This window comes from Streptantibioticus ferralitis (genome assembly GCF_029223525.1).
GTDB lineage: Bacteria > Actinomycetota > Actinomycetes > Streptomycetales > Streptomycetaceae > Streptantibioticus_A > Streptantibioticus_A ferralitis.
The window spans coordinates 1-57,671 of record NZ_JARHTQ010000032.1 but is presented as its reverse complement, the minus strand read 5'-3'; the positions used below and the strand labels follow the sequence as shown (position 1 = coordinate 57,671).

Annotated in this window: 45 protein-coding genes, 1 tRNA gene and 2 pseudogenes (1 of these 48 running past the window's edge); 15 read left to right on the top strand and 33 right to left on the bottom strand. The window is 71.2% G+C overall.

The window, feature by feature from the left end; genetic code table 11:
• Positions 1-1,040, bottom strand: partial view of an SMI1/KNR4 family protein gene (locus tag P2L57_RS32805; protein WP_275820801.1) — the 5' portion only. 133 nt of this gene lie to the left of the window's left edge; the window shows 1,040 of its 1,173 coding nt (coding positions 1-1,040); the start codon lies at positions 1,038-1,040; its stop codon lies beyond the left edge, outside the window.
• Between the two features lie 302 nt (positions 1,041-1,342).
• Between P2L57_RS32805 and P2L57_RS32800 the strand changes: the two genes are divergently transcribed.
• Entirely contained in the window at positions 1,343-1,888 is a 546-nt protein-coding gene (locus P2L57_RS32800) for a YwqJ-related putative deaminase (protein WP_275820799.1), read from the top strand.
• Positions 1,889-1,908: 20 nt separating this feature from the next.
• The gene (locus P2L57_RS32795; protein WP_275820844.1) at positions 1,909-2,412 is read left to right on the top strand and encodes an SUKH-3 domain-containing protein; all 504 of its coding nucleotides are present in this window, start codon (positions 1,909-1,911) and stop codon (positions 2,410-2,412) included.
• A gap of 70 nt (positions 2,413-2,482) precedes the next feature.
• Here P2L57_RS32795 and P2L57_RS32790 read toward each other — a convergent pair whose 3' ends face one another.
• The gene (locus tag P2L57_RS32790) at positions 2,483-3,796 is read right to left on the bottom strand and encodes a sensor histidine kinase (protein WP_275820797.1); all 1,314 of its coding nucleotides are present in this window, start codon (positions 3,794-3,796) and stop codon (positions 2,483-2,485) included.
• 216 nt (positions 3,797-4,012) lie between these two features.
• Between P2L57_RS32790 and ppc the strand changes: the two genes are divergently transcribed.
• Positions 4,013-6,763 (top strand): phosphoenolpyruvate carboxylase, encoded by a 2,751-nt coding sequence (gene ppc, locus P2L57_RS32785; protein ID WP_275820795.1) that lies wholly within the window; start codon positions 4,013-4,015, stop codon positions 6,761-6,763.
• A gap of 25 nt (positions 6,764-6,788) precedes the next feature.
• Here ppc and P2L57_RS32780 read toward each other — a convergent pair whose 3' ends face one another.
• The 7 genes from P2L57_RS32780 to P2L57_RS32750 form a co-directional block, all read right to left on the bottom strand.
• Positions 6,789-7,292, bottom strand: coding sequence for a hypothetical protein (locus tag P2L57_RS32780; RefSeq protein ID WP_275820793.1), 504 nt, complete (start codon positions 7,290-7,292; stop codon positions 6,789-6,791).
• Positions 7,293-7,358: 66 nt separating this feature from the next.
• On the bottom strand, positions 7,359-7,946 hold the full coding sequence (gene pth / locus P2L57_RS32775) for an aminoacyl-tRNA hydrolase (RefSeq protein WP_275820791.1): 588 nt from the start codon (positions 7,944-7,946) through the stop codon (positions 7,359-7,361).
• 90 nt (positions 7,947-8,036) lie between these two features.
• Positions 8,037-8,615, bottom strand: coding sequence for a 50S ribosomal protein L25/general stress protein Ctc (locus tag P2L57_RS32770; RefSeq protein WP_275820789.1), 579 nt, complete (start codon positions 8,613-8,615; stop codon positions 8,037-8,039).
• Between the two features lie 223 nt (positions 8,616-8,838).
• The gene (locus P2L57_RS32765; RefSeq protein ID WP_275820788.1) at positions 8,839-9,816 is read right to left on the bottom strand and encodes a ribose-phosphate diphosphokinase; all 978 of its coding nucleotides are present in this window, start codon (positions 9,814-9,816) and stop codon (positions 8,839-8,841) included.
• Between the two features lie 131 nt (positions 9,817-9,947).
• Positions 9,948-11,402 (bottom strand): bifunctional UDP-N-acetylglucosamine diphosphorylase/glucosamine-1-phosphate N-acetyltransferase GlmU, encoded by a 1,455-nt coding sequence (glmU, locus tag P2L57_RS32760; protein ID WP_275820785.1) that lies wholly within the window; start codon positions 11,400-11,402, stop codon positions 9,948-9,950.
• Positions 11,403-11,516: 114 nt separating this feature from the next.
• Positions 11,517-11,588: transfer RNA gene (locus tag P2L57_RS32755), tRNA-Gln, on the bottom strand.
• Between the two features lie 29 nt (positions 11,589-11,617).
• Positions 11,618-12,298, bottom strand: coding sequence for a hypothetical protein (locus P2L57_RS32750; RefSeq protein ID WP_275820783.1), 681 nt, complete (start codon positions 12,296-12,298; stop codon positions 11,618-11,620).
• Between the two features lie 272 nt (positions 12,299-12,570).
• Between P2L57_RS32750 and P2L57_RS32745 the strand changes: the two genes are divergently transcribed.
• Together P2L57_RS32745 and P2L57_RS32740 are read left to right on the top strand one after the other, a co-directional pair.
• Positions 12,571-13,554, top strand: a complete 984-nt coding sequence (locus tag P2L57_RS32745; protein WP_275820781.1) for an acyl-CoA desaturase — start codon at positions 12,571-12,573, stop codon at positions 13,552-13,554.
• A complete protein-coding gene (locus P2L57_RS32740; protein WP_275820842.1) occupies positions 13,554-14,252 on the top strand; it encodes a TetR/AcrR family transcriptional regulator in 699 nt (232 codons plus the stop codon). The genes P2L57_RS32745 and P2L57_RS32740 overlap by 1 nt, the downstream gene beginning before the upstream one ends.
• A gap of 72 nt (positions 14,253-14,324) precedes the next feature.
• Here the strand turns inward: P2L57_RS32740 and P2L57_RS32735 are convergent, their stop codons facing one another.
• The gene (locus P2L57_RS32735; protein ID WP_275820779.1) at positions 14,325-15,134 is read right to left on the bottom strand and encodes a trans-aconitate 2-methyltransferase; all 810 of its coding nucleotides are present in this window, start codon (positions 15,132-15,134) and stop codon (positions 14,325-14,327) included.
• Between the two features lie 141 nt (positions 15,135-15,275).
• On the opposite strand from P2L57_RS32735, the gene P2L57_RS32730 reads away from it, so the two are divergent.
• Positions 15,276-15,773, top strand: coding sequence for a MarR family winged helix-turn-helix transcriptional regulator (locus P2L57_RS32730; RefSeq protein WP_275820777.1), 498 nt, complete (start codon positions 15,276-15,278; stop codon positions 15,771-15,773).
• Positions 15,774-15,831: 58 nt separating this feature from the next.
• Here the strand turns inward: P2L57_RS32730 and P2L57_RS32725 are convergent, their stop codons facing one another.
• The 4 genes from P2L57_RS32725 to galT form a co-directional block, all read right to left on the bottom strand.
• Positions 15,832-16,701, bottom strand: coding sequence for a LuxR C-terminal-related transcriptional regulator (locus P2L57_RS32725; protein WP_275820775.1), 870 nt, complete (start codon positions 16,699-16,701; stop codon positions 15,832-15,834).
• A gap of 521 nt (positions 16,702-17,222) precedes the next feature.
• The gene (gene galK, locus P2L57_RS32720; RefSeq protein ID WP_275820772.1) at positions 17,223-18,362 is read right to left on the bottom strand and encodes a galactokinase; all 1,140 of its coding nucleotides are present in this window, start codon (positions 18,360-18,362) and stop codon (positions 17,223-17,225) included.
• The gene (galE, locus tag P2L57_RS32715) at positions 18,359-19,435 is read right to left on the bottom strand and encodes a UDP-glucose 4-epimerase GalE (protein ID WP_275820770.1); all 1,077 of its coding nucleotides are present in this window, start codon (positions 19,433-19,435) and stop codon (positions 18,359-18,361) included. The genes galK and galE overlap by 4 nt, the downstream gene beginning before the upstream one ends.
• 67 nt (positions 19,436-19,502) lie before the next feature.
• Positions 19,503-20,633, bottom strand: a complete 1,131-nt coding sequence (gene galT / locus P2L57_RS32710) for a galactose-1-phosphate uridylyltransferase (protein WP_275820768.1) — start codon at positions 20,631-20,633, stop codon at positions 19,503-19,505.
• Between the two features lie 220 nt (positions 20,634-20,853).
• Between galT and P2L57_RS32705 the strand changes: the two genes are divergently transcribed.
• Positions 20,854-22,524 (top strand): sodium:solute symporter family protein, encoded by a 1,671-nt coding sequence (locus tag P2L57_RS32705; RefSeq protein WP_275820766.1) that lies wholly within the window; start codon positions 20,854-20,856, stop codon positions 22,522-22,524.
• Positions 22,525-22,559: 35 nt separating this feature from the next.
• Complete coding sequence (locus P2L57_RS32700) at positions 22,560-22,838, top strand: hypothetical protein (protein ID WP_275820764.1); 279 nt, start codon at positions 22,560-22,562, stop codon at positions 22,836-22,838.
• 37 nt (positions 22,839-22,875) lie between these two features.
• On the opposite strand, the gene P2L57_RS32695 is transcribed toward P2L57_RS32700, so the two are convergent.
• The 9 genes from P2L57_RS32695 to rsmI form a co-directional block, all read right to left on the bottom strand.
• Entirely contained in the window at positions 22,876-23,553 is a 678-nt protein-coding gene (locus tag P2L57_RS32695; RefSeq protein WP_275820762.1) for a helix-turn-helix transcriptional regulator, read from the bottom strand.
• Between the two features lie 355 nt (positions 23,554-23,908).
• Positions 23,909-25,633 carry an outer membrane protein assembly factor BamB family protein gene (locus P2L57_RS32690; protein ID WP_275820760.1) on the bottom strand — a complete coding sequence of 575 codons (1,725 nt, stop codon included), beginning with the start codon at positions 25,631-25,633 and terminating at the stop codon, positions 23,909-23,911.
• Between the two features lie 267 nt (positions 25,634-25,900).
• Positions 25,901-27,703, bottom strand: a complete 1,803-nt coding sequence (locus tag P2L57_RS32685) for an ABC-F family ATP-binding cassette domain-containing protein (protein WP_275820758.1) — start codon at positions 27,701-27,703, stop codon at positions 25,901-25,903.
• A 180-nt stretch (positions 27,704-27,883) separates the two neighbouring features.
• Positions 27,884-28,807 (bottom strand): 4-(cytidine 5'-diphospho)-2-C-methyl-D-erythritol kinase, encoded by a 924-nt coding sequence (locus P2L57_RS32680; protein ID WP_275820755.1) that lies wholly within the window; start codon positions 28,805-28,807, stop codon positions 27,884-27,886.
• Positions 28,804-29,700, bottom strand: coding sequence for a 16S rRNA (adenine(1518)-N(6)/adenine(1519)-N(6))-dimethyltransferase RsmA (rsmA, locus tag P2L57_RS32675; RefSeq protein ID WP_275820753.1), 897 nt, complete (start codon positions 29,698-29,700; stop codon positions 28,804-28,806). Before rsmA ends, P2L57_RS32680 begins: the two co-directional genes overlap by 4 nt.
• 159 nt (positions 29,701-29,859) lie before the next feature.
• Positions 29,860-31,215: a resuscitation-promoting factor gene (locus P2L57_RS32670; protein WP_275820751.1), complete on the bottom strand. Its 1,356-nt coding sequence runs from the start codon at positions 31,213-31,215 to the stop codon at positions 29,860-29,862.
• 119 nt (positions 31,216-31,334) lie between these two features.
• Entirely contained in the window at positions 31,335-32,231 is an 897-nt protein-coding gene (locus P2L57_RS32665) for a TatD family hydrolase (protein ID WP_275820749.1), read from the bottom strand.
• A 57-nt stretch (positions 32,232-32,288) separates the two neighbouring features.
• A complete protein-coding gene (locus P2L57_RS32660; protein WP_275820747.1) occupies positions 32,289-32,771 on the bottom strand; it encodes a hypothetical protein in 483 nt (160 codons plus the stop codon).
• 213 nt (positions 32,772-32,984) lie between these two features.
• On the bottom strand, positions 32,985-33,830 hold the full coding sequence (gene rsmI / locus P2L57_RS32655) for a 16S rRNA (cytidine(1402)-2'-O)-methyltransferase (RefSeq protein ID WP_275820745.1): 846 nt from the start codon (positions 33,828-33,830) through the stop codon (positions 32,985-32,987).
• Between the two features lie 329 nt (positions 33,831-34,159).
• Here rsmI and P2L57_RS32650 point away from each other — a divergent pair, with 329 nt between their 5' ends.
• Together P2L57_RS32650 and P2L57_RS32645 are read left to right on the top strand one after the other, a co-directional pair.
• Positions 34,160-35,869, top strand: coding sequence for a dolichyl-phosphate-mannose--protein mannosyltransferase (locus tag P2L57_RS32650; protein WP_275820743.1), 1,710 nt, complete (start codon positions 34,160-34,162; stop codon positions 35,867-35,869).
• A gap of 148 nt (positions 35,870-36,017) precedes the next feature.
• Positions 36,018-37,640, top strand: coding sequence for a penicillin-binding transpeptidase domain-containing protein (locus P2L57_RS32645; protein WP_275820741.1), 1,623 nt, complete (start codon positions 36,018-36,020; stop codon positions 37,638-37,640).
• A gap of 268 nt (positions 37,641-37,908) precedes the next feature.
• Here P2L57_RS32645 and P2L57_RS32640 read toward each other — a convergent pair.
• Positions 37,909-37,992: pseudogene (locus tag P2L57_RS32640) on the bottom strand (oxidoreductase); the annotation flags it as partial.
• Positions 37,993-37,996: 4 nt separating this feature from the next.
• Positions 37,997-39,331, bottom strand: a complete 1,335-nt coding sequence (locus tag P2L57_RS32635) for a serine hydrolase domain-containing protein (RefSeq protein ID WP_275820840.1) — start codon at positions 39,329-39,331, stop codon at positions 37,997-37,999.
• Between the two features lie 130 nt (positions 39,332-39,461).
• Between P2L57_RS32635 and P2L57_RS32630 the strand changes: the two genes are divergently transcribed.
• Positions 39,462-43,124, top strand: a complete 3,663-nt coding sequence (locus P2L57_RS32630; RefSeq protein ID WP_372516022.1) for a S41 family peptidase — start codon at positions 39,462-39,464, stop codon at positions 43,122-43,124.
• A 48-nt stretch (positions 43,125-43,172) separates the two neighbouring features.
• On the opposite strand, the gene P2L57_RS32625 is transcribed toward P2L57_RS32630, so the two are convergent.
• From P2L57_RS32625 to P2L57_RS32600, 6 genes are all read right to left on the bottom strand, one after another.
• Complete coding sequence (locus P2L57_RS32625) at positions 43,173-45,314, bottom strand: AfsR/SARP family transcriptional regulator (RefSeq protein WP_275820738.1); 2,142 nt, start codon at positions 45,312-45,314, stop codon at positions 43,173-43,175.
• Between the two features lie 466 nt (positions 45,315-45,780).
• Positions 45,781-45,981: a hypothetical protein gene (locus P2L57_RS32620; protein ID WP_275820736.1), complete on the bottom strand. Its 201-nt coding sequence runs from the start codon at positions 45,979-45,981 to the stop codon at positions 45,781-45,783.
• A gap of 269 nt (positions 45,982-46,250) precedes the next feature.
• A complete protein-coding gene (locus P2L57_RS32615; protein ID WP_275820734.1) occupies positions 46,251-47,147 on the bottom strand; it encodes an SDR family oxidoreductase in 897 nt (298 codons plus the stop codon).
• Positions 47,144-48,115, bottom strand: coding sequence for an alpha/beta fold hydrolase (locus tag P2L57_RS32610; protein WP_275820732.1), 972 nt, complete (start codon positions 48,113-48,115; stop codon positions 47,144-47,146). Before P2L57_RS32610 ends, P2L57_RS32615 begins: the two co-directional genes overlap by 4 nt.
• Complete coding sequence (locus P2L57_RS32605; RefSeq protein WP_275820730.1) at positions 48,112-49,602, bottom strand: flavin-containing monooxygenase; 1,491 nt, start codon at positions 49,600-49,602, stop codon at positions 48,112-48,114. Before P2L57_RS32605 ends, P2L57_RS32610 begins: the two co-directional genes overlap by 4 nt.
• A 123-nt stretch (positions 49,603-49,725) precedes the next feature.
• A complete protein-coding gene (locus P2L57_RS32600; protein WP_275820727.1) occupies positions 49,726-50,706 on the bottom strand; it encodes a DUF2637 domain-containing protein in 981 nt (326 codons plus the stop codon).
• A gap of 393 nt (positions 50,707-51,099) precedes the next feature.
• On the opposite strand from P2L57_RS32600, the gene P2L57_RS32595 reads away from it, so the two are divergent.
• Entirely contained in the window at positions 51,100-51,825 is a 726-nt protein-coding gene (locus P2L57_RS32595) for a MerR family transcriptional regulator (RefSeq protein WP_275820836.1), read from the top strand.
• Between the two features lie 3 nt (positions 51,826-51,828).
• Here the strand turns inward: P2L57_RS32595 and P2L57_RS32590 are convergent, their stop codons facing one another.
• Together P2L57_RS32590 and P2L57_RS32585 are read right to left on the bottom strand one after the other, a co-directional pair.
• Positions 51,829-53,088 (bottom strand): glycosyltransferase 87 family protein, encoded by a 1,260-nt coding sequence (locus tag P2L57_RS32590; protein ID WP_275820725.1) that lies wholly within the window; start codon positions 53,086-53,088, stop codon positions 51,829-51,831.
• A gap of 176 nt (positions 53,089-53,264) precedes the next feature.
• Positions 53,265-54,461 carry a MarP family serine protease gene (locus P2L57_RS32585; protein ID WP_275820723.1) on the bottom strand — a complete coding sequence of 399 codons (1,197 nt, stop codon included), beginning with the start codon at positions 54,459-54,461 and terminating at the stop codon, positions 53,265-53,267.
• Between the two features lie 211 nt (positions 54,462-54,672).
• Here P2L57_RS32585 and P2L57_RS32580 point away from each other — a divergent pair.
• The 3 genes and pseudogenes from P2L57_RS32580 to P2L57_RS32570 form a co-directional block, all read left to right on the top strand.
• Positions 54,673-55,584: pseudogene (locus P2L57_RS32580) on the top strand (DNA-3-methyladenine glycosylase family protein); the annotation flags it as partial.
• A 94-nt stretch (positions 55,585-55,678) separates the two neighbouring features.
• Positions 55,679-56,032, top strand: coding sequence for a thioredoxin (trxA, locus tag P2L57_RS32575; RefSeq protein ID WP_275820721.1), 354 nt, complete (start codon positions 55,679-55,681; stop codon positions 56,030-56,032).
• 754 nt (positions 56,033-56,786) lie between these two features.
• Complete coding sequence (locus P2L57_RS32570) at positions 56,787-57,545, top strand: TetR family transcriptional regulator (protein WP_275820719.1); 759 nt, start codon at positions 56,787-56,789, stop codon at positions 57,543-57,545.
• Positions 57,546-57,671: the final 126 nt, after the last annotated feature.

Sequence of the window (57,671 nt, the reverse complement as noted above, 5' to 3'; positions counted from 1 at the left end):
GAACCGACCCTCTGCTGCGGCGAGTCCCAGTAGTCGTTCGTGTCGCGCGCGTCGTCGTACGGACAGAACCACACCGTGCCGATCCGCTCGCCCTTGACCTTCACCGCCAGCAGACCGCCCTGCACATATCCGATGCCCAGGTAGTCCTTGGTGAGGTGGTCGCGCAGGCACTTGTTGGCGTACCGCAGGTCATCGGTGGCCGCTTCGTCCCGTACCGCGAAGAACGGCTGGTCGATCAGGAGTCCGAGGTCGGGATCGAGCGCGACGCCGACCGCCGGGCGACCGCCCGATGCCTTCAGGAAGCCGCGGTACGCACCCGGCAGCCGGTAGCCGAGGTCCTCCTCGACCTCGCGCAGCCGCCGCTCGCCGAGGGCTGCGAACACGGACTCGGGTTCGCCGGCGTCGACGTCTTCTGACACCGCGAAGTGCACCGGCCGGGTCTCCTGCAACGGGCGTGTGCCGCGCTTGTCCTGGTCGGCCGCGGCCGTCGCCAGCCCGCCGTGGTGCCGCAGCAGCGCCTTGACCTCCACCGGCACCAGCTCCATTCGGCGGCTGCCGACGACGTGGTGCCAGGTCCAGCCGTGCGGGGTGGCGACCGGCGACGCGGAATAGGCGCCGCGGCCCGCAGGGCCTCCGTTGAGGGTGGTGGTGGGCGACGCGGAATTGGCGCCGCGGCCCGCAGGGCCTCCGTTGAGGGTGGTGGTGGGCGACGCGGAATTGGCGCCGCGGCCCGCAGGGCCTCCGTTGAGGGTGGTGGTGGGCGACGGGCGGGTGAACAGCTCGTGGCCCGCGTGGTGGAGTGCGGCGTTCGCCGATACGTAGTCGGTGAGCCGGAGTTCGTCGACGCCGAAGCCCTCCGGGGGCTCGGCGATCTCGGCGGCGGCTCGCGCATAAGGCGAGAAGTCCGGATAGCCGTGTTCGTCCACCCACACGCCCTGCGGGTAGCGGGCGGCCCGGATCGGGTCCGGGAAGTGCACGACCTGCCCGGCATAGGCAGCGTTCGGCGGGGCGGCCGTCGCCCCGAGCCGACCTGTCGTCATGGCGGATGCCCCCTGATGGATCTGTCGCTTGCAGCACAGCCTATGGGGTGTGGCAACACCCCGGATCCGGCACCTGCGCTGCCGGGACGTCACGCCCCGGCCAACGACGTGTCACGGCAGTGGCGTTGAGGGAGCGTTGCGGCAGGTTGGGATGGAAAACCGTCATAACCCAGTCACCGTCCCCACAATCCCGTCACCGTCACGTGACGAATCTCCCGTATTTACGCCCGCCTTCCGTACCAACAGGCACATTTGGCAGGCTGGCCCTCTCAACGGGGGATGCACGGGAGGGAAGCACGGTCTTGCAGACAACACAACAATCGCGAACCGGCGCGACGGCGGAGGCGATATCCACCGATCCGCGGCTCAGCTGGAGCAGCGGCGGTGGTACCGGAACCCGCCCGCTCGGTCCGCCGCCGGTGCTGCGGCACCGGCGCGACGGCATCCTCCCCGCCGTCGCCGCCGCCCTGTCCGTCCGCGGCGAAACCCTGACCTGCACCGGCGCCAAGGGCGACACCCCGCCGGAACACCATCCGCTGGTGGCCGCGTTCCTCGCCGGGCTGCCCATCGCGCAGCGCACCCGCACCACCGGGCGATGTCCGGAACCCGTACTGCTGTCCCGGTTCCTGACCGCCCTCGCCGCCGGGCGCAGCGGCCGCGCCGCCCGCAGACCGCTCAGCCACAGCGAAGCCCGCAAGGCCCTCAAGCACAGCAAGCTCACCGCCCGCCGGATCCGCGAGGACGGCGACCCGGAGCACGGGGCGTACGCCTCGCCGTGCCGCACCTGCGCCCCGCTGCTCGCCCACTTCGGGGTACGCGCCGTCGACCCGACCCAGGACAAGGAGTGACCCCGGTGCAAAGCACCTCGATGGACGGCGACGGCGGCACGACCCCCCGCTTCCCGGACACCGTGGACGCCGCCCTGCGGGCGGCGGGCTGGCAGCCGAGCCGCTGGGACATAAAGCAGGCCGAGATATGGGCCGACGAGCTGCGCGGGTACGTCTCACCCGGCGGCCACCGGCACGCCGTCTTCCCGGCCGCCGTCGAGGTCTGGGCGGAATTCGGCGAACTGGCGATCCCGGCGCACAAGGGGAAGGGACGCGAGGTCGCGCCGACCGGGCTGGTCGTCGACCCGCTGCGCGGGCTGCACCTCGCCCGTACCTTCGCGGACCTCGGCCGCGCGCTGGACACCGAGGTATGCCCGCTGGGGATCGAGTCCGACGGCCAGGCGCATCTGGCCATCGACGCGCAGGGGCGGGTCTACGCCATCGACCACACCGGCGACTGGTACCTGGGCGAGACCTTCGACCAGGCCGCGGCCGGCCTGGTCACCGGGGCCCGGCCCATTCGGCTTTCGGTGAGCGGATACTGAACCGTCCCGGGGGAGGCCCCCCGGGACGGCCACATCGACCGGCGGTCTCCCGTCGGACGCGAACCCGGGTTCAGACCCGGGCCGGAATGACCGCGGAGACCCGGAACCCGCCGCTGCGGCTGGGTCCCGCCACAAAACCGCCGCCCAGGGCGGACACCCGCTCCTTCATGCCGACCAGGCCATTGCCCCCACTGGGCAGCCCGGCCGACGGCTGGCCGTCGGGCGGGCCGTTCTCCACCAGGACGGCTATCTCCTCGGCGCGGTACGCGACGCGTACCAGCGTCGTGGCGCCGACCGCGTGCTTGTGGACGTTGGTCAGCGCCTCCTGCACCACCCGGTACGCGGTCCGCTCGACCGGCGCCGCCAACGGCCGCCGGTCACCCTCCTCCGACAGCGACACCGCCATTCCGGCCGCCCGCGACTGCTCCACCAGCACACCGAGCTGCGCCAGGTACGGACCGTCACCGTCCGGTTCCGCCGACCGCTCGGTCACCGCCGGCACCGGCCGCACCACGGGCTCCGCCGGGCGCGCCGCCCCGCCCGCCGCCGGTTCGGTACGCAGTACGCCCAGCATCTGCCGCAACTCGTTCAACGCCTGGCGGCCCATGTCACCGAGCAGCTCCGCGCTGCCCACCGCACGGTCCGGATCGTCCCGCACCACCGACCGCAGCGCCGAGGCGTGCACCACCATCAGACTCACCCGGTGCGCGACCACGTCATGCATCTCGCGGGCGATCCGGGTCCGCTCCTCGATACGGGCCCGCTCGGCCCGCTCCCCCGCCTTCTCCGCCAGCAGCGACAGCTCCCGCTCCAGACCGTCGGCCCGCTCCCGCAGCGTCTCCACCAGCCGCCGCCGCGCCCCCACGTACAGGCCGAGCAGCACCGGCGGCGCGGTCAGGCCAACCGCCACCAGCACCGTGATCGCCACCACGCCCCACTTGGCGCTCGGGCTGCTGCCATGGCGCACGACGTCGTGATGCGTCTGGATGAACGCCACGATCAGCGTCCCGGCCCCGGTCATCACCGCCAGCGAGGCGATGATCCGCCGCGGCACATCGGACGCGGCCAGCGTGTACAGGCTGGCCACCCCCAGCACCAGGCCCATCTGCGCCGGGGTGACCGCCAGCGCGATCAGCACCACCGCGATCGGCCAGCGCCGCCGCAACAGCAGCGTGGCGCCGACCACGAACCCGAAGCCCATGCCCAGCGTGACCGGAATCCCGCTGCTGTGCGCGAACGAGACACCTTCCGCCGCGCACTCCACCGCTGACACCACGGCCAGTGACGCATCCAGTACCAGGCTGCGCCGTCTGGCCCACCACCACGGCCCACCGGGCGCACCGCCTCCCGGCACGTCCGGCTCCGTGACCCCCGTCATCGTCATACCTGTCAGCCTAAAGGCCCGGCACCCGAACCAGCCGGGCACCGCCCGTACCCGCCCACCACCGGCGCAGGTGGGGCGAACAGAACGGGCGGCGCAAACCGCTCCGCTGCCCACCCATCGGACGCCGCGACCGCCGTCAGCGGCGGCGCATATCCTGGTGCCCGTCGGACAGCGCGGTCCGCACCGTCAGCCGTTCCCTGCCAAGGAGCCGCACCTGTGAGCAGCGCCGACACCACGCCCGACCCGACAGACCACGCGGCGGACAACGCCGCCCTGCGCGCCGACATCCGCCGCCTGGGAGAACTGCTCGGGGAGACGCTGGTCCGCCAAGAGGGCCAGGAACTGCTCGACCTGGTCGAGCGGGTCCGGGCACTGACCCGTAGCGATGGCGAAGCAGCCGCCCGGCTGCTCGGCGAGACCGACCTGCCGACCGCCACCAAGCTGGTCCGTGCCTTCTCCACCTACTTCCACCTGGCGAACATCACCGAGCAGGTGCACCGCGGCCGCGAACTGCGGGCCCACCGCGCCGCCGAGGGCGGTCTGCTGGCCCGCACCGCCGACCAGCTCAAGGACGCGGACCGCGACCACCTGCGCGAGACCGTCAAGCACCTGAACGTACGGCCGGTCTTCACCGCCCACCCCACCGAGGCGGCCCGCCGCAGCGTACTGAACAAGCTGCGCCGTATCGCCGCGCTGCTGGAGGCCCGGGACGCCTCCGGCGGTGACCACCGCCGCCAGGACCTGCGGCTGGCCGAGAACATCGACCTGCTGTGGCAGACCGACGAACTGCGCGTGGTGCGCCCCGAGCCGGCCGACGAGGCCCGCAACGCCGTCTACTACCTCGACGAGCTGTTCCAGGGCGCGGCCGGCGACGTACTGGAGGACCTCGCCACCGAACTGGAGCGCGTCGGCGCCCCGCTGCCCGCCGACACCCGCCCGCTCACCTTCGGCACCTGGATCGGCGGTGACCGCGACGGCAACCCCAACGTCACCCCCCAGGTGACCTGGGAGGTCCTGATCCTCCAGCACGAACACGGGATCAACGACGCGCTCGCCCTCGTCGACGACCTGCGCGCCGCACTGTCCAACTCCATCCGCAACTGCGGTGCCAGCGACGAGCTCCTCGCCTCCCTGGACCAGGACCTGGCCAACCTGCCGGAGATCAGCCCGCGCTACAAGCGGCTCAACGCCGAGGAGCCCTACCGGCTGAAGGCCACCTGCATCCGGCAGAAGCTGATCAACACCCGGGAGCGGCTCGCCGCCGGCACCGCACACGCGCCGGGCCGCGACTACCTCGGCACCGGCGAGCTGCTGCACGACCTCAGCCTGCTCCAGGACTCGCTGCGTGCCCATCGCGGCGGTCTGATCGCCGACGGGCGCCTGGAGCGCGTCCGGCGCACCATCGCCTCCTTCGGCCTCCAGCTCGCCACCATGGACGTCCGCGAGCACGCCGACGCCCACCACCACGCCCTCGGCCAGCTGTTCGACCGCCTGGGCGAGGAGTCCTGGCGCTACGCGGACATGCCGCGCGACTACCGGCGCAAGCTGCTCGCCAAGGAACTGCGCTCCCGCCGCCCGCTCGCCCCCACCCCCGCGCCGATGGACGCCGCGGGCGCCAAGACGCTCGGGGTGTTCCACACCATCCGCGAGGCGTTCGAGCGCTTCGGCCCCGAGGTCGTCGAGTCGTACATCATCTCCATGTGCCAGGGCGCCGACGACGTGTTCGCCGCCGCCGTCCTCGCCCGTGAAGCGGGGCTGATCGATCTGCACGGCGGCGTCGCCAGGATCGGCATCGTGCCGCTGCTGGAGACCACCGACGAACTCCAGCAGGCCGACCGCATCCTCGACGAGATGCTCGCCGACCCCTCCTACCGCAAGCTCGTCTCCCTCCGCGGCGACGTGCAGGAGGTCATGCTCGGCTACTCCGACTCCTCCAAGTTCGGTGGCATCACCACCAGCCAGTGGGAGATCCACCGCGCCCAGCGGCGGCTGCGCGACGTCGCCCACCGCTACGGGGTACGGCTGCGCCTCTTCCACGGCCGCGGCGGCACCGTGGGCCGTGGCGGCGGCCCCACCCACGAGGCGATCCTCGCCCAGCCCTGGGGCACCCTGGAGGGCGAGATCAAGGTCACCGAGCAGGGCGAGGTCATCTCCGACAAGTACCTGATCCCCTCACTCGCCCGGGAGAACCTGGAACTGACCGTCGCCGCCACCCTGCAGGCCTCCGCCCTGCACACCGCGCCCCGGCAGCCCGAAGAGGCGCTGGCCCGCTGGGACGCCGCGATGGACCACATCTCCGACGCCGCCCACGCCGCCTACCGCAGGCTGGTCGAGGACCCGGACCTGCCCGCCTACTTCTTCGCCGCCACCCCCGTCGACCAGCTCGCCGAACTCCACCTCGGCTCCCGCCCGTCCCGCCGCCCGGACTCGGGCGCCGGACTCGACGGGCTGCGGGCCATCCCGTGGGTGTTCGGCTGGACCCAGTCCCGGCAGATCGTCCCCGGCTGGTTCGGTGTCGGCTCAGGCCTCAGGGCCGCGCGCGAAGCGGGCCTGGACACCACGCTGGACGAAATGCGGCAGCACTGGCACTTCTTCCGGAACTTCCTGTCCAACGTGGAGATGACGCTGGCCAAGACCGACCTGCGCATCGCCCGCCACTACGTCGACACCCTCGTGCCCGACCACCTCAAGCACGTCTTCGACACCATCGAGGCCGAGCACGAACTGACCATGAACGAGGTCCTGCACCTCACCGGCGAAGCCGAACTCCTCGACTCCAACCCGGTGTTGAAGCAGACCTTCCATGTGCGGGACGCCTACCTGGACCCCATTTCCTACCTCCAGGTGGCACTGCTGCACCGGCAGCGGCAGGCAGTCGAAGCCGGCGAGGAACCCGACCCCGCCCTGGGCCGCGCCCTGCTGCTCACCGTCAACGGCGTCGCCGCCGGACTGCGCAACACCGGCTGACCCGTCCGGCCTTCGCCCCCGGCGATCAGCCGAGGGCGAAGGCCGCCACCAGCAACGCCGCCCCCGCCGCGACCGCTCCCCACGCCACCCGCCGCAGCCGCAACCCCGCCGCGATCACCGGCGCCGCCAGCAGCAGCGCCCCGGCGAACGGCACCAAGGCGTGCGCGATACCCGGCAGCCCGGTCCGCACCACCTCGTCGGATCCGGGCACGACCCACACGTCGATCGTCTCCCCGGTCCGCTTGGTGACCGACTTGTCGATGGTCACCCGCGCCCGCGGCGAACCCGCACCACTCGGTGTGAAGGGCCCGGAACACACGCTGTCGTCGCACGACACCACGCGCATCGCCCCCTGCTCACGGCCCGACGCCCAGGCGCCCTGTCCCCAACTCCACGACATCCACGCCCCGCTGGCCAGCACCACCAGCACCACCGCGGCGAATACCAACAACTTGCCGAGCAGCAGCAGCCCGTACGCGCTCTCGCCGATCCGGCGGGCACGACTCCGTTTGACCGTGCGGGTGACCATGCGGGCGATCTTTGGCCATCGCCCGCCGCCCGGTCAACCGCCGCATGCCGACGGCGACCGCGTCCGTCAGCTGTTGTACGTGCTCTGCGCGCGCTCCAGCCCCTCGGCCATCAGCGCCTCCACCGCATCGGCCGAACGGTCCACGAACCAGTCCAACTCCTTGCGCTCCGTGGAGGAGAAGTCCCTGAGCACGAACGTCGCCACCTCCATCCGCCCCGGCGGACGCCCGATCCCGCACCGCACCCGCAGATAGTCGGGACCCAACGACTTGGTGATCGACTTCAGCCCGTTGTGACCGTTGTCACCGCCGCCCTTCTTCAACCGCAGCGTGGCGTAGTCGATGTCCAACTCGTCATGGACGACGATCAGCCGGTCCACCGGGATCTTGTAGAAGTCGCGCAGCGCCGTCACCGGCCCACCCGACAGATTCATGAACGTCATCGGCTTGGCCAGCACCACCCGCCGGCCGCTGATGCGCCCCTCCGCCACCTGGGCCCTGGCCTTGTGCGACTTGAACCGGCCACCCATCCGCTCGGCCAGCAAATCCGCCACCATGAAGCCGATGTTGTGGCGGTTGCCCGCGAACTCGGGCCCCGGGTTACCCAGACCGGCCACCAGCCACGGTCCCTCAGGGGCACTCTGCGTCGCGCTCATGCTCACCTCTCCTGGAACGTACCGCAAAGCGAACCGCCGTCCGGCCATGGCCGGACGGCGGTTCGCACAAGCATGCCGAGCCGGCAGCCCTTAGGCGTCCGCGCCCTCGGCCTCGGCGGCCTCGCCCTCGGCCTGCGCGGCCACGACCTGGAGGACCACGGTGTCCGCCTCAACGGCCAGCGTGGTGCCCTGCGGCAGCGCGATGTCCTTGGCGAGCACCGAAGCACCGGCCTCCAGACCCGCCACGGAGACGGTCACCGACTCCGGGATGTGGGTGGCCTCGGCCTCGACCGGCAGCGCGTTCAGCACGTGCTCAAGCAGGTTGCCGCCCGGGGCCAGCTCACCATCGACGTGGATCGGAATCTCGACGGAGACCTTCTCGCCCCGCTTGACCTGCAGCAGGTCGACATGCTCCAGGAAGCCCTTGATCGCGTCCTTCTGCACGGCCTTCGGGATGACCAGCTCGGACTTGCCGTCGATCTCCAGGCTGATCAGGACGTTCGGGGTCTTCAGCGCGAGCATCAGGTCGTGGCCCGGCAGCGCCACGTGCACCGGCGCGGCACCGTGACCGTAGACAACGCCCGGAACCTTGCCCTCACGACGGGCGCGGCGCGCGGAACCCTTACCAAACTCGGACCGCAGCTGGGCGGCGATCTTCACCTCGGACATGTCGGCACTCCTCGTGGACGACGGATACGGAATCTGCCGCTCGGTCCACGACGGACCTGCCTCGAAATCTCGAAAGCGCGTCGATAACGGATCACCGCCGAAGCGGTCTCCCTCGCCGAGCAACTCAAGGAGTCTACCCGCTGCCAAAAGCCGGGGGCCCCGCCCCCGGGGTCCGGGGGCGGGGCCCCCGGAAGAACCCCTTCACACCGCGCGCCGCAGGCGCTCAGTGGGCGCCGTTGAACAGGCTCGTCACCGAGCCGTCCTCGAACACCTCGCGGATCGCGCTCGCGATCATCGGCGCGATCGACAGCACCGTGATCTTGTCCAGCTCCAACTCGCCCGGCGTGGGCAGGGTGTCCGTGAAGACGAACTCGCTCACCTTCGAGTTCTTCAACCGATCGGCGGCCGGACCCGACAGCACACCGTGCGTCGCCGTCACGATCACGTCCTCGGCGCCGTTCGCGAACAGCGCGTCCGCCGCGGCGCAGATCGTGCCACCGGTGTCGATCATGTCGTCGACCAGGACGCAGATCCGGCCCTTCACATCACCGACGACCTCGTGCACCGTGACCTGGTTCGCCACATCCGGGTCACGCCGCTTGTGGACGATGGCCAGCGGCGCGCCCAGCCGGTCGCACCAGCGGTCCGCGACCCGCACCCGGCCCGCGTCCGGCGACACCACGGTCAGCTTGCTGCGGTCCACCTTGGTGCCCACGTAGTCCGCCAGCAGCGGCAGCGCGAACAGGTGGTCCACCGGACCGTCGAAGAAGCCCTGGATCTGGTCGGTGTGCAGATCCACCGTCAAGATCCGGTCCGCGCCCGCCGTCTTCATCAGATCGGCCATCAGCCGCGCGGAGATCGGCTCACGGCCACGGTGCTTCTTGTCCTGGCGGGCGTAGCCGTAGAACGGCACGACCACGGTGATGCGCTTCGCGGATGCCCGCTTCAGCGCATCGATCATGATCAGCTGCTCCATGATCCACTTGTTGATCGGAGCGGTGTGGCTCTGGATCACGAACGCGTCCGAACCACGCGCCGACTCCTCGAACCGCACGTAGATCTCGCCGTTCGCGAAGTCGAAGGCCTTCGTCGGCACCAACTGAGCACCCAGTTGATGCGCCACCTCCTCCGCCAGCTCGGGGTGGGCGCGGCCGGAGAAGAGCATCAATTTCTTCTCACCGGTCGTCTTGATCCCGGTCACTGCACCGTCTCCTTGATGACTTCGACTGGTGTTCGACGCAGCTTCGCCCACTCGTCGGGAAGCTGGCGGAATTTACGTGCACTCATACGGTACGCCCCCACCGGCACCGCCGTGCACCGACGAGACCTCCGTCACTCACCCTGTTCCGGCTGTCCAGAGGCCCGCTCCGCCGCCTTCGCGGCCGCGCTTCCCGGGCGCTTGCGGACCACCCAGCCCTCGATATTCCGCTGCTGACCACGGGCAACGGCCAACGCGCCGGCCGGCACATCCTTGATGACCACCGACCCGGCCGCGGTGTACACCCCGTCCCCCACCGTGACCGGCGCCACGAACATATTGTCCGCGCCGGTCCGGCAGTAACTGCCGACCGTGCTGTGGTGCTTACGCTCACCGTCGTAGTTCACAAAGACACTCGCCGCACCGATATTGGTGTATTCACCGATCGTTGCGTCACCCACATACGAAAGGTGCGGCACCTTCGTGCCCTCACCGATCACGGCGTTCTTCATCTCGACGTAGGTGCCGGCCTTGCTCTGCGGCCCCAGCTTCGTCCCCGGCCGCAGATACGCGTACGGGCCGACGCTGGCGCCCGGACCGATCTGAGCGCCCTCCGTCACCGACTTGATCACCCGGGCGTTCTCACCCACGACCGTGTCGGTCAGCGTGCACTCGGGACCGACCTCGGCACCCGCCGCCAACCGGGTCGCACCGTGCAGCTGCGTCCCCGGGTGCACCACGGTGTCCGGTGCGAACTCCACGGACACGTCCACCCACGTCGACGCCGGATCAACGACCGTGACACCGGCGAGCATCGCCGCGTTCAGGATCCGGTCGTTCAGCAGCCGGCGCGCCTCGGCGAGCTGCACCCGGTTGTTGATCCCCAGGATCTCCCGGTGGTCGGCGGCCACCGCCGCGCCCGCCCGGTGACCGGCCGCCCGCAGGATGGCCAGGGTGTCGGTGAGGTACTCCTCACCCTGTGCGTTATCCGTGGTGATCTTGGACAGCGCCTCGGCGAGCAGCTTGGCGTCGAAGGCGAACACCCCCGAGTTGATCTCGGTGATCGCGCGCTGCGCCTCGGTGGCGTCCTTCTGCTCGACGATCGCCGCGACGGCGCCGCCGCCGTCCCGCACGATCCGCCCGTAACCGGTGGAGTCGGGCACCTCGGCGGTCAGCACGGTGACGGCGTTGCCGTCGTTCTCGTGCGCGGCGGCCAGCGCGTGCAGCGTGTCGGCGGTCAGCAGCGGGGTGTCACCGCAGGTGATGATGACGGTCCCGTCGAGCGTGGTGCCCTGTTCGGCGAGCGAGTCAAGCGCCGTACGGACGGCGTTCCCGGTGCCCTTCTGCTCCTCCTGGACGGCGGTGCGGACGGCCTGGTCGATCCCGGCGAGGTGCGCGGTGACCTGCTCACGTCCATGGCCGACGACCACGACGAGGTGCTCGGGCGCCAGTTCACGCGCCGCGGCGACAACATGGCCGACCAGCGACCGCCCGCCGATCTCATGCAGGACCTTGGGCGTGGCCGACTTCATACGGGTGCCCTCACCCGCGGCGAGGACGACGACGGCAGCCGGACGGATGGGGCTCACGGGGGGGCTCCTCGGCGTTTGGGGTGTGGACATCCGCAGGATACCGAGGGGTAGAGGGTCACACATGCGGACGGGTCCCGACCTGGCGGTCAGGACCCGGATTCGAACTTTGAGCTCCGCTGCCAGGACTCGAACCTGGACAAGGGGCACCAAAAACCCCCGTGCTGCCGATTACACCACAGCGGATAGCAAAGATAACCAAAACGGACAATCGCTCACTCCGTCCGGCTGGCTCCCCCTACTATGCCGTACCACCAGCCTTCGACGCGACGGTATAGGTCCGCACTGTTCAACACCCGGATCACAAAGCAGCCGCGATACCCCTCTCCCACGTTCTTCCGGACCGTCTTCGGGTTGTGCTTCTTCAGCGTGGTCTTGTCCAGCGACGCGACGTCCACGCCCGCCAGATCGGCCCAGTAGCGCTCTGCCGCCGCCACGTCCGCAGACTCGTGGATCATCACGCGGAACCGCAGCCGTTCAGCTTCGACTCCCAACAGAGAGAGCCACGCCAAGTGGACACGGATCACGTCGGGATCACTGTTGACGAATGTGAGCCTTTCACGCAGCTGGTGAGGCTTGTCCTTCTCACCCTCAGCCCAATAGAGGCCCACCCCCACCAGGAACAGCTCGCGGTCCGTCATCGGCCCGATCTCGGCCGCGGCGGCAGTCTTCACCTGCCTCCGCAACAGCGCCTGCCGCCTTCGGTACGACGCCCAGCTCGCCTCCCGCATTCGGCGCGTCCGCTCCGGTGAAGGTTGAGGCCGGGGCAGGTCCCGCACCCACAACGAAACCGAACTCTTCGACACCCCCAACTTTTCGACGATCTCGTCGTACGTCTTCCCCGCGAGCCTCAACTCCCTTGCCCGCACCTGCAGTTCATGCTTTGCAGCAGTCATGCACCGAGCATGCATTCGAACCCAGCACCCACCCAAGAAGTTCGAATCCCAATCAACCGATCGAGTGCACTCACCCGATCAGCCGCACCCCTCACACGTTCGGTTCGTAGGAAGTTCTTTCGCCCGGCCCCTTGAAGGCCATCTGGGGCGGGCAGATTCCTCTGGTGGCCGGGTGTGCGTTATGTGCTCGTTGCGTTTGGCCCTGCCATACTTACGACGCCGTAGGTTACGGTTCCGTAGCTCCGTAGCCGCTTCCCATCCGAGGGACATCCATGACCACACAGCCGGACGTGATCACCGAGTCCCGGGAACCCGGGCCCGAGGAGGAACTGCCGCTTGCCACGCTTGGCGGCGACAGGAAAGGCTCGATCGAGCAGGTCACCCTGGCCCTGTTCATCGGCGTGCCGTTCGTGGCGCTGCTGGCGGCGATCCCGTTCGCCTGGGGTTGGGGGATGAGCTGGCTGGATCTCGGGCTGATGGTGGGGATGTACTTCCTCGGTTGCCACGGGATTACCGTCGGTTTCCACCGGTACTTCACGCACGGCTCGTTCAAGGCGAACCGGCCGTTGCGGATCGCATTGGCGATCGCCGGGTCGCTGGCGGTGGAGGGGCCGATCGTGCGGTGGGTGGCGGACCACCGACGGCACCACAAGTTCTCCGACGCGGAGGGTGATCCGCATTCGCCGTGGCGTTATGGCGAAACGGTTCCGGCCCTGTTGAAGGGGCTGTGGTGGGCGCATGTGGGCTGGATGTTCGACGAGGAGCGGACCCCGCAGCACAAGTACGCGCCGGATCTGATCAAGGACCCGGCGATTCGCGCGATCTCGCGGCAGTTCGTGTGGTGGACGTCGGCTTCGCTGTTGTTCCCGCCGCTGGTCGGTGGTCTGGTGACGATGTCGTGGACCGGGGCGTTCGCGGCGTTCTTCTGGGGCTCTCTGGTACGGGTGGCGCTGCTGCACCATGTGACGTGGTCGATCAACTCGATCTGCCACGCGGTGGGCAAGCGTCCGTTCAAGTCGCGGGACCGGTCCGGCAACGTGTGGTGGCTGGCGGTGCTGTCGTGCGGTGAGTCGTGGCACAACCTGCACCACGCCGATCCGACGTGCGCGCGGCATGGTGTGCTGCGCGGCCAGATCGACTCCAGTGCGCGGATCATTCGATGGTTCGAGCGGCTGGGCTGGGCCACGGATGTGCGCTGGCCGGACTCGGATCGGATCGCTGCCCGGCGTAAGGAAGATGTCGCCAAGGCGGCATGATGAGTGCTGTGGGGAGCGACAGCAGCACCGGTAGCGAAGTCAAGGGCGCGAGCAGGACGGCCACCGCGTCGGCGCGGCGCGGCCGCAGGGTGCGGATGACCGGCAAGGAGCGTCGCGAGCAGCTTTTGGACATTGGCCGGGCGCTGTTCGCGGAGCGTGGTTTCGAGGGCACTTCGGTGGAGGAGATCGCGCATCAGGCGGGTGTCTCCAAGCCGGTGGTGTACGAGCATTTCGGTGGCAAGGAAGGCCTGTACGCGGTTGTGGTGGACCGCGAGATGCGGGTACTGCTCGATATGGTGACGAGTGCGTTGACCGGTGGCCATCCGCGGGAGTTGCTGGAGCAGGCGGCGTTCGCGTTGCTGGATTACATCGAGCAGTCGACGGATGGTTTCCGTATTCTGGTGCGGGATTCTCCGGTGGCGCAGTCGACCGGTACGTTCGCGTCATTGATCAGTGATATCGCGACGCAGGTCGAGGACATTTTGGGGCTGGAGTTCAAACAGCGCGGTTTTGATGCCAAGCTGGCGCCGATGTACGCGCAGGCGCTGGTCGGGATGGTCGCGCTGACCGGGCAGTGGTGGCTGGACGCGCGGCGCCCGAAGAAGGCCGAGGTGGCCGCGCATCTGGTGAATCTGGCATGGAACGGACTGTCCGGCCTGGAGCCCAAGCCGCGGTTGATAGGTCACCGTAAGGCGTAGCGGCCGGGGTGTGACCGCGTGGCGTGGGCTCCGGGCCGGTGACGGCTGTCCGGGGGCTCCTTTTATTCGGGGTCAGCTCTTCTTGGTTGCCACGGCGAAGACGCGACGGAAGGGGAAGGCGGTCCCGCGCGGTCCTGCGGGGTAGGCCTTGCGCAGTAGGTCGCGGTATTGGGCGAGGAATTCGTCGCGGGCGGCCGGGTCATCGGTGAGTGCGGTGAGGATGGGGCGCAGTGCGGTGCCCTTGGTCCAGTCGAGTACGGGGTCGTCACCGGGCAGCAGTTGGACGTAGGTGGTTTCCCAGGCGTCGACCGTGCAGTCGAGGGTGTCGAAGAGTTCGAGGTATCCGGCGGGTTCCAGGATGTGTACATAGCCGCGGCCGTGGCCGGGGAGTCGGTCGCGCCACTGCGGGGCGTCGCAGAGTTCGGCGAGCAGGGCGTGGCTGGGTGAGGTGAAGTTGCCGGGCACCTGGAGGGCGATGGTGCCGCCGGGGGCGAGGGCCTCGATCCAGGTGGGCATCATGTCCGGGTGGTTGGGGACCCATTGGAGTGCGGCGTTGGAGACGATGAGGTCGTAGCGCTGGTCGGGGGTCCAGGTGGCCGCGTCGGCGCGCCGGAAGTGCAGGCTGCCGCCGCCGGGGGTGGGGCCCGCGTACTCCTGGGCGGCTTCGAGCATTTCGGCGGAGCTGTCGAGACCGGTGATGTGGGCGTCGGGCCAGCGGTCGGCGAGGACGGCGGTGACGTTGCCGGGGCCGCAGCCCAGGTCGGCGATGTGTGCGGGGGTGTGGGGGAGTTCGGGTATGCGGGATAGGAGGTCGTGGAAGGGTCGGGTCCGGTGCCCGGAGTGGCGGAGATACTGCTGCGGATCCCAGGTCGCCTGGTGCATGGCGGATCCCCTCAGGTGAGGTGCTCGTTCTGTGCGAGAGGCGCAGGGGGCCTCCTGTGGCCGACATTGCCCATGCGATCCAACTTTTATTCTCTCGACATCAAGAGACTTCATGTCGACACAACCACTACACTGATCGGCATGGAGGACGAGGTCGATCGGCTGGTGGCTGCGTGGCGCCGCGAGCGCCCTGACCTCGATGTGGGACCGCTTGAAGTGCTCAGCCGGGTCAGCAGGCTGGCGCGGCATCTGGATCGGGCGCGGCGGCTGGCGTTCGCCGAGCACAGCCTGGAGCCGTGGGAGTTCGACGTCCTCACCTCACTGCGCCGAGCCGGACCGCCGTATCAGCTCTCACCTGGGCAGTTGCTCACCCAGACGTTGGTGACCTCGGGGACGATGACCAACCGCATCGACAGGCTGGCCAAAAAGGGTCTGGTCGAGCGGCTGCCGGATCCCACTGACCGGCGCGGCGTGCTGGTGCGCCTCACCGCCGAGGGGCAGGACCAGGCGGATGAGGCGTTGGCCGGACTGCTGGCGCAGGAGCGGGCGATCCTCAGCGAGTTGTCGCCGCAGCAGCGTAGTGAACTCGCCGACCTGCTACGGCAGTTGACCGCACCGTTCGACAACTTCCCCAGCTGACCGGGGCTTCCCCGGCTAAGCGACCGCTTTCCCGCGGTGATGGTTTGACCAGACGGCACTAGGCGGACGTGCCGCTGCCCGCTGGCACCGCGAGATCGGCGGGCCCCACCCCGGCGCGCCGGGCGAGCGCCACCGCGGCCAGGGTCGAGTGCACTCCGAGCTTGCCCAGCACGTTCTGCATATGGGTGCGGACGGTGTGCGGGGAGAGGTAGAGCCGCTCGGCGACGGCCTTGCGGCCGAGCCCGGCGACCATGCAGCGCAGTACTTCCTGCTCGCGCGGAGTGAGTGACTCCACCAGCCGTTCGCTCTCGGTGCGGTGCCGGCGGGCGGCGGTCAGCTCCCGCAGCACGCCGGTGAGCAGCGCGGGAGGCAGATGGGTCTCGTCACGCAGCACACCGCGTACGACGACCAGCAGACGGGAGAGCGAGCTGTCCTTGGCCACCCAGCCGCAGGCGCCCGCCTGCAGGGCGCGGGCGGCCCGACGAGGGTCGTCGCGCCCGGCGAGCACCACCGTGCGGGTCCCGGGATGGTTGGCGCGGACCCTCTCGACCAGGCCTATGCCGTCGTAGGGGTCGGCGGTGGGCGGTGGCGTCATACGGGGGGTGTCGAGGCGCTGGTCGCGTGGTTCGGGGCCGCGCGGTGCGGGGACCTGCGGTGCGGGCGGCTTGGCGAGGGCAGGGGCGCTGGACGCCTGGGGGCTTGGCGCGTGTGCTGTGGCGGCGGCCGGGCCGACGCTGCCGAGGTCGGCGTCCACCAGCAGGACGTCGTACCGCCTGCCGTCGGCGGCGGCGCGTTCCAGGCAGCGCTGGGCGGCCGGGCCGCTGCCCGCCGCCGAGACGTCGACGTCGGGTTCGGCCGCGAGCGCGGCGGCGAGCGACTCGGCGAAGATGCGGTGGTCATCGACGACCAGAACGCGAATACGGGCCACGCGATCACTCTCCCCCTTGGCAGGTGGCGGACGGGCGCGGGTCGACACCTTGGCCGCGGGCGCCGCTCCACAGCCGCGCGACCGCCGTCGTGCGGTGCTGCCTACCCTGGCCGCGGGCGCCGTACCCGCGTGCCTCACCCCCTGATCGGTGTCGGCCCCCACCGGCACCACGAAAAAGCGTAGGGCGAATCACCGACAATCGGGGCCGGAACACCGAACTCGGGCGGGTGACGGTTGCTTTTGGCGTGAAGGGGCGTGAAAGGCGGAGCGTTTGCGAGCCCGAAGTGCGGCCCGTGGACGCCCGCACGCATGCGCCCATGGACGGCATTCGGCCACCCGGTGCCGACGCGAGGCGAAGCGCGGCGGCGGCCGTGCGTGCCCGGCGCCCCCCCGGGGGGGCGCGTACGAGAAAGTACGCGCTTGTCCGGTGACGCGGTAAGCGGCGCGTGAGGGTATCCCGCGCGCCTCCCCGGGACGGCGCCGCCAACCCCTTTGCGCGGTAGGGGATTTCGGGTGCGCCGTCAGTCGATGCGGCGAGCGCCCGCGCCGGGGACGGCGGTGAAGACTCGCGGCGCCAGATGATTCTCCGCGGCGAAGGCGCCGGTGATCGCCTCGGTGACCTTGTCGGTGGCCGCGTCCTCGACGAGGGCGATCGCCGAGCCACCGAAGCCGCCTCCGGTCATCCGGGCACCCAGCGCACCGGAGGACAGCGCCGTCTCCACCGCCAGGTCCAACTCGGCGCAGGAGATGCGGAAGTCATCCCGCAGTGAGGCGTGTCCGGCCGTCAGCACGGGACCGATGGCGCGGGTGTCGCCGGCCTCCAGGCGTTCGACGACCTGCTCCACCCGGTGGTTCTCGGTGACGATGTGGCGGACCAGCCGTCGCAGCCCGTCGTCCGCCAACCGGCCGAGCGCCGCGTCCAGCTCGTCGTGCGGGATGTCGCGCAACGCCACCACGCCCAGGGCCGCGGCCGCCTCCTCGCATCCGCGCCGCCGCTCGCCGTACGCCCCGTCGCTGTGGGCGTGTTTGACGCGGGTGTCGACGACGAGCAGGCGCAGGCCTTCGGCCGCGAGGTCGAAGGGGATCTGTCGCTGCGAGAGGTCGCGGGTGTCCAGGTACAGGGCGTGCCCCGGCTGGCAGCAGGCGGACGCGGTCTGGTCCATGATGCCGGTGGGCGCGCCGACGAAGACGTTCTCGGCGCGCTGGCACAGCCGCGCCAACTGCCAGCGCTGCAGCCCCAGTTCGTACAGGTCGCTGAGCGCCAGTGCGGTGACGACCTCCAGTGCGGCGGACGAGGACAGTCCGGCGCCGACCGGGACCGTGCTGTCGTAGTGGATGTCGGCGCCGGTGATGTGGTGGCCCGCGCCGCGCAGGGCCCAGAGCACGCCCGCCGGGTACCCGGTCCAGCCGTCGGCCGTTCCGGGCTCCAGGTCCGCGATCCGCAACTCGGCCACCGGCGCGGGGGCGTTGGAGGAGTGCAGGCGCAGCAGGCCGTCGGTCCGCCGGGAGACGGCGGCGGTCGTGGTGTGCGGCAGGGCGAAGGGCATCACGAAGCCGTCGTTGTAGTCGGTGTGTTCACCGATGAGGTTGACGCGTCCGGGGGCCGCCCAGACCCCTTCGGGGTCGGCCTGGTAGACCCTGCGGAACTCGCTCTGCGTCACTTTCCGTGCTCCTTCGCGAACTCCCACGCGTCTTCGACGATCGAGGCGAGGTCGGCGCGGGATGGTTTCCAGCCCAGCCGGGTGCGGGCGCGTTCGGCCGAGGCGACGAGTACCGCCGGGTCGCCGGCCCGGCGGGGCGCGACGACTTCCGGGATCGGGTGTCCGGTGGTCTTCCGTACGGTTTCGATGACTTCGCGGACGGAGAAGCCGTTGCCGTTGCCGAGGTTACAGATGAGGTGTTCGCCGCGCTCGACGCTGCGGCGCGCGGCGTCTCCGCTGAGGGTGGTGGTGGGCGACGGGCGGGCATTGCCGTGACGCGCAGCGTCTCCGTTGAGGGTGGTGGTGGGCGACGGGCGGGCCGCTTCGAGGGCGAGCAGGTGGGCTTCCGCGAGGTCGGCGACGTGGATGTAGTCGCGGACGCAGGTGCCGTCCGGCGTGGAGTAGTCGTCACCGTAGATGGCGATCGATTCGCGTTTACCGGAGGCCACTTGCAGAACCAGCGGGATCAGATGCGACTCCGGGTTGTGCCGCTCGCCGTACGGCCCGTAGGCGCCCGCGACGTTGAAGTACCGCAGGGAGACGGCGGCCAGGCCGTGCGCCGCGCACTCGGCGCCGATCATCTGGTCGACGGCGAGTTTCGACGCTCCGTACGGGCTGGTCGGAACGGTCGGGTCGGTCTCGGTGATGGGGACGGACGCCGGTTCGCCGTAGGTGGCGGCGGTGGAGGAGAAGACCAGGGTGCGCACATCCGCCCGGCGCATGGCGTCCAGCAGGTCCAGCGTGCCGCCGACGTTGTTGCGCCAGTACTTCTCGGGGTGCGCGACGGACTCGCCGACCTGGGAGAAGGCGGCGAAGTGCAGTACGGCGCCGTACGAGGGGTCGAGGACGTCGCGGGCGTCCTGGATGCGGCCCTCGATGAACTCCGCGCCCGCCGGAACCCCTTCGCGGTGCCCGGTGGACAGGTCGTCGAGGACGGTGACCTGGTGTCCCGTCTCCAGGAGATGCGCGGCGACGACGCTGCCGACGTAGCCTGCCCCGCCGGTGACGAGAATCTTGCTGGCGCTGCTGCTCACTGCTGTTGTCCTGCCTTCTTCCGTGCCCGGCCCACTGGTCGTCCGGCTGCCCGCACCGTAGTGGTGCTCACTGGGGGCGGGCTGTGTGCCGGCTGTCGTATCCCGGTGTGGCGATCTCGCGCAGTCGCGCGGCGGCGGCTTCCGGGGGTACGTCGTTGATGAACACGTTCATGCCGGACTCGGAACCGGCGAGGAACTTCAGCTTGCCGGAAGTGCGGCGGATGGTGAAAAGCTCTAGGTGGAGGGCGAAGTCCCGGCGGTGTTCATGGCCGACCGGCGCCTGGTGCCAGGCGGCGATGTACGGGGTGGGGGGCTCGCCGGTGCCGAAGATCCGGTCGAAGCGCCGCAAGAGCTCCAGGTATATGTGCGGGAACTCGGCGCGGGCGGCCTCGTCCAGACCGAGCAGGTCGGGGACGCGCCGGTTGGGGTAGAGGTGGACCTCGTACGGCCAGTGCGCGGCGTGCGGGACGAAGGCCGTCCAGTGGTCGCCGGTGATCACCAGGCGGTTGCCGTCGGCTCGTTCGGCGGCCAGTACGTCGTCGAAGAGGTTGCGGCCGGTGCGTCCGCGGTGTGCGGCCACGGAGTGGAGCATGCGGTCGGTGCGCGGGGTGGTGAACGGGTAGGCGTAGATCTGGCCGTGCGGGTGGCTGAGGGTGACGCCGATCTCCGGGCCGCGGTTCTCGAAGCAGAAGACCTGCCGCACACCGGGGAGTTGGCACAGTTCGGCGGTGCGGTCGGTCCAGGCGTCGAGGACCAGGCGGGCCTGGTCGGGGGTGAGGTCGGCGAAGGAGGCGTCGTGGTCGGGGGTGAAGCAGACCACTTCGCAGCGCCCGGCGCCGGGGCGGTGGGCGAGCAGACCGCCGGGGTCCTCGGCGGTGCGCGCACCCGGTCCGCCGGTCAGCGAGGGGAAGCGGTTCTCGAAGACGACGACGTCGTAGTCGGATGCGGGGATCTCGCTGTGCCTGCCGTCCCGGGAGGGGCACAGCGGGCACTCGTCGGCGGGCGGGTGGTAGGTGCGGGTCTGCCGGTGGGAGGCGACGGCGACCCATTCGTCCAGCAGCGGGTCGTGGCGGATCTCGGAGGCGGTGGTGGTGGGCTCCAGCGGGCGGCGGTCGACGGCGTCGCGCACCGCGTCGTCACGGGCGTCGTAGTGGACCAGTTCGCGACCGTCGGCCAGCCGGGTCGTCGTCTTCTTCACCCGCTGAGCTCCTCACTTCCACTCCAAACAGAATCCAACACAATGAAGCACGACCCAACAGTCCCCGTCAACGGCGAGGCGCATAGCACCCAGAACGGGGCAATCTCGCCACTCCGATCACGATCCAACAAAGAACTTCACCAGGCCTGTTCATTTTCCAAACATCCGGCGTTACGTTCAGGCGATTCCGTCCACGATGCCGCCAGAAGCGAGACCACCTATGCCTTACCTGGCCGATGGGCTTCGGCTCCCCACCAATGGACTGGACTACGCGATCCTGGTGATCTACTTCGCGGTAGTCCTCGGCATTGGTTTCGCTGCCAAACGCAGCGTGAAGACCAGCCTCGACTTCTTCCTCTCCGGAAGGTCACTTCCCGCCTGGGTCACCGGCCTGGCGTTCGTGGCCGCCAACCTCGGTGCCACCGAGATCCTGGGCATGGCAGCCAACGGCGCACAGTACGGCGCCTACACCGTCCACTGGTACTGGATCGGCGCGATCCCCGCGATGGTCTTCCTCGGCCTGGTGATGATGCCGTTCTACTACGGCTCGAAGGTGCGGTCGGTGCCGGAGTTCCTGCTGCACCGCTTCGACAAGAACGCGCATCTGCTCAGCTCCGTCCTGTTCGCCCTGTCCGCGGTACTGATCGCGGGCGTCAACCTGTACGCCATGGCGATCGTGGTCCAGGCCCTGCTCGGCTGGCCCATCTGGGTGGCGATCCTGGTCGCCGGACTGTTCGTGCTCGTCTACATCACGGTCGGCGGGCTGTCCTCGGCGATCTACAACGAGGTGCTGCAGTTCTTCGTGATCCTCGCCGCGCTCATCCCGCTGGTCATCGTCGGCCTCAAGCGCGTCGGCGGCTGGCACGGCCTGACCACCACCCTGGACCACTCGCACGGCCACAACTTCGTGACCGCCTGGGGCGGTACGGCGATCGGTGAGACCAACCCGCTGGGCGCCAACTGGCTGACCATCGTGCTCGGTCTCGGTTTCGTGCTCAGCTTCGGCTACTGGACCACCAACTTCGCCGAGGTGCAGCGCGCGCTGTCCGCCAAGAACCTCTCCGCCGCCCGGCGCACCCCGCTGATCGCGGCGTTCCCGAAGGTGTTCATCGTCTTCGGCGTGCTGATACCGGGCCTGATCGCGGCGGCCATCGCGCCCAAGATCGGCACCCCCGGCTCGAACCTGACCTACAACGACGCGATCCCGCTGCTGATGCAGGACCTGCTGCCCAATGGTGTGCTGGGCATCGCCGTGACCGGACTGCTGGCCGCGTTCATGGCGGGCATGGCGGCCAACGTCTCCTCGTTCAACACCGTGTTCACCAACGACATCTGGTCGCGGTACGTCAAGCGCGGCGAATCGGACGCGTACTACCTGCGGTTCGGCCGGATCATCACCGTCATCGGGGTCCTGGTCAGCATCGGTACCGCGTTCCTGGCCTCCAGCTTCGGCAACATCATGGCGTATCTGCAGACGCTGTTCTCGTTCTTCAACGTGCCGTTGTTCGTGGTCTTCATCATCGGCATGTTCTGGAAGCGGACCACGGCACAGGCCGGATTCTGGGGACTGCTCGCGGGCACCGTCGCGGCGATGGTCAACTACTTCTACATCTACAAGCAGCACGTCATCGCCATCCCCAGCGACCAGGGCGCCAACTTCGTCTCCGCGATCGTCGGCTTCGTCGCCGGAGCGGTGGTCATGGTCGCGGTCAGCATGGTCACCAAGCCCAAGCCGGAGGAGGAGCTCGCCGGGCTCGTCTACGGGACCCGCTCGCCGGGTATGGAGGAACCGCCCGCCGAGGGCGACGAGGCCTGGTACCGCAGGCCCGCGCTGCTGGGCACCGCCGCGCTGGTCATCGCCGCGGCGTTGTACGTCCCGTTCTCGTTCTGACGTCCCTTCGGCCCAACGCGTAGGAGCAACGCACCATGAGTGACTATCAGCACGAGGTCGAGGAGCTGGAGCGCAAGTCCGCGACGGCGGCCCGCCTCTTCGACGTACGCCGCATCATCGGCGGTCTGTTCGTGGTCTACGGCGTGATCGTCACGATCGCCGGGATCACCGCCTCCGATGCCGACATCCACAAGGCGCAGGGCATCAACATCAACCTGTGGACGGGACTCGGCATGCTGCTGCTCGGTCTCGCCTTCCTGGTCTGGCTGAAGCTCAGCCCCACCACGCCGCCGCAGGGTGACGACGCCGAATAGCGGTGGCGGTCCGACCGCGGGCCGCGGGACCCGGCGGTCAGCCGCCGGGCTGGCCCGCGGCCCGGTCGAGCAGTCCGGTACGGGCCGCGAGGGCCGCCGCCTCAAGACGTGATCCGACGCCGAGCTTCATCAGTACCCGCTGCACGTGGGTGCGGGCGGTGCTCGGCGCGATCCCCATTCCGGCTGCGATCAGCCGGGTGTCCTCGCCCTCCGCGACCCGTACCAGCACCTCGACCTCGCGCGGGGTGAGCATCTGCAGCAGCCTGCTGCCCTCGTCGTCGGGCTCCGCCGCCGGGTGCAGCAGTTCGGCGAACGCCCCCTGGAGCAACTGCGGCGCGACCGCGACCTCCCCGGCCCGCGCCTTGGCCATCGCCCGCTCCACGCCTTCGATGCGCTCGTCGTGGCGTACGTAACCGGATGCCCCGGCGGCGAACGCGGCGGCGATACCGCGCGGGTTGGGCACCGGCCCCAGCACGATGACCGCGATCGCGGGACGCTCACGCTTGATCCGCGTCACGGGGTCGAACACGCCCGGCTCGGCGGGCGTGGACGTGCCCATCAGGCACACCTCGGGTGCCCGCGCGATCGCCAGGTCCGCCGCACCCGAACTCGGCGCACCGGCCGCGAGCACCCGGTGCCCACGCAACTTCAACGCGGAGGCCAGCGCCTCCGCGAGCAACCGGTGGTCGTCGACCACCACGATCCGTACGCCCATCTGGGCACTCCCCCATTCCCCGCGAGCCCCTCCCGGCGTCCCGCCCACGCCACACCCCCTGCGGCCCCGGGTATAGCCCCGGAAGCTACACGCTTGTTCGACATACCGCGCCCCATACCCGTCAGAAGCATCCCCGTATACCGAAAATCCCTCCCTACCTGGCCGGTTCATGCGCGAAACCGTCCGGATGGGTTCGGAACATGCGACAGAAAGTCCGTTTCTGTCGCATGCCGATAGGGAGATGTCGCTACACCGCCACTCCCCCGTCAACCCGACACGAACGGCCGCCCGGCCGCCCGCACTTGGGGTGCGGGCGGGCCGGGCGGCCGTGGGTGCCAGGGAGGTGCGGGCAGGGTCAGTGCAGTGCGCCGATGAGGTACTTGTCCAAGCCGCCGCTGTAGATCTGGGTCATGGACATCGCCAGGGTGTTGTTGTGCCACCCGAAGACCACGTCGTTCAGACCCGCGGAGTCCAGGTCGTGCTCCTGCTGCTGGGTGGAGTCGTCGAACGTCGTGTACGTGGACAGCGCCCCGTTGGACACGTCGACCTTGAGGACCTTGCCTGCGTGTTCGAAGTCGGACTTCTGGTAGGCGATCAGGGAGTTGCCGTCCATGGTCACCAGATCCATGGTGTTGTCCCCGCTCTTGGAGAGCCACTTGCCGTTGCCGTCCGACAGGTTGAACGCCGCGATCTCGTTGGTGGACCTGACCGAGCTGCTGCTGCCGGAGTGCTCGGTGGTCGCCATGTAGAGCGTGCCGCCGGACACGGCGACGTTGGTGCACGGGGTCATCCTGTTCGGCGGGCAGCTGACCGCGTACTTGCCCTGGCCCGAACCGCCCTTGCCCAGCGAGATCTTGCCGCCGAGCCGACCGCCGTCGATGCTCCAGATGTCGGTCATCGACAGGTCGCCCGCGCTGATGCCGACGACCACCGGGTTGACCGAGACCACGCTGACCACCTGCGTACCGGCCGGGGCGTCCCACGTCCACTTGGGCTTGCCGGACATCGGGTCGATCAGGGAGACGTGGTTGTTCTTCTCCGAGTCGCCACCGCAGTAGTACACCTCGACCATCTGCGAACCACCGGCGAAGCCCTTGTCGTTGCAGTCGGAGCCGTTGTTGGAGTGCCACAGCGGCTTTCCGGTGCTCACCTGGAACGACGCCGTCTGGCTCGATGCCTCCAGGGCGAGCACGTCACCGCTGATCGCCATGTCCGTGTAGTCGAGGATGGAGCCGGCGGAGAGGCCGAGAGGCTTGTTCCACGCCATCTTGCCGGTCGACGCGTCGATGACCATCACGTTCTCGCAGTGCGCTCCGTACTGCACGGCGATCTTGTTGTTCACGATGTCGTTTGCGGCGTCGCAGGTCTTGCCCGACGGGGACGGCACCGTCCAGTGCTGCTGGCCGGAGCCGAGGTTGTACGCGGTGACGGCGTTCGGCGTCTGCTTGACGACATCGTCGCCGCTGAACCACATGCCCGGTGTGGCGGCGATGTTCTGGTCCTTCGTCACCGTGGGTGCGGGCACCGTCCAGGCGACCTTGCCCACGGCGTTGTGCGGGCCGTTGTCCCCGGAGCCGGGGTTGGTGCCGCCCGAACCACTGGCCGTGGGCTTCGAGTTCGGCCCGTTCCCCGACGACGTCAGCATCCACACGCCACCGGAGATCGCCAGCACCGCCGCGACGATGCCCGCGATCACCCCGGCCAGCTTGCCGCCCGACAGGCGGTTGCCCGAAGGGGCGCCGGGCACGCCCGGGTAGGGCGGCTGCTGCGGTTGGCCGTAGAGATTGCCGCCCCAACCCTGCTGCGGCATCGGCTGGGTCGCCGGCTGCTGGGCGTACGGGGACTGCTGCTGCGGATAGCCGTACTGCGGCGGCGGCTGGTACGGGTTCTGGCCGCCCTGGGCCGGGGGCTGCTGCGGGTAGCCGTAACCGGGCTGCGGCGGATAGCCGTACTGCGGCTGGCCCGGAGGCGGCGGGGGCTGCTGCGGCTGGCCCGGAGGAGGCGGCGGCGGTGCCTGCGGCGGCTGACCCTGGGGTGCGGGCGGCGGCGGAACGGCCGCGCCCGCCATCTGGGTCGGCATCTCGTGCGGCGCGGCCGGGGACTGCGGCCGGTCCGCCGGTGGTTCCGGCGCTGCGGACGCGCCAGGATTTCCAGGACCGCCAGGCGGCTGGGACATGAGCGGTTTCCCCCGTATGCGTCTGTAGGCCCGCCCAGGGCAGACCTCGTACTCGTTAAGGCTTGGGATCAAGCGGGCACTCTTTGTATCACCCGATACGGACACCGCAGCGGGCCGGTCCGATCGCGTAACACCGCCGTTATGCCCGCGCCAACCCCCTCCACGAGGCCTTTACACCTCGTCCGCCAGCTCCAGCCAGCGCATCTCCAACTCCTCGCGCTCATCACGCAGTCCACGCAACTCGGCGTCCAGCTTCGCCACGTTCTCGAAGTCCGTGGGGTTGTCGGCGATTTGGGCGTGCAGCTTCGCTTCCTTCTCGCCGATCTTGTCGAGTTGGCGCTCGATCCGCTGCAGTTCCTTCTTCGCGGCGCGGGCGTCGGCCGCCGACGACTTGCGCTTGGCGGGGCCCGCGGACGCGGTGGTGGCCGACGCGGCCTCGATCGCGGCACGCCGCCGCTCCAGGTACTCGTCGATGCCGCGCGGCAGCATCCGCAGCGTCGCGTCGCCGAGCAGCGCGAACACCCGGTCCGTGGTGCGCTCTATGAAGTAGCGGTCATGGCTGATCACCACCAGCGATCCGGGCCAGCCGTCCAGCAGGTCTTCGAGCTGGGTGAGGGTCTCGATGTCCAGGTCGTTGGTCGGCTCGTCGAGGAAGAGGACGTTCGGCTCGTCCATCAGCAGCCGCAGCAACTGCAGTCGGCGCCGCTCACCGCCGGACAGGTCGCCGACCGGTGTCCACTGCTTCTCCTTCGTGAAGCCGAACCGCTCGCACAGCTGCGAGGCGGTCATCTCCCGGCCCTTGCCCAGGTCGACGCGCTGCCGTACCCGCTCGACCGCCTCCAACACCCGCCAGTTCGGGTCGAGTTCGGCGACCTCCTGTGAGAGGTAGGCGAGCTTGACCGTCCTGCCGACCGTCACCCGTCCGCCCGCGGGCTGCCGCTCGCCGCCGGAGTACGCGGCGTCGGCGAGCGCCCGCAGCAGCGAGGTCTTGCCCGCGCCGTTGACGCCGACCAGGCCGATCCGGTCGCCGGGGCCCAGCTGCCAGGTCAGGTGCTTGAGCAGCAGCTTGTCACCGGCGTTGACGGTCACGTTCTCCAGGTCGAAGACCGTCTTGCCGAGCCGGGAGTTGGCGAACTTCATCAGCTCGGCGGAGTCCCGGGGCGGCGGCACATCGGCGATCAGCTCGTTCGCCGCCTCGATGCGGAAGCGCGGCTTACTGGTACGCGCCGGGGCGCCCCGGCGCAGCCACGCCAACTCCTTGCGGGCCAGGTTCTGCCGCTTGGCCTCCTCGGTGGCGGCGCGGCGCTCGCGTTCGGCGCGGGCGAAGACGTAGTCGGAGTAACCGCCCTCGTACTCGTAGACCTCGGCGCGCTGTACGTCCCACATCCGGGTGCACACCTGGTCGAGGAACCAGCGATCGTGGGTGACGCACACCAGTGCGGTGCGCCGCACCTGCAGGTGGGCGGCGAGCCAGGCGATGCCCTCCACGTCGAGGTGGTTGGTGGGCTCGTCGAGCACCAGCAGGTCCTGCTCGGCGATGAGCAGCTTGGCCAGCGCGATGCGGCGGCGCTCGCCACCGGAGAGCGGGCCGATCACGGTGTCCAGGCCCTGTGCGAAGCCGGGCAGGTCAAGGCCGCCGAACAGCCCGGTCAGTACGTCCCGGATCTTGGCGTTGCCCGCCCACTCGTGGTCGGCGAGGTCGCCGACCACCTCGTGCCGGATGGTGGCCGCCGGGTCGAGCGAGTCGTGCTGGGTGAGCACGCCGAGCCGTAGATCACTGACATGGGTGACCCGGCCGCGGTCCGGCTCCTCCAGCTTGGCGAGGATGCGGATGAGAGTGGTCTTGCCGTCACCGTTGCGGCCGACGACGCCGATGCGGTCGCCCTCCGATACGCCGAGGGATGTGCCGTCGAGCAGGGTACGGGTCCCGTACACCTTGCCGATGGACTCGGCGTTGACGAGGTTGACTGCCATTTTTCTCCATGCGTGGCGACTGCGTCGGGCTTTCCAGCGTACCGATGGGCGCGGGTGCGCCAGGGTGGCGGCCGCGGGACCGGGGGTCTGGGGGCTTGCCCCGGACAAATCCGCCGCAGCGGCGGGGTAACCCCCACGGCGTGGCCCGGCGGTGCCAAGCCAACCGCGGCCCCGAGAGCGTCAGCCCACGACCATCGCCCCCGGGGCCGGACCGGAGGTCACCCGTACCGCGCGGCAAGTGCCGGAGGCCAGCAGCGCTTCGGCGACGGCCTCGGCGTTCTCCGGGTCCTTGGCCAGAAAGGCGCAGGTGGGGCCGGAGCCGGAGACCAGAGCGGCCAGGGCGCCGCCCGTGCTGCCCGCGCGCAGGGTGTCGGCGAGGGAGGGGCGCAGGGAGACCGCGGCGGCCTGGAGGTCGTTGGCCAGGGCACCGGCGAGGGCGCCGGTGTCCCCCGTGCGCAGCGCGTCCAGCAGCGCCGGGGAGGGCTGCGGGTCGGGCAGCTCGACCGCGGTGCAGCCATGGCCGGACGCCTCGCGAAGGCGGTCGCACTCGCGGTAGACGGCCGGGGTGGACAGGCCGCCGTCGGCGACCGCGAAGGCCCAGTGGAAGGTGCCGCCGGTCTCCAGGGGTTCGAGCAGTTCGCCGCGCCCCCGGCCGAGCGCGGCGCCGCCCACCAGACTGAACGGCACATCGCTGCCCAACTCCGCACAGATCTCCAGGAGTTCGGTGCGGCTCGCGCCGGTACCCCACAGCGCGTCGCAGGCGAGCAGCGCCGCCGCACCGTCCGCGCTGCCGCCCGCCATGCCGCCCGCGACGGGGATGTCCTTGGCGATGTGCAGATGCACGTCGGCGGGAACACCGCGTCGCGCGGCGAGGGCGAGGGCGGCACGGGCCGCCAGGTTGGTCTCGTCCAGCGGCACCTGGTCGGCGTCCGGGCCGGAGGCGGTGATCCGCAGCCGGTCGGCGGGGGTGGCGGTGACCTCGTCGTGGAGGCCGACGGCGAGGAAGACGTTCGCCAGGTCGTGGAAGCCGTCCGGGCGCAGCCCGCCGACGGCCAGTTGGACGTTGACCTTGGCGGGCGCACGGACGACGACGGACGCGGTCACTGGGCTGCTGCCCCCTTGTTCTCGGCGATACGGGCGAACTCGTCGATGGTCAGCGACTCACCGCGGGCCTGCGGCGACACCCCGGCGGCGGTCAGCGCCGCCTCGGCCGCCGCCGCCGATCCCGCCCACCCGGCGAGCGCGGCGCGCAGCGTCTTGCGGCGCTGGGCGAAGGCCGCGTCGATCACCGCGAAGACCTCCTCACGAGCCACCGTGGTCTTCGGCGGCTCCGCGCGCCGCACCAGGGACACCAGCCCGGAGTCGACGTTCGGGGCGGGCCAGAAGACATTGCGGCCGATCGCGCCCGCCCGCTTGACCTCCGCGTACCAGGCCGCCTTCACCGACGGGACCCCGTACACCTTCGAGCCGGGCGCGGCCGCGAGCCGGTCGGCGACCTCGGACTGCACCATCACCAGGGTGCGCTCGATGGACGGGAAGGTCTCCAGCATGTGCAGCAGCACCGGGACGGCCACGTTGTACGGGAGGTTGGCGACCAGCGCGGTCGGCGCGGGCCCCGGCAGCTCGGTGACCCGCATCGCGTCCCGGTGCACCAGCGCGAAGCGGTCGGCGCGCTGCGGTAGCTGGCCGGCGATCGTGGCGGGCAGCGCGGCGGCGAGCACATCGTCGATCTCCACCGCGGTGACCCGGTCGGCGACCTCCAGCAGGGCCAGGGTCAGCGAGCCGAGCCCGGGGCCGACCTCGACCACCACGTCCTCGGGCCGCACCCCGGCGGTCCGCACGATGCGGCGCACCGTGTTGGCGTCGATGACGAAGTTCTGGCCGCGCTGCTTGGTGGGGCGTACGCCCAGCGCGGCGGCCAGTTCGCGGATGTCGGCGGGACCGAGCAGCGGACCGGGCTCATCGGGGGCGGGGGTGGTGCTGGGGCTGGAGCTCACCGCAGAAGTTTATGCTCGCGCTCGGCGGCAGGGCTCTGGTCGGGGTCTCGGTGCGTTCGATACCACCGGTTCCCGACGCCGTGGTTGCCCGCTGCCGCGGGCAACGACGGCGTCGACCGGCGTGTCGAACCGGTCGCAACCCCGCCAGGACCCGCCCGGCTAGGACATCAGCTTGCGCCCGCACACCGGCCAGGGGCTGGCACCGCGTCGCACGTACAGCTTCTTGGCGCGGTAGGTCTGCTCGGCCGCTGGGGCGTCCTGCGGCCGACCCGTGCCGCCGAGGGCGTGCCAGGTGCGGGTGTCGAACTGGTAGAGGCCGCCGTAGGTGCCGGACGGGTCGACGGCGTTCGGCCGCCCGCCCGCCTCGCAGCGGGCGAGGCCCGACCAGTTGAGGCCGTCGGCTCCGGCGACGGAGCCGGGCCGCGCCCTGGTGCCGACGGCGATGACCTCGTCGATGGGTTCCTTCAGCACCCGGGCGGCGGTCCGCCGCGGCCTGCCCTTGACGCCGTTGACGGTCCGCTGCTCGTAGGTGACCTGGCGCACGCCGACCTCACCGGGGATCACCACCACCTCGGTGCCCTTGAACTGCGTCGGGTCCGGCTGCCTGACGGTGTGGAACGGGATCGGCTCCTCGCGGACCTGGGTGCTGCCGGTGATGCGCATGACGGAGACGGTCTGACCGTCGCGCGGATAGCTGCCCGGGTCGACGGAGGTGGTGTCCTGGGCGCCGAAGACGATGCCCGCCTCGGATGCCGCCTGGCGCACGGTGGCGGCGTTGGTGCGGACGGTGTGCTCCCTGCCGTCCGCAAGGAACGTCACGGTCCGCTCGGTGCGTACGTCGAGCCGCAGGCCCGCCCGGCCGATCGCCGCGTCTCGGGAGGCGGACAGATGGGCCCCTTCGGCCCGTACCCCGAGTTGCCGCAGCGCCTCGTCGACCGTGCGGGCGGTGGTCCACACCCGGTGCGGCTGCCCGTCGAGGGTGAGGGCGATGGGGCGGCCGTAGCGCACGGCGACATCGTCACCGTCGTGCAGTCCGGCGTCCGGGGCCGGGGCGACGATGTCGTGGTCGCCGACCGGGATGTGCTGCCGCCGCAGGAGTTCCGGCACGTCGCCGGCGAAGGTGTGCAGGGTGCGCGGGGTGCCGTCGACGGTGAGTTCGACGTCCTTCTCACCGGACAGGTACGCGCTGGTGCCCCCGGCGAGGAAGGCGACCACCAGGGCCCGCGGCAGCAGCTGGCGCAGCGGATCCGGTCGCACCGCGCGTCTGCCCCGCCCCGCCTTTCGGGTGCCCTGGCGCACGGTCCGGCCGGAGGCGGCCTTGCGGCTCTGCCGGGCGGCCGCGCGAGTTCCCTCGTACGGGGGCGGGTAGGGCGGCGGGGGCGCGGCCTGGTGGGCGGACTGGCGCGGGAGCACGGCGGTCGCGGTGCCGCCCGCGGAATCAGCGAACGGCGGTGCGGGCCGGGGTGCGACGCGGGTGCCGCGGCCCCCTCGATGACTGCCCTGCGAACTGCTCACGACGACTCCACAGGTCCGGCTCCCCCGTTGTCGGGAGGAGGACCCTAGCGAACACCGTCGCCACTCTCCAAAGCGGCTATGTCACCCCGTGTAGTGAAAATCGGGGAAGTTCGGGAAAATTACGGCGCATAGCCGAACGCCCGCGCGGTGTTGGCGCCGATGGCCGCGGCCAGCTCGTCCTCGTCGACGCCCTTGGCCGCCGCCATCGCCCGCAGCGTCACCGGAACCAGATACGGCGCGTTGGGCCGCCCCCGGTACGGCGCAGGGGTGAGGAACGGCGCGTCGGTCTCCACGAGCAGCAGGTCGAGCGGTGCGACCGCCAGCGCGTCGCGCAGCGGCTGCGCGGACTTGAAGGTGACGTTGCCCGCGAAGGACATGTAGTACCCGGCCTCGGCACAGACCTTGGCCATCTGCGCGTCGCCCGAGTAGCAGTGGAAGACCACGATCCGCGGAGCGCCCTCCTCCGCAAGCACCCGCAGGACGTCCGCGTGCGCCTCGCGATCGTGGATGACCAGCGCCTTGTCGTACCGCTTGGCGATCTCGACGTGCCGGCGGAAGGAGTACGTCTGCGCCTCGACGCCGTCGGGGCCGGTACGGAAGTAGTCGAGCCCGGTCTCGCCGACCCCGCGCACCTGCGGGAGCGCGGCGAGCGCCGCGATCTCCTCCAGCGCCGCGTCAAGGGCGGCGAGGCCGCCCGGTTGCCTGGCGCCCTGCCGGGACCAGCCGTCCGGGTCCCCGTGGACGATGCGCGGCGCCTCGTTGGGGTGCAGCGCCACGGTGGCGTGCACGCTCTCGTGGGCGGCCGCGGTTTCGGCCGCCCAGCGCGATCCGGCGAGGTCGCAGCCGACCTGTACCAGGGTGGTGACACCGACCGAGGCGGCCTTGGCCAGGGCCTCCTCGACCGTGCCGTCCTGCATGTCCAGGTGGGTGTGCGAATCGGCGACCGGTACCCGCAACGGCTCCGGGAGCGGCGGAGCCGCCGCCTTGTCCTGCTTGGGGGATCCTTGTGCCGCCATGCCCCGGAGTCTACGGACGCCGTGTCCGGGGGCGGTACGCGGGAGTGGCCGACCGGATCAGGCCGCGCGGTCCCGGTCGCGGCCGTGGCCGCGATGGAAGAGGTGGAAGAGGTCCGCGAGGCTCCAGTGGTGGCGCGGCTTGGCCGCCGAGTCGCCGGACGCACCCTGGTCGGGCCCACCGCTTTCGTAGGCGGCGTCGTGCCGCTCGGAGACGGCCCCGTACTGCTCGGGGAACGGCAGGATCATCGGATCCCAGCGGCGGGCGACGGACACCCGCCCGGACCGCATGATGCGGACCGTGTGGCCGCCGCAGTTCTGGCATACCGGTCGGGTCAGCGGCGAGGGCACTCGCGCATGACCCGCGTCGTAGTAGGTGACGGTCGTCCGACCGGTCTCGTCGGTGGTGTGCACTATGTCGTACGACTGCTCCCATCCGTGCCCGCAGCGCAAGCACGCGAACGCATAGGCCTCGTGAACGGTCTCGGCCGACGCCGAGCCGGGGGCGGGGTCTCCGTACGGGGTGCCGATGGCCTCGCTCATGGCAGCTCCTGATGCCCTCCGGACAAGGTGTCCGGAGCGGGACTTTCCCACTACCAGCGAACGCCTCTCGATGGCGCGGCGCAGCAGTGGTTCCCGTCTCTTGAGCCAGATTTGGGCTGTTTGTGGGCTGTGGCCGACGCTTTCGCCACAGCGCCTTTACCCGTCCACGTTAGACCTTTACCGCGACTTGTGACGGGCTGCCGGGGGCGCTGGTCAGCGGGCGGTTTTGGCGGCCACGACGGCGTCGAACACCTGGCGCTTCGGCACTCCGGCCTCGGCGGCGACGGCCGCGATGGCGGCCTTGCGGGCTTCGCCCGCGGACTCCCGGACCGCGACCCGGCGGGCGAGCTCGGCCGGTTCCAGCGCCTGCGGGGGCACCGCCGGGGCGCCCTCGACGACCACGGTGATCTCGCCGCGTACGCCCTCGGCCGCCCAGGCCGCCAGGTCCTTCAGCGGACCGCGCTTGACCTCCTCGTAGGTCTTGGTCAGCTCGCGGCAGACCGCGGCGCGGCGGTCCGCGCCGAAGACCTCCGCCATCGCGGTGAGGGTGTCGTCCAGGCGGTGCGGGGCCTCGAAGTACACCAGCGTGCGGCGTTCGTCCGCGACCTCCCGCAGCCGGGTCAGGCGCTCGCCGGTCTTGCGCGGAAGGAAGCCCTCGAAGCAGAAGCGGTCCACCGGCAGGCCGGACAGCGCCAGCGCGGTGAGGACGGCCGACGGCCCGGGCACGGCCGTCACCCGGATGTCGTGCTCGACCGCCGCCGCCACCAGGCGGTAGCCGGGGTCGGAGACCGACGGCATTCCGGCGTCGGTGACCAGCAGCACCCGGCTGCCCCCGGCGAGCGCCTCGACCAGTTCCGGGGTGCGGGCGCTTTCGTTGCCCTCGAAGTACGAGACCACCCGCCCGGCCGGGGTCACCCCGAGCGCGGCCGTCAGGCGGCGCAGCCGCCGGGTGTCCTCCGCCGCGATCACATCGGCCGCCACCAGCTCCGCCGACAGGCGCGGGGGCGCGTCTTCCGGGTCGCCGATCGGGGTTCCGGCCAGTACGAGGGTTCCGCTCACGCCGACCAGTGTCCCCTACCCGAGCCCGCACCCCGGCGCCCGGGGTTTTCCACCGCCGTGACAGACCGACCGACCCCGAAGGCAGCGGCAACCGGCGGAGGGCGGGCCATCCCTCCGAACACATCCGCAGCGCGGAAACCCGGCGCAGCCAAGCCGACCAGGCGCGAGGGCACGCGAAGACCGGCGGTTACGGGTGGACGGGCGGGCAATCGCCCCGACGCCGGGCGAGCTCCCCGGCGCCCGAAAGGTCCCGGTAAGGGGCGGGCGGGACGGCGATTTCCCCGAACGGCGACACCAGCGTGAGCGGAACGGTTCCCTACGATGGCTCGGTGAGCAGTGACACCGCGACTGACGCCGCACCTCCCGCGGGGGCGACTCCCGCGCCCGAGGCACCGAACCCGTGGGCGCAGCGCCTGCGCCGGTTCGGCTACGCCGGGGCCGGGCAGCGGACCGCCCGCGAACGCCTGATCGCCCCTTTCCCCGCACCGCGGACCAGGGTCTGGCAGGCCGTCGGGCTCACCCCCGCGGTAGCGGACCGGCTGGCCCGTTGGTCCGGCTGGGCCGGACCGCTGCTCGTCGCGCTGCTGGCGGGAGCGCTCCGCTTCTGGCACCTCGGCAGCCCGCGTGCGGTGATATTCGACGAGACGTACTACGCCAAGGACGCGTGGGCGCTTCTCCAGCACGGCTATGAGGGCGCCTGGCCCGACAACGCCAACCAGCTGATCCTCGGCCACCCACAGCGCATTCCGCTGGGCGTCGACCCGTCGTACGTGGTGCACCCGCCCATGGGCAAGTGGGTGATCGCGCTCGGCGAGTGGCTCTTCGGGCTGACCCCGTTCGGCTGGCGCTTCTCGGTGGCGGTGCTGGGGACGCTGGCCGTGTTCATGCTCTGCCGGATCGGGCGGCGGCTACTCCGGTCGACCGCCCTGGGCTGCCTGGCCGGTGGCCTGATGGCGGTGGACGGGCTGCAGTTCGTGATGAGCCGCACCTCGCTGCTCGACCTGATCGTGATGTTCTGGGTGCTGGCGGCGTTCGGCGCGCTGCTGATCGACCGGGACGCCTCGCGGGCCCGGTTGGCGGCCGCACTGCCGGAGGACGGCCGCCCGGACGCGCGGGCCGCGGCCGGCACCCGGCTCGGCTGGCGGCCGTGGCGGATCGCGGCGGGCGTACTGCTGGGCCTGGCCTGCGCCACGAAGTGGAACGGCGCGCCGTATCTGGCGGCGTTCGGGATCATGGCGGTGCTGTGGGACGCCGGTGCGCGCCGGGCGGCGGGTGCCCCGCACCCGTTCCGGGCGATGCTGCGGCGCGACGCGAGCCCGGCGTTCCTGTCCTTGGTGCCGGTGGCCCTGGCCACCTATCTCGCCTCGTGGAGCGGCTGGTTCGCCACGGACAACGGCTACTTCCGGCACTGGGCGGACGGCCGCGGCGGCACCTGGTCGTGGATCCCGGCTCCACTGCGCTCCCTGTGGCATTACCAGCACCAGGTGTACGACTTCAACATCCATCTGACCCAGCCGCACACCTACCAGTCCAACCCGTGGAGTTGGCTGGTGCTGGGCCGCCCGGTGTCGTACTTCTACGAGTCGCCCAAGCGCGGGCAGAGCGGTTGTACGGCCCCCGGCGGCTGTGCCCGTGAGGTACTGGCGCTGGGCACTCCGCTGCTGTGGTGGGCGGCTTGCTTGGCGCTGCTCTTCCTGCTGTTCCGCTGGGCGTTGCGGCGCGACTGGCGGGCCGGTGCGATCCTGTGCGGGGTCGCGGCGGGATACCTGCCGTGGTTCAACTACCAGGAACGGACCATCTTCCTGTTCTACGCGGTGGTGTTCGTACCGTTCCTGTGCCTGGCGGTCGCCATGATGGTGGGCGCGATGCTGGGCCCGGCCGGTGCGACCGAACGACGGCGGATGTGGGGCGCGGTGGGCGCGGGCACGCTCGTCCTGCTGATCGTCTGGAACTTCATCTACTTCTTCCCGGTCTACACCGGTATGACGATCCCGATGGACGCCTGGCGGGCCCGGATGTGGCTGGATACCTGGATCTGATGGATCTGGCGGGTTTCGGCCCGAGCATGACGCAGTGATTGCGTCCAGTTGTGGAATCTTGACCCCTTGGACACATCTGTGCCATAGAGTGCCCCCGCGTCACGCTCCTCGACGGTCGGTGCGGAGGCGATGAGTTGGGGAGGGACACATGCAGCGAGCGACCAAGGGCGTCGTGATCGGTGGTGCGGTCGCCGTGGTGGTCGCGGCTGCCGGCTTCGGTGGATATGACCTGTACCGGAGCGTGTCGAGCAAGCCGGCCGCCGACGCCGTGCCCGCCCCGAAGGTGACCCCTCCCCCGTCCGCGGCCGAAGTACGCACCGCCGCACATGACTTCCTCACCGCATGGGCGTCCGGCGATGTCGCCAAGGCCGCCGCGCTGACGGACAACGGATCTCAGGCGACCGCCGAACTGACCTCCTATCGAAGTGATCTGCACGTCAGCCGGTTGACGCTGACGGACAAGCCCGCGACCGGCGCGCGCGTCCCGTTCTCGGTACGGGCCGGTGTCTCGTACGACGGGCAGGACTCCACGTGGGACTACGACTCGGCGCTGACCGTGGTGCGGGACCCTTCGGGCAAACCGGTGGTCAAGTGGACTCCCGCGGTGCTCCACCCCAAACTGGCCGCCGGGCAGACGCTGGAGGCCGCGCCGTCCAGCACCCCGCCCCCGGTCACCGCCGTCGACCGCAACGGCCAGGTGCTGACCGCCGCCAAGTACCCGTCGCTGGCCGGGATCCTCACCGAGCTGCAGGCCAAGTACGGCAACACGCTGCAGGGCACGCCGGGCATGGACATCCGGGTCAAGGGCGCCGACGGCAAGGCGGGCGACTCGCTGCACCCGCTCTCCCAGGGCAAGCCGGGCAAGCCGCTGCGCACCACCATCGACGCCAACCTGCAGGCACAGGCGGAGAAGGCGGTCACGACACAGGGCCCGGACGCCGCGGTGGTCGCGATCCAGCCGAGTACCGGCGGCGTGCTCGCCGTCGCCGACAACCCGGCGGGCGGCTACAACAAGGCGATGATGGGCACCTACGCGCCCGGCTCCACCTTCAAGGTGATCACCGCGTCCACCCTGCTGACGACCGGCAAGGTCACCCCCGGTACGCCGCTTGACTGCCCGAAGACCATCTCCTACGGCGGGCGCAGCTTCCACAACGTGGAGGGCATGCAGATCGACAGGGCCACGCTCGCCCAGGACTTCGCGGCCTCCTGCAACACCGCGTTCATCTCCACGGCGAACGTGCTGCCCGACGGCGCGGTGGAGAACGAGGCACATGACGTGTTCGGCCTCGGCCTCAGCTGGTCGACCGGTGTGCCGTCCTGGGACGGGAAGGTTCCGGTGGGCAGCGGGTCGGAGAAGGCGATGACCATGATCGGTCAGGGCCAGGTGCAGGTGAACCCGCTGGACATGGCGTCGGTCGCGGCCACCGCCAGGTCCGGGGTCTTCCACCAGCCGGTGATCGTCCCGGTCTCGGTCGACAACCGGCAGATCGCACAGGCTCCGCAGCAGTTGCCCTCGTCGGTCGACGCGGATCTGCGCTCGATGATGGTGCTCACGGCGCGCCAGGGCACCGCCGCGCCGACCGTGGGCACGCTGAGCGGCGACGTGGGCGCCAAGACCGGCACGGCGGAGGTGGACGGCCAGACCAAGCCCAACAGCTGGTTCCTCGCCTACCGCGACGACGTCGCAGCGGCCGCGGTCGTCCCGAACACCGGCGAGGGCTACAAGTTCGCCGGAAAGATCGTCGCGGCCCTGCTTTCCGCGAACTGACCGGGGCTTCGGGGGCGAAGCCCCGGAACAGGGGCGTTCGGGGACTTCGCCCCCGGACGACCGCCCGGCCCCCAGGCAAAGCCCCAGAGCTGATGGGACGTTGGAGGCGCGGCCCCCCAGCGAGCGATCCCAAGCCCGAGGACGAAGCCTGACCGCAGATCGACAATCTCCCAGCGGCTACTCAGGTCCGGCGCGAACTCCCGGTCAGCTCGGGGGCTCGGGGACGCAGCCCCCGAACAAGGTGCCCGGGGCGAAGCCCCCGGCACCCGGCCGCGAAGCGACGTGCGACGGCCTCGCCGATGCCCTGTCCGGCGCCGGTGACCAGCACCCCGTACCCGGCGTATCGCGTCATGCGCTCAGCGTAGGCAGGACCTCACGGCGCGGACCAGAGCCTGTGCGCGCGGATCGGCGGTCACGGACTTCTGCAGTCCGTTGGTGACGTAGCCGAAGCCGATGCCCGCTTCGGGGTCGGCGAAGCCGAGCGAGCCGCCCCGGCCGGGGTGACCGAAGGAGCCGGGGGCGAGCAGCGGGCAGGACGGACCGTGCAGCATGAAGCCGTGACCGAACCGGGTGTTGACCACCAGCACCCGGTCGGGGCCGTCGGACTCCCGGCTGCGGGCGGCGGTGAGCGTCGCCGGGGTGAACAGCGGCTGGGCGCCGTCGACGCCGGTGGTGAGCGCCGCGTAGCAGCGGGAGAGGGAGCGGGCGGTGGCGATGGCGTTGGAGGCCGCCAACTCGCCGGCCTGGTAGGCGGGGTCGTTCTCGTCGACCGACATCGGGAACTGCGCCGCGAAGCGCCCCGGCTGAGGGTCGTGGTGGGCGACGGGCGGAGGGAACTGCGCCGCGGAGCGCCCCTCCTGAGGGTGGTGGTGGGAGACGGGCAGAGGGAACTGCGGCGCGGAGCGCCCCCGCTGAGGGTGGTGGTGGGAGACGGGCGGGAGTATCGCCTCGAAGGCGCGCCGGGTCAGCGACTCGGGGTCGGCGTACGCCTCGGTGACCGATCGTTTGGGCCGGGTGCGCAGGCCCGCCACGGCGGGTACCGGCGGTGGTTCCACGGCGGCGACCCGGCCGACCCGTGCGGTGCGATCCGGCGGCAGGCCGAACCACAGGTCCAGGCCGAGCGGGCCGGCGACCTCCTGGGCGAACCACTGGCCGAGGGTGCGGCCGGTGGCCCGTAGCACCAGTTCGCCCAGCAGCCAGCTGAACGTCTGCGCGTGGTAGCCGTGGTCGGTGCCCGGCTGCCACTGCGGGCGCTGCGCGGCGACCGCGCGCGGCCCGCTGACCCCGTCCAGGGCCTGGGCGACGGTGAGCGGGGTGTCCAGGGCGGGCACACCGACGCGGTGGGTGAGCAGATGGCGCACGAGGGCGCGTTCCTTGCCCGCCGCCTTGAACTCCGGCCAGTAGGTGCCGACCGGCGCGTCCAGGTCGAGCTGGCCGCGCTGGTGCAGCAGAAGCAGGCAGGCGGCGGCCGGGCCCTTTCCCGCGGACCGGATGATCTGCGCGGTGTCCCGCTCCCAGCGCGGGCCCTCGGGCTGGTCGGCCCGTGCGGCACCGGCCCACAGGTCGACGACCAGGCGGCCGTCCTGGTGCACGGCTACCGCCGCCCCCCGCTCCCCGCGCTGCTCAAACCCCTGTCGGAACGCCTCCCGGACCGGCTCGAAGCCGTCCGCCACCGTCCCGTGGACCTCCACCACTGCCCGCTCCCGCTCCTGCCCCGGCCGTGCTTCTGTCAGACCGTCCCCCCAATGGTGCACGGCCCGGTCTCGCCGCCAAAAGTTGCCCTCCGCAATCCATCCCAGAACCATGGAAGTCGTGACAGTCGTGATGGACGACACATATCTCAGGTTTCCGCATCTGAACGGCGACCTGCTGTGCTTCGTCGCCGAGGACGATCTGTGGGTCGCACCGCTGGTCGCGGCCGGGACCGTGCCGGAACGGGCCTGGCGGATCACCGCTGACCGCACCCGGCTCGGGCCGCCCCGCTTCTCGCCGGACGGCGACTCCATCGCGTTCACCACCTGGCGCAGCCTGGACCCCGAGGTGCATGTGGTGCCGGTGGGCGGCGGACCGGCGACCCGCCTCACTTACTGGGGCAGCCCGGACGCCCGGGTCTGCTCCTGGACGCCCGACGGGCGCATCCTGGCCGTCTCCTCGCACGGGCAGCCGTTCTCGCACTTCTCGTGGGCGTACGCGATCACGCCGGACGGCTCGCCCGGCAAGCGGCTGCCCTGGGGGCAGGTCTCCGACATCGCGGTCTCCGACGTCGACGGCGACCACCTCACCCTGATCCTGAACGCCACGCCACCGCATGAGCCCGCGTCCTGGAAGCGGTACCGGGGAGGGGCGACCGGACGGCTGTGGTTGCAGGGCACACGGCTGCTGGAGGATCTGCGCGGACATCTGGACTGCCCGATGTTCGTCGCCGGGCGGATCGCCTTCCTCTCCGACCACGAGGGCATCGGGAACCTGTACTCCTGTCTGCCGGACGGCTCCGACCTGCGGCGGCACACCGATCACGCGGAGTTCTACGCCCGCAACGCGTCGAGCGACGGCCAGCGTGTGGTGTACCAGTGCGCGGGCAGGCTGTGGCTCGCGGAGGACCTCGATACGGCCGGGGTGCCGCGCTGCCTCGAAGTGCGGCTCGGTGGGGCCCGCAACGGCCGCCGCCCCTACCAGGTCCCGGCCGCCGCCAATCTGACCGGCCTGGCGTGCGACACCACCGGTCGGGCGAGCGCGGTGTGCGTACGCGGCAGCCTGTACTGGCTCACCCACCGCGACGGCCCGGCGCGCACCATCTTCGACCGGCCGGGCGCCCGGGTGCGGCTGCCGGAGATGCTGGGCGACACCGGTCGCGTCGCGTTCGTCTCGGACGCGGGCGGCGAGGACGGCATCGAAGTCGTCGAGCTGCCGGGCCGCGCGGCCCGCTTCCCCGCCGCGGTCACCGGGATCACCGGCACGGTTCCGTCCCGTGTGGAGCCCTCCCCCGACGACGATTCCGCCCCGCGGGACGACATGCCAACGGGGGAGCCCCTCGGCGCGGGCAGCCGTGCGGCGGGTTCTGGATTCCCGGGTGCCATGAGGACCGGTCCCGGGGCAGACGACGCCGCGCCCGACGCGGGGGCGGGCGCGGCGTCCCGGACCGGCGCGCGCGGCGCCAGAAGGCCCGACGCCGGTGCCAGCGGGCCCGGCCGGGCGCCTGGTGCCGTGGACGACCCGACGCTGCCCGGTGACGACGCGGCGGGCAGCGCGGTCGCCGAGCATCCCGGGTGGTCGCCCGTCGAGGCGGGTGGACGGCGGCTCGCGCAGGGGAAGTTGGGGCGGGTGCACGAGCTGGTGGCCTCGCCGGACGGCACGACGCTCGCCGTCGCGTCGAACGACGGGCGGCTGCTGCTGGTGGCGACCGGCGAAGGCGAGCCGCTGCGCACCAGCACGGACCTGGACGACACGCTGCCGTCCGAGGAGCCGCGGCGTACCGCCCCGGCGGGGACCGTGATCGAGCTGGTCCGCTCGGACAACGGGCCGGTGCGCGATCTCGCCTTCTCGCCGGACTCGGCCTGGCTGACCTGGTCGCATCCCGGAATCGGACGTTCGCTGCGGCTGATCAAGATCGCGAAGCTGGCGGACCGCACCGTCATCGACGTCACCAACGGCCGCTTCGAGGACGAACGCCCGGTGTTCACCCGCGACGGCCGCTATCTCGCGTTCCTGTCCTGGCGCGGCTTCGACCCGGTCTACGACGTGCACACCGGTGACCTGTCCTTCCCGCTGGGCTGCCGCCCCTATCTCGTCCCGCTCAACTCCGCGACGCCGTCACCGTTCGCGCTGCCCGTCGAGGGGCGGCCGATCACCGGCGGCCTCGACACGGTCAACGGCAGCGAGGGGCCGGTCGTGGTGGAGGCGGAGGGGCTGCCGAACCGGGTGACGCCGTTCCCGGTCGCGGCCTCGAAGTACTCGGCGCTCTCGCCGGTGCGCGGTGGGCTGGTCTGGCTGCGCTGGCCGATCTCCGGGGCGCTCGGCGAGACGTTCGCCAACCCGGCGGATCCGTCCCCCCGGCCGACGTTGGAGTACTTCGACCTGTTCAAGTCGCGGCGCACCGAGCTGCTGCGCCACATGGACTGGTACGCGGTCAGTGGCGACGGCCGCCGTCTGGTGGTGTACGACGACGGGGATCTGGCCGTCGTGCCGGCGTACGAGCGCGGCGACGACGACTCGACGGTCCTGCTGGACATGCGCCGGATCCTGCACGAGGTCGACCCGGCGGCCGAGTGGCGGCAGGGTTACGAGGAGGCCGGGCGGATCATCCGGGACTACTTCTGGGCGCCCGACATGTGCGGGATCGACTGGCCAGGGGTGCTCGCCCAGTACCGGCCGCTGGTCGAACGGGTCGCGTCTCCCGAGGAGTTCGCCGACCTGCTGCGCGAGGTCCTCGGCGAGCTGGGCACCTCGCACGCGTACTGCACCGCCGCCCGGCGCAACGAGGGGCCGCCGCACTACCAGCGGCCGATGGGGCTGCTGGGTGTCAACTTCCAGCATGACAAGGACGGTTCGTGGTCGCTGCGGCGGATCCTGCCGGGTGAGTCCTCGGACTCCAAGGCGCGTTCGCCGCTGGCCGGTACCGGGATCCGGGAGGGCGCGGTGCTGACCCATGTCGACGGCCGCCCGGTGGACCCGGTGGCCGGACCGTACCCGCTGCTGGCGGGGGCGGGCGGGACCACCGTCGAGTTGACGTTCGCGCCGCCGAAGGGGTTCACCGGCCCGCCGCGCCGGGTCGCGGTGGCGCCGCTGGTCGACGAGCGGCCGCTGCGCTACCAGGACTGGGTCGCCAAACGCCGGGCGGTGGTACGCGGGTTGAGCGACGGCCGGTGCGGCTATCTGCACATCCCGGACATGGGCGGTTCCGGCTGGGCGCAGTTCAACCGCGACCTGCGGATGGAGGTCTCCCGGCCCGCGCTGATCGTGGACGTCCGGGGCAACGCGGGTGGCAACATCAGCGAGTTGGTCATCGAGAAGCTGACCCGTACCATCCTCGGCTGGGACCTGACCCGCAACGCCCAACCGGTGAGCTACACCAGCAACGCCCCGCGCGGGCCGATCGTCGCACTCGCCGACGAGGCGACCGCGTCCGACGGCGACATGATCACCGCAGCCTTCCGGCTGCTCGGCCTCGGACCGGTGGTCGGCACCCGCACCTGGGGCGGGGTGGTGGGAATGACCGGCCGCCACCGGCTGATCGACGGCACGGTGATCACCGTGCCGATGAACGCCGCCTGGTTCGAGGAGTACGGCTGGCGGGTCGAGAACGAGGGCGTGGCACCGGACATCGAGGCGCTGCGTACTCCGCTGGACTGGGCCGAGGGCCGCCCCTCGCAGCTCGCGGTGGCGGTACGCACCGCGCTCGACCTGCTGGAACGGCATCCGGCGGGCACGCCACCGGACCTTTCCGACCGTCCCAACCGCAGTCGTCCACCGCTGCCGCCGCGGTAGTTCCCCGTCCCCGGGCCCCGCCGGTTGCGGGGCGCTCCCCGGAGCCGCTCACGCCGCGCCGTCCGACCCGGCTCCCGGGGATCGCCACCGGGCGCCTTCGGGGAACAGCACGGCGGCGTCCTGCGGTCCGTGGCCGTCCGTCCACCGCGACAGCGCGGCAAGGTTCGCCGCCTCCGACTCCAGCCACTCGCCCGCCTGCCGCGATCCGGTGAAGGCGGCGGAGGTCCGCTTGGGCACGGCCAGGCAGGCGCGTACGGCGGCGGCGGTGCGCGACGCGTACCAGCACACCAGGCGGGCGCGGGCGGCCCGCAGCTGCTCGGGGTCGTCCTCGGCGCGGGCGCGTTCCGCCGCGTAGTCACGCAGCAGTCCTGGCAGCCGCAGCCGTCCGCGGGCGGTCTCGGTGACCAGATGGGCGGCGGCCAGCCGCTGGACGTACCCGGCGGCCTCCTCCACCGGCAGATCGGCGAGCGCGGCCACCGCCTCGGTGCCGGTCTCCGGCAGGTGGGCGGCCCCCAGCAGCCGGAACAGCCGACGGGCGGGGACGGGCAGGGCCCGGTAGGAGTGCTCGAAGGCGGTACGTACCGCACAGCCCCCGCCGTCCGCCGGTCCGCCGGCGCCGCCGCCCAGCGAGAGCAGGGTGAGCCGGTCACCGGTGCGCAGCCGGTTGGCGTAGGCGCGGAAGGAGGAGAAGCGGTGGCTCGCCAGATTGGCCGCGGCGGTGCACAGGGCGAGCGGCAGATGGCCGCACTCCGCGGCGAGTTCGGCCGCCGCCTCGGACTCGGTGGCGACGCGGTCACGGCCGACGATGCGGGCCAGCAGGTCGAGCGAGGCACCCGGTTCCAGGCAGTCGAGCGGCATCCGATGGGCGCCGTGGAAGGCCGTCAGCTCGGGCAGTTCGGTCCGTGCGGTGACCAGCACCGCGCATCCGAGCTCGCCCGGTAGCAGCGGCGTGACCTGCGCCGGGTCGCCGGCGTTGTCGAGCACCAGCAGCACCCGGCGCCCGGCGAGCCGGGCCCGTAGCAGCGATGAGCGGGCCATCGCCCCGGGCGGCACACAGCCCTGACCGTCCCCGGTGGCGGTCAGCCCGGTCGCGTGCAGGGCGTCGGCCAGCAGATCGTCCGCGTCGCGCGGCGCGCCGTCCGGTGCGGCGAGCGGCAGGAACATCTGCCCGTCGGGGAACCGGGCGGCGAGACGGTGCGCGACCCGTACCGCCAGCGCGGTCTTGCCGCAGCCGGGTGCGCCGGTGAGCACCACGACGGGGACGGTCCCGGCCGCCGTGGGGGTGCCGAGCAGCCGGACGGCCTGTTCCTCGGCGGCCTCGCGGCCCGCCAGTTCCGCCGGTCCGCAGGGAAGCTGCCGCGGCTCGGCCCACGGCGCCTGTGCGGCGGGGCGGGCCTGGGGTATTCGATCGCGCGCCGGCGGCCACTCGATGTCCACGTCGTCGAGCAGGCACTGGTGCACGGTACGCAGATCGGGTCCCGGCTCAACGCCCAGTTCGGCGTAGAGGAGTTGGGCGATGTCGTGGTACGCGGTGAGCGCCTCGGCCCGGCGTCCGCACTGGCACAGGGCGGTGATCAGCTGGCACCAGGGCCGCTCGCGCAGCGGCCGCTCGGCCACCACACCACGCAGCACCGACAGGGCGTTGGCCGCGGCGCCCTGCATCAGGTCCAGGTCGCACAGCCGCTCCACGACGTGTAAGCGCTCGTCCTCCAACGCGGGCGCCTCGTCCCGCTGCAGCGTCTCGCACGGCACATCCTGCAATGCCGCACCCCGCCACAGGCTCAGCGACTCGGTGAAGTTGCGGGCCGCCAGGCCGAGTTCACCGCGCGCCAGGCAGCGCTCCGCCACCGCCGTACGGGAGCGGAACCGGGTCAGGTCGACGGTGTCATCGGGAACGGTGAGCGCGTATCCGCCGGGTCCGCTGCGGATGAGATGGTCGGTACCGGTGGCCTCGCGCAACGTCCGGCGCAGCCGCGCGACATAGGCCTGCACGGCGTTGCGGGCGCCGCCAGGGGGTTCCCCGTCCCAGAGTCGCTTGATTAAACTCTCAACGGTCACCTCCTGATTGGTCTGCAGGAGCATCAACGCCAGCACGGATCGCTGGCGCCCGGCCCCGAGCGGGATCTGCCGCGCGGCACACCGAATGTCCAGCGGCCCGAGCAGGCCGAAGTACACAGCTTCTGTTGTCATATGAGTCCCCACCGGATGAGGTCAGCCATCCGGCACCATCCTGCCTTGTGGGGATGCCGTGAAAACCTCGTCTTTTCCGCCAAGCATGGTGTCGACCCGGATCGGGACACGCCCCTGACCCTGTCCGGCGACTACGGAGCGTGTCAGGGTCGCGTCAGCCAGCAGTCAGCGGGGCGTCATGGCCGTGCGGCAGAGTGCGTGTCGCCGGATTCCCGTAGGGGCCAAGCCTCCCGGCCGTTACGGGATATGACGGAGTGTCAGCCACGAGCCCCGCACGCGGTCGCCCTACCCGCGTCAGCGATCGCGTGCGGTCGTGTGGCGGCACACCGTCTCGCTACTAACGCCGGGCCAGCGGCCGCCGGCCCGACGATCCGGCTGATTCCGGCAGGGCGGAATCAGAAAGGGGGAAGGGCGCGCCCGTGGGGGGACGCGCCCTTCTCCGTTATGTCCGCCCCGGCAAGGCGGGTCAGTTGTCGAACCGGTCCTGCAGGTCGTCGGGTATCTCCTGCTCCGGGTACCCGTCGTCCGGCTCGCGGGAGCCGCGCGCGGGGCTGCGCCCCAGGTCCAGCGTGTCCTCCAGCGACGGATCCTGGTCCTGGCCCCGGCGTTTGAGGTGCTTGCGGGCCATATTGGCGGCCTTGTCATGGAACTGGTCGCGTATGCCCATGATCGCTCCTAGCGCGTGCGGGAGAACGGCCCCCCTTCAGCGAAACACGCCCTCCAGCACCCCGCATCTCGGAACGTCACCACGTGTAACCTCCCGGACACATCACCGCCCGCAGAGATTTTTCCGTTGATTGGCAAGCGCTTCGTGAATGGTTTACCAATTGTTCACGGCGGAAGATCGTCGCCGCCGTGCCGGGCAGCGTCCCGCGGCGCGGACCGGCGGTCCGCACCGGCCGCGATCCGGTCAGGCCGCCCCGGACCGGCTCCAGTTCACGGATCCGCGCGGAAGACCTCGCGGATCGCCTCGTCGGCCTGGCCACCGGCACCGACCAGGCCCCGCCGGTCCGCCGCCGTCGCCCGCAGCCGGGGCTCGGCCCGCCGCATCTCACGCTGCCCCACCAGGCCCACCACCGACGGCAGACAGCCGCGCACCGCCTGCATGCCGCGCAGCCACCACTGGGCATACACATGCGGTGCACGCCGCTCCACACCGGCCGCGATCCGGTCCACCGCGGGTCCCAGCGGATAGGTGCGGTTCAGCGGCCACGGCAGCCCGGCGCGCAACTCCCGCAGTACGGCGTCCTGATCGGCACCGCGCACCATGTCGGTGTCCGTCCAACTCAGATAGCCGACGCCCACCTTGACGCCCTGGTGGCCGACTTCGGCACGCAGACTGTGCGCGAATGCCTCAACGCCCGCCTTGCTCGCGCAGTACGCGGCCATCATCGGCGCCGGGGCCAGCGCCGCGAGCGACGCTATCTGCAGGTAGTAGCCGCGTGCGGCCACCAACGCGGGCATGAAGGCACGGGCGGTCGCGACGCTGCCCAGCAGGTTCACCTCGATGACCCGGTCGAAGGTCACCGGATCCGCGTCGAGGAACGGCGCACCGGTGGCGATGCCCGCGTTGGCCACGACGGTGTCCACCCGCCCGTAGCGCCCGGTGATCTCGGCCGCCACCCGCGCCATCGCCTCGCCATCCGTGACGTCCGCCTCCCACGCCGCGCCGTCCGCCCCCAGATCACCCGCCACCTTGGCGAGTTCGGCGGGCTCCAGTCCGACCAGCGCCACCCGCGCACCGCGCGCGGCCAGCTTGCGGGCCAGCAGCGCGCCGACCCCGCGCGCCGCTCCGGTGATCACCACGACCTGTCCGCTGATGGGCCTGCTCACTGTGAATTCCCCTTGCTCCCCGAGGTGTTCAGATGGTCGACCGCCAGGCCGCGGATCACACCCGCGACCGCCCGCGGGTCCTCGATCGGTGTCATATGGCCGAGCCCCGGCAACTCGGTCAGCCCGACGCAGTGCGGCAGCCGCGCCGCCATGCCGTGCGCGTGCACCGGAGGCGTGAGCTTGTCGGCGGTGCCGACGATGACGGCGGTGGGCGCGCGCAGCGCGGCCACGCCCGCGTCGAGGTCGAGACCGGCCATCACCCGACCCCACCCGGCACGCGGCGCGGTACCGCAGGCGTGCACGAGGCGTGCGGTGGCGGCAATCTGTTCGGCGGTCGAACCGGCCCCCAGCACGCCGTACTTGAGGGCGGACCGCGTCACCCGGCTCTGCGGACCGAGCGGGGCGGCGGAGACCAGGATGCGACGGTGGACGAAGTGCCGTACCCGCTTGTTGCGGATGCCCGGCGGCAGCACCCGGGTCTCGGCGAGCAGCCGCCCGCTGCCGGTGCTGCACAGCAGCGCGGCGGCGGTGCGGTCCCGTACCGCGGGCCGGTCGGCGGCGGCCAGCAGCGTCATGCCGCCCATGGAGTGCCCGGCGAGCACCGCCCGTTCACCGTTCGGCAGGGCGTCTTCCAGCACGGCGGTGAGGTCGTCGGCGAGCGCGGTCGTGCGGTAGCCGGAGCGGCGCGGCCGCTGGCTGCGGCCGTGGCCGCGCTGGTCGTACGCGATCACCCGCAGATCGTCGGGCAGTTCGCGGATGACGGCCGCCCAGAACAGCGTCGAGCAGGTCCAGCCGTGGCTGAGCACCACGGCTGGGGCGTCCTTCGGGCCGTGTTCCTCCCAGTACAGCCGAGTGCCGTCGGCGGACGTGGCACAGCCGGTACGCCGGGCGGGCAGCGGCGCGTAGGCGCCGCCTTCCTCCCGTCGCCCACCGCCGCCGTCAACCGAGGTGTTCCGCACCGTTGTCATACTCCGGCCTCCTCCGGCACCGAGGTGCGCAGCACGTCGTACTCCGCCAGCCGCACCTGCCGCGTGGCGCGCCGGAACTCGGCGGTGGTGCCGGGCCAGGCGGTGGTGTTGCGGCCCGCCGCGTCGAGATACCAACTGGTGCAGCCGCCGCTGTTCCACACCGTGCGCCCCATCCGCCGCTGAAGCGCCTCGTTCCAGGAGCGCACGGCCTGCGGCCGGGCGTCGAGGGCGGCGGCGCCGGTGCGGTCCAGGGTGCGCAGGTAGTCCGCGATGTAGTTGAGCGTCGACTCGATCATCAGGATCATCGAGCTGTTGCCCAGACCGGTGTTGGGCCCGATGACCAGCAGCAGGTTGGGGAAGCCGTCCACCGTGATGCCGCGCAGCGCGGCCATCCCGTCCTTCCAGTGCTCGGCCAGCGTCCGGCCGTCGGCGCCGACGACACGGTCCCCGATCGGCATGTCCTGGACGTGGAAGCCGGTGCCGAAGACGATGGCGTCCACCTCGCGCTCGGTGCCGTCGGCGGTGACGATCGTCGAGCCGCGCACCTCGGTGAGCGCCGAGGTGACGACCTCGGTGTTGGGCTGGGCCAGGGCCGGATAGTAGTCGTTGGAGAGCAGGATGCGCTTGCAGCCGATGGTGTAGTCGGGGGTGAGCTCGGCCCGTAGCGCCGGGTCCTTGATCGCCCTGCGCAGATGGGACTTGGCGATCTGCTCGGTGGCCTTCATCAGCTGCGGCCGTTTGACGAACGCGCCGACCTGGAACTCCCTGATCAGCCAGAGCAGTCCGCGGCGCGCCTGGTGGGTGGCCGGGATGGTGCCGTGCAGCCACTTCTCCACGGCGTTGACACCGCGGTCCATGCGCGGCATGACCCACGGCGGGGTGCGCTGCACCACGGTCAGCCGGCCTGCCCGGGGCTGGATCGAGGGCACGATCTGGATCGCGGAGGCGCCGGTGCCGACCATGGCGACGCGCTTGCCGTCGAGGTCGAAGTCGTGGTCCCAGCGTGAGGAGTGGAAGACCCGGCCGGGGAAGTCGGCCAGACCGGGTATGTCGGGGATCTTCGGGTCGGACAGCGGTCCGGCGGCGGATATCAGGACGTCGGCGGTGAGCTCACCGCTCGCCGTGCGCAGCTCCCAGTGCGCCGCCTCGGGGTTCCAACGGGCCTGCTGCACCTCCGAGTCGAACCGCAGGTGCGGGCGCAGTCCGAAGGCGTCGGTGACCCGCTCCAGGTAGTCGCGGATGTGCGGCTGGCCGGAGAAGGTGCGCGGCCAGCCCGCGTTGGGCGCGAACGAGAACGAGTACAGATGGGACGGCACATCGCAGGCGCACCCCGGATAGTCGTTGTCCCGCCAGGTGCCGCCGACCGCGTCGGCCCGCTCCAGGATGACGAAGTCGGTGACGCCCTCGCGGCGCAGCCGTACCCCCGACCCCAGCCCGCCGAAGCCGGATCCGATCACCGCCACCCGTTTGTGCTCGCGCTCGGCCATGCCGCTGCCTCCTGCCGTCCCGGTCGCCACCCACGGTCAATCGCGCCAGCAATCACTGGCACAGTCCGGAGCGTAGAGCAGTGGCGTTACCAGCGGTAGGGGTCGGCGCCGTCAATCACCGGCTCAGCCGCGGCCGTGCCGCTGCCGGGGCAGCGCATGGCGCGGCGGGTTGGTGAGGGTGATCTGGCGGACGAGTTGGTGGAACGAGACCAGGGCGGTGACCGGCGGCAGTCCGGCGACGGCCATGCCGAGCACCGTCCTGGGCGCGTGGGCGACGCACAGGTACACGGCGATGGCGGAGAACATCACCACCACGGCCCATGAGTGCCCGGCGCGGCGCCGGTGCACGGCGGCTCGCAGAATCGACAGCGACCCGACCATCCACGGCCCGTAGACCAGCAGGGGCCACAGCGCGACCACCCCTTGCGGGGCGTCGGGGGAGGCTAGGCGGCGCAGCGGATCGTAGGAGATGACCCCTCCCAGAACACTCAGCATGGCGACGAGCACGGCCGTGGCCGCGGCGATGACGAGGCTGAGCACCCTCAGCCAGGGAAACTGCTTGGGGCGCATGGCCCGCAGCAGACCAACGAGCCGGATCAGCCGACTCGGCCGCCGACGGGCGCCCCGCTGCCGGGGGATGGCGGGCGGGGGCGGGTCGGCGCAGTCGTCGTCGAGTTCCTCCTCGGTGGGCTCCGGCGCCGCGGACTGCAGGAGTTGGGCCAGGTCGGCGTCGAAGTCCCAGGAACCGTCGAACACTTCGGCGTCGGCCAGGTCCTGTCCGTCCAGCGGCTCGGGCGCGAAGTGCGGCGCCTCGTAGACCGGTTCGCAGGGCGCGGCGTACGGCGCCTCGAAGGACGCCTCATAGGACGCCTCGTAGGACGGCTCGTCGAGTGGCATCCGATAGGTCGAGGGCGCGCCGTAGGCCGTGCCGGGGCCGTGGGAAGACGCCGCACCGTAGGTCGAAGCCGCGCCGTACGAGCTGTCGTACGTGTCATACGTGTCGTACGTGGTGTCGTACGTGTCGTACGAGGTGCCGTATGTCGTCCCGTACGGCGCACCGGCCGTGTCCCACCCGTCACCGGGGGCGCCCCGGTACCCCCTCACGGGCGCCCGCCCGGCACGGCGGGGCCGTAGCGCCGGACGAACTCGCCTTGCAGCCCGTCCAGCACGCCGAACAATGTCTCCAGCAGATCGGCACTGTGCTCATACCCCACCGCCCCGGGCAGGCCCCATCCCCCATAGCGAAGAGACGCCTCTACCCTCTCGTCGCGGCGACCGGCCGCTGTGCCCCGCAGGCAATCTGTCGTCACGCACCCACCAACGAGGAAGCGTATGCAGGGATTTGGACCACCTGGGTGAATTGTCCGCCCCGTTGCCCCGAACCGGCCCGATTACCCGACCGCATCCGCCGACGACCTGGGGCGCGGGCAGGCCGGTCGTAAGCTGGCCGACGTGGAGGAGTCACGCGGGACACAGCGGGCCGGACGCGAGTACCGGATGCCGGAGCTGGCCAAGGAGGCCGGAATCAGCGTGCGAACGCTGCGCTTCTACCGCGAGCGCAAGCTGCTCCCGCCGCCACGCCGGGAAGGGCGGATCGTCTGGTACTCCGAGGCCCATCTGACCCGGCTGCGCACCATCGCCACCTTGCTGGAGCGCGGCCACACCCTGGGCGGCATCGCCGAACTGCTCGCCGCCTGGGAGAGCGGCCGCGACGTCGGCGAACTGCTCGGCCTGGAGAACGCCATCGCCGCGCCCTGGTCGCAGGAGACCCCGGTACGCCTGGCGCCCGGGGAACTCGCCGACTCCTTCGGCTCCGAGGTCACCGCGGAGAACCTCGCCGCCGCGGTCGAGCTCGGCTACGTCGCCGTCGACGGCGAGCACATCGTGCACACCAGCCGCCGATTGCTGGACGCCTCCGCCGCACTGGTCCGTGAAGGGGTGCCGCTGTCCGCCGTGTTGGCGGCGGGCCGCGAGGTACGGGCGCATGTCGACGCGCTGGCCGACCTGTTCACCGTGCTGATCCGCAGGCACGTCATCGACCCGGTCGCGGAGAACTGCGAGGGACTGCCGCCCGGCGAGGCGACCCGACTGGCCGAGGCGCTGGACCGGCTGCGCCCGCTGGCGAAGAACGTGGTCGACGCCGAGTTGTCGATGGCCATGGACCGGCGGGTACGCGCCGAACTCGACGACTGGCTGCACCGGCACAACCCGAACCGGCCCTGAACGTCAGGCGTTTACCCGTACGGCCTGCTTCGGCGCCGCCGCCGGGATCCGCGGCGGCGCGGTGCTGCGCCACAGTCGGCGGCACGCGGAAACACTCGCCACCAGCAGCAGTCCGTCCCTGGCCAGCAGGACGACGATGCCCGGCAGATTGCTGCGCACCACCGGCCCGAACCCGATGGGGAACTCCAGCACGGTGAAGGCACAGGCGGCCAGGATCAGCACGATGGGCAGCCGCTGCGCCGTGCACCGGTGGGCCAGGCACAGACCGCCGAGCCCGAGCAGCCAGATCAGGTACTGCGGGCTGATCACCCGGCTGGTGGTGATGAAGACCAGCACCGCCGTGAACGCCGCGTCGTACAGCACCGCGTGGCTGAACGCGCGGGCCCGCAGCCGCCACCACACCAGCCAGCCGAAGGCGAGCACGGTGACGGCCAGCACGACCTCGCTCATGGTGCGCACATACGGGCCGAGGAACTCGAAGGAACCGTAGTGCAGCTGCGAAGTCCCCGACCACAGTCCGAGATAGCGGGCGACGTGGAAGGGCAGCGCGCCCAACGACTCGATCTCGATGCCGCGTTCGCGCTGTTCGGTGAGGAACGCGAACGCTCCCCGGGTGAACGCCAGGAAGACCAGGCCGAGCGCGACCACGGTGGCGGCCGCGGAAATCCATGACCGGCGGGTGGCCCGACCGGGCATCACCCCGGCCAGCACCAGCACCGGCCAGACCTTGACCATCGCGCCGATCCCGGCCAGCACCCCCGCGACCCGCGGATGCCGGGCGACGGCCAGCAGCGCCGCCACCGCGAGCGCGGTGGCCATCACGTCGTAACGGGCCAGTGCGATCGGCCCGAGCACCGCCACCCCGACGACCCACAGCCACGCCCCCTCAAGTCGGCCGCCGGGCGCCCGGGCGGCGCGCAGCAGCAGGGCGAAGACGACGGCGTCGGCGGCGCAGGCCAGCAGGTAGAAGGCGGACGCGTAGGACAGGAACGGCAGCACGGCGGGGGCCAGGAACGCCGCGGCCGCCGCGGGCGGGTACTGCCAGGTGACATCGCCCACCGGGAAGCTGCCGGTCAGCAGGTGCTCGTACCAGCCGTGGTAGATGACGGCGACATCCGGCCGTACGTCCTCGCCGGGGTAGCGCCAGACGCCGAACAACGCGAGCAGCAGTACCGCCCGGGTCACCGCCCAGGCCAGCACCACCCACAGCGTCCCGCGGGTGTTACGCGAGGCGGGTGCCTCGCCCGTCGTTCTCCGCCACACAGCTCTCAGGCCTCTCCGCCGTCCGCCGCGGGGAAGCCTGCCGTTACCGACCCGCGCTGAGGTGACCATACGATGAACTGCGCGCGACGTCGCGCCAATGACGCCGTTCCGTGCCCTGACGGAGGCATCCCCGCCCCTCAGGGGTACGGGCACCCGCCGCCGGCCGCGCTCAGCGGTCACAGCGCGGCGCGGTTTCCGGTGCCGACCGGCTCGGTGGCGGTCGCGGCGCGCTGAGCGTCGGCGGCCACCTGCTGCGCGGTCAGTGCGTACCCGGTGTCCGCGTCAGCGGTGGAGCGGGCGAACACCACCCCGTAGACCCGGCCGCTGGTGGTGAGCAGCGGTCCACCGGAGTTTCCGTGCCGTACGTCGGAGCGGATCTGGTAGATGTCGCGCGTCGTGGTGTTGTCGCCGTAGATGTCCTGGCCCTTGGCGGTGATCCGGCCTGCCACCGTGGCCGCGCGCAGATCCAGACCGCCGTCCTCGGGGTACCCGGCGACCACCGCGGGGCCGCCGCGGTGCGCCTCCGAGACGAAGTGCAGCGCGGGCGCGGGCAGCCCCGGCACGTCGAGCACCGCCACATCGGCCTGCGGGTCGAACAGCACGACCTTCGCGTCGTACTTGCGCCCCACGCCGCCGATCTGCACGGTCGGGTCCTGGACACCGGCGACCACATGGGCGTTGGTCATCACGTGATCGCTTGAGTAGACGAACCCGCTGCCCTCCTGGCCGCGATCCCCGCCGTCAACGGCGGCGACGCCCACCACCTTGACCACGCTCTGCTTCGCCGCCGCGGTCGCGGAGGCGGTGACGGCGTCGCCGGAGGGAGCGGGCACCTGGGTGGTGGGCTCGTTCTCGAACGGGTTGAACACCTGCGGGAAGCCCGCTCCGGACAGCGCGTCGGTGGCCCGGCTGAACCATGCCGGGGTCTGCGCGGGCATGGCCCGGTCCACCGCACCGAGCACCGCCGAGTTCCGGATCTGCTGGCTCAGCACCGGAATCGGCGCGGTCACCAGCACGCTCGCCATCAGCCACGCCACCGCGCACAGCGCCAGGGCACCGGCCGCCGCGCCGCCGACGCCGTCCACCCAGCGGACCGGACCCCAGTCCAGGCCCTGCCGCACCTTCCAGGCCAGCCGCCCGGCCAGGGCGTGCCCGAGCCCGGCCGGGACCAGCACCACCAGCAGCGCGACGAGGCCCGCGGCGGCCGTGCCCGCGGCCACCGGCCGCAGGGCGAACGGCAGCAGCCATACGCCGATCACCGCGCCGCCGAGGAACCCGGCCAGCAGGATGCAGCTCGCGACCAGGCCCCGGCGGTAGCCGGAGACGGCGTAGCCGAGGGCCGCGAGCAGGAGCAGAAGGTCCAGCAGGTTCATACGGGTGAAAACGCGACGGAACGCCTTGCGGTTCCATTCACTGAGGCGTTATGGGGGCATTGCGATGCTGTCTCCGCATTTCCGCGCCACCATGCAAGCCGTCGCGCACCCCCTCTCCACGCGGCGCACCGGCTCCAGGCCTGGGAGCGCTCGCGCGCCGGTGACGGACTTCACTGGTGCCGGCGACGACGACGTCCGATTCCCGCCAGTCACCGCACGGGCGAGCGGGAAGGCTGGACCGGTGAAACTGAAGCTTCCGTTCAGGGCACCGCTGTGCCCGGACAACCTGTTCGGGCATCTGGTGGCGACCGCCGTACCGGGCGTGGAGGAGTGGCGGGACGGCGCCTACCGCCGCACACTGCGCCTACCGCACGGGCCGGGCATCGTGTCGTTGCGGCCGCAGGCCGACCATGTGGCCTGTGAGCTGCGTCTCACCGACCCGCGGGACCGGTCGCTCGCGGTCGGCCACTGCCGCCGGCTGCTGGACCTGGACGCCGATCCGGCCGTCATCGACGATCTGCTGCGTCGCGACCCGCTGCTCGCACCGCATGTCGACCGGCACCCCGGCCGCCGGGTGCCGCGGACCGTGGACGGCCCGGAGTTCGCGGTGCGCGCGGTGCTCGGCCAGCAGGTGTCGACCGCGGCGGCCCGTACCCTCGCCGGGCGGCTGGTCATCGCCCACGGTGAGCCGATCGACGATCCGGTGGGCGGGCTGACGCATGTGTTCCCTTCCGCCGAGGCGCTGGCCGCGCTGGATCCGGCGGCCCTGGCGATGCCCAGGACCCGCCGCAGGACGCTGATCGAGCTGGTGACCGCACTGGCCGACGGAAAGATCGACCTCGACGCGGACGGCGACTGGGCCCGCACGCGTCAGCAGCTCGGCGCGCTCCCGGGCTTCGGGCCGTGGACGGTCGAGGTGATCGCGATGCGCGCGCTCGGCGACCCGGACGCCTTCCTCCCGACCGACCTCGGAGTGCGGCTGGCGGCACGGGAGTTGGGGCTGCCCGGCACCCCGGCCGCGCTGGCCCGCCATGCCGAGCCGTGGCGCCCCTGGCGCGCCTATGCCGTCCAGTACCTGTGGGCGACCGGGAACCACCCCATCAACCGGCTCCCCGAGGGCTGACCGGCCGACGGCTACGCGGAGGTCGGCGCGCACACGTATCGTCGACCGTGATCCACGTGGGACGAAGAGGCGTCCGGAAGGCAGGAGTGCGGGTATGAGCACGGTCGAGCTCACCAAGGACAACTTCAACGAGGTCGTCTCCGACAACGAGATCGTCCTCATCGACTTCTGGGCCTCGTGGTGCGGGCCGTGCCGGAATTTCGCCCCGGTCTTCGAAGGTGCGGCGGAGCGCCACTGCGACCTGGTCTTCGGCAAGGTGGACACCGAGGCACAGCCGGAGCTGGCCGCCGCCTTCGACATCCAGTCGATTCCCACGCTGATGGTCATCCGCGAGAAGATCGCCGTGTTCGGCCAGCCGGGCGCGCTTCCCGAGGAGGCGCTGGAGAGCGTCATCGCGCAGGCCCGCGAGCTGGACATGGCCGAAGTCCGCGCCTCCATGGACGACTGACCGGCCCCTTCCGAGCAGTACCGCAGACCCAGCATCCCGCAGCGGACCTCAGGTGACCAACGGCGTTACCCGCGCGGCCGGTTGCGCGATGCCGCGCTGATCCAGGCAGCGCGGCGCCGCCCCGACCGGCCAACTGAACTTGCGCCGCACAGCCGTTGCCCGGCCACGCCATCCTGACAGGCACTCAGCCCCCGCCCGACGGCCGGACCGGGTACGCCGACGCGTTGTGCCCGGCCGCGCCCTCCCGCACCACCACGCGCCCCCGCCGGACGGCCGTTTCGCGCCACCGCGGCGAGCGACTCACAGATGGCGCGTTTCGAGCGGTGCCTTGATGTCACTCATGGAAACCGCTTACTTCACCGAGATCCATGTATATGGAAACCGACCCGCCTGTTTGTGGCGCCCGGTACGCCCCCCTGTGGGCCCGCAACCCCATCCTGCCAGGCGCCGCCGACCACCGCAGGACCCGCGGCCGCCCACCGGAACGACCTCCCAATCCGTCAACTGACCTGCGACTATCACCTTCTCGCCAGCATCGGAGCGCACCGCGCGCGCTCCGGCGTGCGCCCGTCAGCGTTGCGGAATCAACCCGACAGTATTGTTTGTTTTTCCCCGAGACAGTGGCAAGATGCCCACGGAAACCGCACACAGGCCGTTGCGGCGGAGCACCGTGCCGTTCGCTCCAGGAAGCACCCCGTAGCGACCTGCCGACAACGCGTAACCTCCCTCACGACGAAAGGACGGGTACCGGCCGATGCAGGTCCGTGCCGCTCGAACTCGCCAGGCCCTCATCAACGCCGCCGCGAAGCTGATCGACGATCGCGGTATGAAAGGCACCGGTCTTCTCGACGTCAGCCGGGCGGCCGGGGTAAGCAAAGGGGCTCTGTACTTCCACTTCGCTTCCAAGGACGAACTGATCACGGCGGTCACCGACGAGGCCCGCTGCTCGGTGCGCGCGCTCGCCGCCGAGCATCTCGACGGTCAGTCATCAACGCTCGCGGGCGCCGCCCGGTTCACCGCCGCCATGTCACGCCGGATGCGCGAGGACCATGTTCTGCGCGCCGGGCTGCGTCTGGAGTCGGAGGGCGCCGTGAGCAAGGTGACGGGAGGGGAGTCGCTGCGCGAGACCTGGCTGTCCACGCTGCGCGGCCGTCTCGCCAAGGACGCCGCCGAGGGCGCGCTGCGCCAGGGCGCGGACGCTCGGGACACCGCCAACCTGTTGGCCGCCGTCACCGTGGGCCTGGAGTCGCTGGGCCGCGAGGACGATTCATGGTGGGACCCGGAAGTCACCAGCGGCATCTGGCAGTTGCTGATGCTGTTCGCCGGTCCGCAGCAGCAGCCGGAGCAGGTCACACGGCTGACCGGGGAGCCGGAGACGGCGCACCACCGGGAGACCGGGCCCGCCCCGGAACGGGAACGCCTCGGGGAAGTACGGGAGTTGACGCCCAGCGTGCCGGGTCCGTCGAGCCCGGCGGATCTGATGGAGGTGGCTGGCGCCGCGCGCGCCAGCTGAGCTTGACGTTTAACGTCGCAGGTCACCCGACCTGCTGATCTGCGGTTCTTTCCGGGACAGCGGAGGCGGCCGTTCTCCACGCTTCGAGATGTCGAGTCACGAAGTACAAGAGAACGGCCGCTGTGT

Bases quoted from the DNA above. Each gene is read 5' to 3' on its own strand.
- P2L57_RS32795 (WP_275820844.1), top strand. From the start codon at position 1,909: ATGGACGGCGACGGCGGCACGACCCCCCGCTTCCCGGACACCGTGGAC.
- P2L57_RS32790 (WP_275820797.1), bottom strand. From the start codon at position 3,796: ATGACGATGACGGGGGTCACGGAGCCGGACGTGCCGGGAGGCGGTGCG.
- P2L57_RS32780 (WP_275820793.1), bottom strand. From the start codon at position 7,292: ATGGTCACCCGCACGGTCAAACGGAGTCGTGCCCGCCGGATCGGCGAG.
- pth (WP_275820791.1), bottom strand. From the start codon at position 7,946: ATGAGCGCGACGCAGAGTGCCCCTGAGGGACCGTGGCTGGTGGCCGGT.
- P2L57_RS32770 (WP_275820789.1), bottom strand. From the start codon at position 8,615: ATGTCCGAGGTGAAGATCGCCGCCCAGCTGCGGTCCGAGTTTGGTAAG.
- P2L57_RS32750 (WP_275820783.1), bottom strand. From the start codon at position 12,298: ATGACTGCTGCAAAGCATGAACTGCAGGTGCGGGCAAGGGAGTTGAGG.
- P2L57_RS32745 (WP_275820781.1), top strand. From the start codon at position 12,571: ATGACCACACAGCCGGACGTGATCACCGAGTCCCGGGAACCCGGGCCC.
- P2L57_RS32740 (WP_275820842.1), top strand. From the start codon at position 13,554: ATGAGTGCTGTGGGGAGCGACAGCAGCACCGGTAGCGAAGTCAAGGGC.
- P2L57_RS32735 (WP_275820779.1), bottom strand. From the start codon at position 15,134: ATGCACCAGGCGACCTGGGATCCGCAGCAGTATCTCCGCCACTCCGGG.
- P2L57_RS32730 (WP_275820777.1), top strand. From the start codon at position 15,276: ATGGAGGACGAGGTCGATCGGCTGGTGGCTGCGTGGCGCCGCGAGCGC.
- P2L57_RS32705 (WP_275820766.1), top strand. From the start codon at position 20,854: ATGCCTTACCTGGCCGATGGGCTTCGGCTCCCCACCAATGGACTGGAC.
- P2L57_RS32700 (WP_275820764.1), top strand. From the start codon at position 22,560: ATGAGTGACTATCAGCACGAGGTCGAGGAGCTGGAGCGCAAGTCCGCG.
- P2L57_RS32695 (WP_275820762.1), bottom strand. From the start codon at position 23,553: ATGGGCGTACGGATCGTGGTGGTCGACGACCACCGGTTGCTCGCGGAG.
- P2L57_RS32690 (WP_275820760.1), bottom strand. From the start codon at position 25,633: ATGCCGACCCAGATGGCGGGCGCGGCCGTTCCGCCGCCGCCCGCACCC.
- P2L57_RS32685 (WP_275820758.1), bottom strand. From the start codon at position 27,703: ATGGCAGTCAACCTCGTCAACGCCGAGTCCATCGGCAAGGTGTACGGG.
- P2L57_RS32665 (WP_275820749.1), bottom strand. From the start codon at position 32,231: ATGGCGGCACAAGGATCCCCCAAGCAGGACAAGGCGGCGGCTCCGCCG.
- P2L57_RS32660 (WP_275820747.1), bottom strand. From the start codon at position 32,771: ATGAGCGAGGCCATCGGCACCCCGTACGGAGACCCCGCCCCCGGCTCG.
- P2L57_RS32645 (WP_275820741.1), top strand. From the start codon at position 36,018: ATGCAGCGAGCGACCAAGGGCGTCGTGATCGGTGGTGCGGTCGCCGTG.
- P2L57_RS32625 (WP_275820738.1), bottom strand. From the start codon at position 45,314: ATGACAACAGAAGCTGTGTACTTCGGCCTGCTCGGGCCGCTGGACATT.
- P2L57_RS32620 (WP_275820736.1), bottom strand. From the start codon at position 45,981: ATGGGCATACGCGACCAGTTCCATGACAAGGCCGCCAATATGGCCCGC.
- P2L57_RS32610 (WP_275820732.1), bottom strand. From the start codon at position 48,115: ATGACAACGGTGCGGAACACCTCGGTTGACGGCGGCGGTGGGCGACGG.
- P2L57_RS32605 (WP_275820730.1), bottom strand. From the start codon at position 49,602: ATGGCCGAGCGCGAGCACAAACGGGTGGCGGTGATCGGATCCGGCTTC.
- P2L57_RS32595 (WP_275820836.1), top strand. From the start codon at position 51,100: ATGCCGGAGCTGGCCAAGGAGGCCGGAATCAGCGTGCGAACGCTGCGC.
- P2L57_RS32585 (WP_275820723.1), bottom strand. From the start codon at position 54,461: ATGAACCTGCTGGACCTTCTGCTCCTGCTCGCGGCCCTCGGCTACGCC.
- trxA (WP_275820721.1), top strand. From the start codon at position 55,679: ATGAGCACGGTCGAGCTCACCAAGGACAACTTCAACGAGGTCGTCTCC.
- P2L57_RS32570 (WP_275820719.1), top strand. From the start codon at position 56,787: ATGCAGGTCCGTGCCGCTCGAACTCGCCAGGCCCTCATCAACGCCGCC.